54 protein-coding genes, 1 pseudogene and 1 riboswitch (2 of these 56 cut by a window edge) are annotated in these 57,671 nt (G+C 27.4%); of the genes and pseudogenes, 43 read left to right on the top strand and 12 right to left on the bottom strand.

Annotation, left to right across the window (positions count from 1 at the left end):
- On the top strand, positions 1 to 1,160 hold the final stretch of the coding sequence (locus KGF41_RS09270) for an ABC transporter permease (protein ID WP_227856597.1). 1,405 nt of this gene lie to the left of the window's left edge; only the last 1,160 of its 2,565 coding nucleotides appear in the window; its start codon lies off the left edge, out of view; the stop codon is at positions 1,158 to 1,160.
- A gap of 224 nt (positions 1,161 to 1,384) precedes the next feature.
- Complete coding sequence (locus KGF41_RS09265; protein WP_227850187.1) at positions 1,385 to 2,659, top strand: 4Fe-4S dicluster-binding protein; 1,275 nt, start codon at positions 1,385 to 1,387, stop codon at positions 2,657 to 2,659.
- 189 nt (positions 2,660 to 2,848) lie between these two features.
- On the opposite strand, the gene KGF41_RS09260 is transcribed toward KGF41_RS09265, so the two are convergent.
- The gene (locus tag KGF41_RS09260; protein ID WP_227841920.1) at positions 2,849 to 5,893 is read right to left on the bottom strand and encodes a serine hydrolase; all 3,045 of its coding nucleotides are present in this window, start codon (positions 5,891 to 5,893) and stop codon (positions 2,849 to 2,851) included.
- A gap of 207 nt (positions 5,894 to 6,100) precedes the next feature.
- On the opposite strand from KGF41_RS09260, the gene KGF41_RS09255 reads away from it, so the two are divergent.
- Positions 6,101 to 6,400, top strand: a complete 300-nt coding sequence (locus KGF41_RS09255) for a rhodanese-like domain-containing protein (protein ID WP_227827333.1) — start codon at positions 6,101 to 6,103, stop codon at positions 6,398 to 6,400.
- A 284-nt stretch (positions 6,401 to 6,684) separates the two neighbouring features.
- Here the strand turns inward: KGF41_RS09255 and KGF41_RS09250 are convergent, their stop codons facing one another.
- Both KGF41_RS09250 and KGF41_RS09245 read right to left on the bottom strand, forming a co-directional pair.
- Positions 6,685 to 7,254, bottom strand: a complete 570-nt coding sequence (locus KGF41_RS09250) for a TetR/AcrR family transcriptional regulator (RefSeq protein ID WP_227841919.1) — start codon at positions 7,252 to 7,254, stop codon at positions 6,685 to 6,687.
- 207 nt (positions 7,255 to 7,461) lie between these two features.
- On the bottom strand, positions 7,462 to 9,690 hold the full coding sequence (locus KGF41_RS09245; protein WP_227841917.1) for a YhgE/Pip domain-containing protein: 2,229 nt from the start codon (positions 9,688 to 9,690) through the stop codon (positions 7,462 to 7,464).
- Between the two features lie 291 nt (positions 9,691 to 9,981).
- Here KGF41_RS09245 and KGF41_RS09240 point away from each other — a divergent pair, with 291 nt between their 5' ends.
- The 3 genes from KGF41_RS09240 (at position 9,982) to KGF41_RS09230 (ending at position 14,257) form a co-directional block, all read left to right on the top strand.
- Positions 9,982 to 11,757: an ABC transporter ATP-binding protein gene (locus KGF41_RS09240; RefSeq protein ID WP_227827336.1), complete on the top strand. Its 1,776-nt coding sequence runs from the start codon at positions 9,982 to 9,984 to the stop codon at positions 11,755 to 11,757.
- Between the two features lie 12 nt (positions 11,758 to 11,769).
- The gene (locus tag KGF41_RS09235; protein ID WP_227841915.1) at positions 11,770 to 13,593 is read left to right on the top strand and encodes an ABC transporter ATP-binding protein; all 1,824 of its coding nucleotides are present in this window, start codon (positions 11,770 to 11,772) and stop codon (positions 13,591 to 13,593) included.
- A 118-nt stretch (positions 13,594 to 13,711) separates the two neighbouring features.
- Entirely contained in the window at positions 13,712 to 14,257 is a 546-nt protein-coding gene (locus tag KGF41_RS09230; RefSeq protein WP_107594844.1) for an NADH peroxidase, read from the top strand.
- 174 nt (positions 14,258 to 14,431) lie between these two features.
- On the opposite strand, the pseudogene KGF41_RS09225 reads toward KGF41_RS09230, so the two are convergent.
- Positions 14,432 to 14,764: pseudogene (locus tag KGF41_RS09225) on the bottom strand (tyrosine-type recombinase/integrase); the annotation flags it as partial.
- Positions 14,765 to 15,235: 471 nt separating this feature from the next.
- Here KGF41_RS09225 and KGF41_RS09220 point away from each other — a divergent pair.
- From KGF41_RS09220 to KGF41_RS09155, 14 genes are all read left to right on the top strand, one after another.
- Positions 15,236 to 15,385: a hypothetical protein gene (locus tag KGF41_RS09220; RefSeq protein WP_227856596.1), complete on the top strand. Its 150-nt coding sequence runs from the start codon at positions 15,236 to 15,238 to the stop codon at positions 15,383 to 15,385.
- A gap of 212 nt (positions 15,386 to 15,597) precedes the next feature.
- The gene (locus tag KGF41_RS09215; RefSeq protein ID WP_227841244.1) at positions 15,598 to 15,972 is read left to right on the top strand and encodes a GntR family transcriptional regulator; all 375 of its coding nucleotides are present in this window, start codon (positions 15,598 to 15,600) and stop codon (positions 15,970 to 15,972) included.
- 4 nt (positions 15,973 to 15,976) lie between these two features.
- Positions 15,977 to 16,831: an ABC transporter ATP-binding protein gene (locus KGF41_RS09210; protein ID WP_227841913.1), complete on the top strand. Its 855-nt coding sequence runs from the start codon at positions 15,977 to 15,979 to the stop codon at positions 16,829 to 16,831.
- A gap of 1 nt (position 16,832) precedes the next feature.
- Complete coding sequence (locus KGF41_RS09205; RefSeq protein WP_227827342.1) at positions 16,833 to 17,438, top strand: ABC-2 transporter permease; 606 nt, start codon at positions 16,833 to 16,835, stop codon at positions 17,436 to 17,438.
- A gap of 121 nt (positions 17,439 to 17,559) precedes the next feature.
- Positions 17,560 to 17,688 carry a helix-turn-helix domain-containing protein gene (locus KGF41_RS09200; protein ID WP_227827482.1) on the top strand — a complete coding sequence of 43 codons (129 nt, stop codon included), beginning with the start codon at positions 17,560 to 17,562 and terminating at the stop codon, positions 17,686 to 17,688.
- 324 nt (positions 17,689 to 18,012) lie between these two features.
- Positions 18,013 to 18,621 carry a dienelactone hydrolase family protein gene (locus KGF41_RS09195; RefSeq protein WP_227827343.1) on the top strand — a complete coding sequence of 203 codons (609 nt, stop codon included), beginning with the start codon at positions 18,013 to 18,015 and terminating at the stop codon, positions 18,619 to 18,621.
- Positions 18,622 to 19,139: 518 nt separating this feature from the next.
- A complete protein-coding gene (locus tag KGF41_RS09190; protein WP_227827344.1) occupies positions 19,140 to 19,349 on the top strand; it encodes a FeoA family protein in 210 nt (69 codons plus the stop codon).
- A gap of 12 nt (positions 19,350 to 19,361) precedes the next feature.
- Positions 19,362 to 19,583 carry a FeoA family protein gene (locus KGF41_RS09185; RefSeq protein ID WP_227432844.1) on the top strand — a complete coding sequence of 74 codons (222 nt, stop codon included), beginning with the start codon at positions 19,362 to 19,364 and terminating at the stop codon, positions 19,581 to 19,583.
- 98 nt (positions 19,584 to 19,681) lie between these two features.
- Positions 19,682 to 21,838 (top strand): ferrous iron transport protein B, encoded by a 2,157-nt coding sequence (gene feoB / locus KGF41_RS09180; protein WP_227827345.1) that lies wholly within the window; start codon positions 19,682 to 19,684, stop codon positions 21,836 to 21,838.
- A 25-nt stretch (positions 21,839 to 21,863) separates the two neighbouring features.
- Entirely contained in the window at positions 21,864 to 22,016 is a 153-nt protein-coding gene (locus KGF41_RS09175) for a FeoB-associated Cys-rich membrane protein (RefSeq protein WP_227827346.1), read from the top strand.
- A 180-nt stretch (positions 22,017 to 22,196) separates the two neighbouring features.
- Positions 22,197 to 22,907, top strand: coding sequence for an AIM24 family protein (locus tag KGF41_RS09170; RefSeq protein ID WP_227827347.1), 711 nt, complete (start codon positions 22,197 to 22,199; stop codon positions 22,905 to 22,907).
- Positions 22,908 to 22,995: 88 nt separating this feature from the next.
- Complete coding sequence (locus KGF41_RS09165; RefSeq protein ID WP_227827348.1) at positions 22,996 to 23,766, top strand: ABC transporter permease; 771 nt, start codon at positions 22,996 to 22,998, stop codon at positions 23,764 to 23,766.
- The gene (locus tag KGF41_RS09160) at positions 23,759 to 24,490 is read left to right on the top strand and encodes an ABC transporter ATP-binding protein (RefSeq protein ID WP_227827349.1); all 732 of its coding nucleotides are present in this window, start codon (positions 23,759 to 23,761) and stop codon (positions 24,488 to 24,490) included. Before KGF41_RS09165 ends, KGF41_RS09160 begins: the two co-directional genes overlap by 8 nt.
- 33 nt (positions 24,491 to 24,523) lie before the next feature.
- On the top strand, positions 24,524 to 25,486 hold the full coding sequence (locus KGF41_RS09155; RefSeq protein WP_255611362.1) for an NrtA/SsuA/CpmA family ABC transporter substrate-binding protein: 963 nt from the start codon (positions 24,524 to 24,526) through the stop codon (positions 25,484 to 25,486).
- Positions 25,487 to 25,585: 99 nt separating this feature from the next.
- Here the strand turns inward: KGF41_RS09155 and KGF41_RS09150 are convergent, their stop codons facing one another.
- Positions 25,586 to 26,182, bottom strand: a complete 597-nt coding sequence (locus tag KGF41_RS09150) for a DUF3793 family protein (RefSeq protein WP_227827351.1) — start codon at positions 26,180 to 26,182, stop codon at positions 25,586 to 25,588.
- Between the two features lie 245 nt (positions 26,183 to 26,427).
- Between KGF41_RS09150 and KGF41_RS09145 the strand changes: the two genes are divergently transcribed.
- The 8 genes from KGF41_RS09145 to proC all read left to right on the top strand — a co-directional run bounded on the left by KGF41_RS09145 (position 26,428) and on the right by proC (position 35,951).
- The gene (locus tag KGF41_RS09145; RefSeq protein WP_227827352.1) at positions 26,428 to 27,027 is read left to right on the top strand and encodes a hypothetical protein; all 600 of its coding nucleotides are present in this window, start codon (positions 26,428 to 26,430) and stop codon (positions 27,025 to 27,027) included.
- A 124-nt stretch (positions 27,028 to 27,151) separates the two neighbouring features.
- Positions 27,152 to 27,258, top strand: a riboswitch (SAM riboswitch).
- A gap of 118 nt (positions 27,259 to 27,376) precedes the next feature.
- Positions 27,377 to 28,342 carry a methionine ABC transporter ATP-binding protein gene (locus KGF41_RS09140; RefSeq protein ID WP_227827353.1) on the top strand — a complete coding sequence of 322 codons (966 nt, stop codon included), beginning with the start codon at positions 27,377 to 27,379 and terminating at the stop codon, positions 28,340 to 28,342.
- Positions 28,335 to 28,991: a methionine ABC transporter permease gene (locus tag KGF41_RS09135; RefSeq protein WP_227432857.1), complete on the top strand. Its 657-nt coding sequence runs from the start codon at positions 28,335 to 28,337 to the stop codon at positions 28,989 to 28,991. Before KGF41_RS09140 ends, KGF41_RS09135 begins: the two co-directional genes overlap by 8 nt.
- A gap of 37 nt (positions 28,992 to 29,028) precedes the next feature.
- Positions 29,029 to 29,820 (top strand): MetQ/NlpA family ABC transporter substrate-binding protein, encoded by a 792-nt coding sequence (locus tag KGF41_RS09130; RefSeq protein WP_227827354.1) that lies wholly within the window; start codon positions 29,029 to 29,031, stop codon positions 29,818 to 29,820.
- A 148-nt stretch (positions 29,821 to 29,968) separates the two neighbouring features.
- Entirely contained in the window at positions 29,969 to 32,707 is a 2,739-nt protein-coding gene (locus tag KGF41_RS09125; protein ID WP_227827355.1) for a PAS domain-containing sensor histidine kinase, read from the top strand.
- 114 nt (positions 32,708 to 32,821) lie between these two features.
- Complete coding sequence (locus KGF41_RS09120) at positions 32,822 to 33,430, top strand: DNA-3-methyladenine glycosylase (protein ID WP_227827356.1); 609 nt, start codon at positions 32,822 to 32,824, stop codon at positions 33,428 to 33,430.
- A 1,090-nt stretch (positions 33,431 to 34,520) separates the two neighbouring features.
- On the top strand, positions 34,521 to 35,111 hold the full coding sequence (locus tag KGF41_RS09115) for a helix-turn-helix domain-containing protein (RefSeq protein WP_413840640.1): 591 nt from the start codon (positions 34,521 to 34,523) through the stop codon (positions 35,109 to 35,111).
- A 36-nt stretch (positions 35,112 to 35,147) separates the two neighbouring features.
- The gene (proC, locus tag KGF41_RS09110) at positions 35,148 to 35,951 is read left to right on the top strand and encodes a pyrroline-5-carboxylate reductase (protein ID WP_227856595.1); all 804 of its coding nucleotides are present in this window, start codon (positions 35,148 to 35,150) and stop codon (positions 35,949 to 35,951) included.
- 78 nt (positions 35,952 to 36,029) lie between these two features.
- On the opposite strand, the gene KGF41_RS09105 is transcribed toward proC, so the two are convergent.
- Positions 36,030 to 37,193, bottom strand: a complete 1,164-nt coding sequence (locus tag KGF41_RS09105; RefSeq protein WP_227841465.1) for a DUF1002 domain-containing protein — start codon at positions 37,191 to 37,193, stop codon at positions 36,030 to 36,032.
- A 266-nt stretch (positions 37,194 to 37,459) separates the two neighbouring features.
- Between KGF41_RS09105 and KGF41_RS09100 the strand changes: the two genes are divergently transcribed.
- From KGF41_RS09100 to KGF41_RS09070, 7 genes are all read left to right on the top strand, one after another.
- Positions 37,460 to 37,936 carry a type I restriction enzyme HsdR N-terminal domain-containing protein gene (locus tag KGF41_RS09100; protein ID WP_227841905.1) on the top strand — a complete coding sequence of 159 codons (477 nt, stop codon included), beginning with the start codon at positions 37,460 to 37,462 and terminating at the stop codon, positions 37,934 to 37,936.
- A gap of 290 nt (positions 37,937 to 38,226) precedes the next feature.
- Complete coding sequence (locus KGF41_RS09095) at positions 38,227 to 39,111, top strand: RNA polymerase sigma factor RpoD/SigA (protein ID WP_227841904.1); 885 nt, start codon at positions 38,227 to 38,229, stop codon at positions 39,109 to 39,111.
- A 695-nt stretch (positions 39,112 to 39,806) separates the two neighbouring features.
- Positions 39,807 to 41,351: a murein biosynthesis integral membrane protein MurJ gene (gene murJ, locus KGF41_RS09090; RefSeq protein ID WP_227856594.1), complete on the top strand. Its 1,545-nt coding sequence runs from the start codon at positions 39,807 to 39,809 to the stop codon at positions 41,349 to 41,351.
- A gap of 35 nt (positions 41,352 to 41,386) precedes the next feature.
- Positions 41,387 to 42,046: a deoxyribose-phosphate aldolase gene (gene deoC, locus KGF41_RS09085; protein WP_227856593.1), complete on the top strand. Its 660-nt coding sequence runs from the start codon at positions 41,387 to 41,389 to the stop codon at positions 42,044 to 42,046.
- A gap of 187 nt (positions 42,047 to 42,233) precedes the next feature.
- Positions 42,234 to 42,602, top strand: a complete 369-nt coding sequence (locus KGF41_RS09080) for a GntR family transcriptional regulator (RefSeq protein WP_227856592.1) — start codon at positions 42,234 to 42,236, stop codon at positions 42,600 to 42,602.
- A gap of 3 nt (positions 42,603 to 42,605) precedes the next feature.
- Positions 42,606 to 43,481, top strand: coding sequence for an ATP-binding cassette domain-containing protein (locus KGF41_RS09075; RefSeq protein WP_227827362.1), 876 nt, complete (start codon positions 42,606 to 42,608; stop codon positions 43,479 to 43,481).
- A complete protein-coding gene (locus KGF41_RS09070) occupies positions 43,482 to 44,273 on the top strand; it encodes an ABC transporter permease (protein WP_227856591.1) in 792 nt (263 codons plus the stop codon). It abuts the gene before it with no gap.
- A 175-nt stretch (positions 44,274 to 44,448) separates the two neighbouring features.
- Here the strand turns inward: KGF41_RS09070 and cdeA are convergent, their stop codons facing one another.
- A complete protein-coding gene (cdeA, locus tag KGF41_RS09065; protein ID WP_227827364.1) occupies positions 44,449 to 45,774 on the bottom strand; it encodes a multidrug efflux MATE transporter CdeA in 1,326 nt (441 codons plus the stop codon).
- A 420-nt stretch (positions 45,775 to 46,194) separates the two neighbouring features.
- Between cdeA and KGF41_RS09060 the strand changes: the two genes are divergently transcribed.
- From KGF41_RS09060 to KGF41_RS09045, 4 genes are read left to right on the top strand one after another with little or no spacing between them, the layout of a single operon-like run.
- The gene (locus KGF41_RS09060) at positions 46,195 to 46,779 is read left to right on the top strand and encodes a TlpA family protein disulfide reductase (RefSeq protein ID WP_227827365.1); all 585 of its coding nucleotides are present in this window, start codon (positions 46,195 to 46,197) and stop codon (positions 46,777 to 46,779) included.
- Positions 46,772 to 46,921 carry a CD1871A family CXXC motif-containing protein gene (locus KGF41_RS09055; RefSeq protein ID WP_227827366.1) on the top strand — a complete coding sequence of 50 codons (150 nt, stop codon included), beginning with the start codon at positions 46,772 to 46,774 and terminating at the stop codon, positions 46,919 to 46,921. The genes KGF41_RS09060 and KGF41_RS09055 overlap by 8 nt, the downstream gene beginning before the upstream one ends.
- A gap of 10 nt (positions 46,922 to 46,931) precedes the next feature.
- A complete protein-coding gene (locus tag KGF41_RS09050) occupies positions 46,932 to 47,831 on the top strand; it encodes a 4Fe-4S binding protein (protein WP_227856590.1) in 900 nt (299 codons plus the stop codon).
- Between the two features lie 4 nt (positions 47,832 to 47,835).
- The gene (locus tag KGF41_RS09045) at positions 47,836 to 48,387 is read left to right on the top strand and encodes a hypothetical protein (RefSeq protein WP_227856589.1); all 552 of its coding nucleotides are present in this window, start codon (positions 47,836 to 47,838) and stop codon (positions 48,385 to 48,387) included.
- 316 nt (positions 48,388 to 48,703) lie between these two features.
- Here the strand turns inward: KGF41_RS09045 and KGF41_RS09040 are convergent, their stop codons facing one another.
- The 4 genes from KGF41_RS09040 to KGF41_RS09025 all read right to left on the bottom strand — a co-directional run bounded on the left by KGF41_RS09040 (position 48,704) and on the right by KGF41_RS09025 (position 52,434).
- Complete coding sequence (locus KGF41_RS09040) at positions 48,704 to 49,546, bottom strand: creatininase family protein (RefSeq protein ID WP_227827369.1); 843 nt, start codon at positions 49,544 to 49,546, stop codon at positions 48,704 to 48,706.
- A 371-nt stretch (positions 49,547 to 49,917) separates the two neighbouring features.
- A complete protein-coding gene (locus tag KGF41_RS09035) occupies positions 49,918 to 50,565 on the bottom strand; it encodes a lactate utilization protein (RefSeq protein ID WP_227856588.1) in 648 nt (215 codons plus the stop codon).
- Positions 50,566 to 51,103: 538 nt separating this feature from the next.
- Entirely contained in the window at positions 51,104 to 52,018 is a 915-nt protein-coding gene (locus KGF41_RS09030; protein WP_227827371.1) for a DUF2935 domain-containing protein, read from the bottom strand.
- Between the two features lie 233 nt (positions 52,019 to 52,251).
- A complete protein-coding gene (locus KGF41_RS09025; protein ID WP_227432883.1) occupies positions 52,252 to 52,434 on the bottom strand; it encodes a hypothetical protein in 183 nt (60 codons plus the stop codon).
- Positions 52,435 to 52,854: 420 nt separating this feature from the next.
- Between KGF41_RS09025 and KGF41_RS09020 the strand changes: the two genes are divergently transcribed.
- From KGF41_RS09020 to KGF41_RS09015, 4 genes are all read left to right on the top strand, one after another.
- The gene (locus tag KGF41_RS09020; RefSeq protein WP_285892564.1) at positions 52,855 to 54,171 is read left to right on the top strand and encodes a sensor domain-containing diguanylate cyclase; all 1,317 of its coding nucleotides are present in this window, start codon (positions 52,855 to 52,857) and stop codon (positions 54,169 to 54,171) included.
- A complete protein-coding gene (locus KGF41_RS21020) occupies positions 54,168 to 54,554 on the top strand; it encodes an EAL domain-containing protein (protein ID WP_285892264.1) in 387 nt (128 codons plus the stop codon). The genes KGF41_RS09020 and KGF41_RS21020 overlap by 4 nt, the downstream gene beginning before the upstream one ends.
- Positions 54,551 to 54,799, top strand: coding sequence for an EAL domain-containing protein (locus KGF41_RS21015; protein WP_413906969.1), 249 nt, complete (start codon positions 54,551 to 54,553; stop codon positions 54,797 to 54,799). Before KGF41_RS21020 ends, KGF41_RS21015 begins: the two co-directional genes overlap by 4 nt.
- Before the next feature lie 190 nt (positions 54,800 to 54,989).
- Complete coding sequence (locus KGF41_RS09015) at positions 54,990 to 55,808, top strand: MerR family transcriptional regulator (RefSeq protein WP_227827372.1); 819 nt, start codon at positions 54,990 to 54,992, stop codon at positions 55,806 to 55,808.
- A gap of 142 nt (positions 55,809 to 55,950) precedes the next feature.
- Here the strand turns inward: KGF41_RS09015 and feoB (KGF41_RS09010) are convergent, their stop codons facing one another.
- A protein-coding gene (gene feoB / locus KGF41_RS09010) for a ferrous iron transport protein B (RefSeq protein WP_227827373.1) crosses the window boundary here: on the bottom strand, positions 55,951 to 57,671 show its 3' portion. It continues 400 nt past the right edge of the window; the window shows 1,721 of its 2,121 coding nt (coding positions 401-2,121); the start codon falls outside the window, past its right edge; its stop codon occupies positions 55,951 to 55,953.

The raw sequence follows: 57,671 nt of genomic DNA, 5'->3' as shown, positions 1-57,671 counted from the left end.
GCGGATTTATGGCGAATTTCTTAAAAGGTGAAGAAATCAGAAATTCTCAAAGAAACTACGATTTATATTTAAGTTCAAGACAAATATCCAAGTCTATGGATGATACTATAAATAAACTAAAAAATATATCTGGAATAAAAAACTTTGAAGTAGCTGTAGGAGAGTATATTTCTATAGGAGTAGATAAGGATAAAATAAATAAATCTAAAGAAAATCTAATTAAGGATTATTATCAACAACGTAAGGTTGGAGATAGTTATGAATATGAGTTTAACAACAACGAATTAATTTTTCCTGGAGAAACTGCGATACAAAATAAAACAAAAAACTTAATAAAAGGCTCTTTTGACAAAGAAAGAGCGATTAAAGAAAATGGAGTGATATTTGTTAGAAAAAGTTACTTTGAATCAAAGGGTAAGAAAGGAGTAGTAGAGCTAACTAATTACAAAGTTGGAGATACTGTAATTTGTGAATATACTGGCGAAAATGATTCAAAGAAAAAAGTAAACATAAAAATTCTTGGTATAACAGATGAAGAACGTCTAGGAATGGGTTATCAAAATATGGGGTTGCAATTTATAACTTATGATGAGGTTGCTGAAAATATGGATTTAAAGTTAGAGAAAGGTATTGTCTTTATTGACTCAGGGGGGAGTGCTCAGACTAGGAAGAGTGTAGAGTCTTTGGCTAAGAAAAATAATGTCAATTTCCATGATGAAAATACAAGTGACAAAAGTGCAAAGCAAAATTTAAAAGCTATTAAAGTTTTTGTATATGGGTTTATAGTAGTGATATCTCTAGTAAGTGTTACAAATATACTAAATACAGTAAGTACAAGTATAAATCTAAGAAAAAGAGAACTAGCGATAATACAATCAATAGGTGTTACTCCTGTAGGCTTTAGAAAAATGATATACTTAGAAAGTTTTATCTATGGTATTTTATCTTTATTGTTTGGCGTACCAATTGGTATTGGGATGATATTAATTATGAATAAATTAGTTTCAGGTGTAATTGAATTTTCTACAGTTATACCATGGACAGCAATTGTCATATGTATAGTGAGTGTTTTTATAATAACCTTTATAGCAGCATATATACCTATGAATAAATTAAATAAGGAGAATATAATAGATAATATAAGAAAAGAAAGTATATAAAATACTATAAAAATAATTTATAGATATATAAATTATTATTAAAACCGTTTAATTGGTATAAACTATAATTATGCTGATTAAACGGTTTTTATTTATATAAGAAATCTAATAAATAAATTGCTAGAGGTATTTAACTATTTAGAAAGAATTGGTATTATATAAAGTAGGAGTTTAGATAATAAGGAAAGATATTTGATTCTATTGGAAAACAAAAGAAAAAGAAGGTGATTACTATTTCTCATATAACTGCTAAAAACATGTATAAAAGCTTAGAAGAGAGAATAAATAAATTTCCACAGGGTGCTCCACCATCCGATACATTATACAAAATATTAAATGTACTTTTTACAGAGCAAGAGGCAAAATTAGTGGCACAACTTCCAATAAAGCCTTTTAGAGTAAAAACAGCAGCTAAAATTTGGAGTATAAGTGAAAGTGAAGCATATAGGGTGCTAGATAAGTTAGCTAGCAGGGCACTAATACTAGATATAGAAGATAAAAAAGGTAAAAAATATATAATGCCTCCTCCAATGGCTGGTTTTTTTGAATTTGCCATGATGAGAACAAGACATGATATAGACCAAAAACTTTTATCAGAACTTTACTATCAGTATATGAATGTAGAAGAAGACTTTATTAAAGATTTATTTTATTCAACAGAAACAAAACTTGGAAGAGTTTATGTTCAAGAAGAAGTATTGACTAATGATAATGAAGTAAGTATTTTAGATTATGAAAGAGCCACTCATATAATTGATGAATCGACTCAGATAGGTATAAGTATGTGTTATTGTAGACATAGAATGCAACATGTTGGAAAAGCCTGTGATGCTCCTATGGATATATGTATGACATTTGACAATGTAGCTAATTCTTTAATAAACAATAAATTTGCAAGACGTGTAGATAAAGTAGAATGTAAGGAATTACTTCATCAAGCATATGAACATAATTTAGTTCAATGTGGAGAAAATGTTCGAAAAGGAGTTACATTTATATGTAATTGTTGTGGTTGCTGTTGTGAGGCATTAGTAGCAGCAAAAAGATTTGGAAATCTTCATCCAGTGCAAACAACTAGTTTTATACCAAATATAAACCATGAAAGCTGTGTAAAGTGTGGTAAATGTATAACTGCATGTCCAATAGATGCAATAAGTAAAGTAAAAGAAAATGATAAAGAATATATAAAAATTGATGAGGATAGATGTCTAGGTTGTGGAGTTTGTGTTAGAAATTGTCACAAAAATAGTATTATGCTATTAAAGAGAAATGAAAAAATAATAACTCCTGCAAATTCAGTACATAGAGCAGTTCTCATGGCAATCGAGAAAGGGCAATTACAAAATTTAATTTTTGATAATAATGCCTTAGCTAGTCACAGAGCTATGGGAGCGATACTATCAGCCATATTAAAACTTGAACCAGCTAAAAAAGTTTTGGCTAGTAAGCAATTAAAGTCAGTATACTTAGATAAATTACTAAGTATGAATGATAAATAAAGATTAATTTAAAAATACTCAAAGTATTTTGACTTATCTATGACTAAAGAAACTTATCATGAGGTATATTATCAGTAGTAAAAAGAATGAAATATTTAAGCTTTATTTTTATAGATATACATTTTATAATTGAAATAAAAACGGGCTATATTCAAATAATTTTATTTGAATATAGCCCATTTCAAAATGTTAAGCTATTTCTTTAATTTGTTTAAATGAATTTTCATTTCCATTTCCACCGATTTGTGTTACTGATTTAAATCTCATAGTTTTAAATAGTTCTTTTTGACTATAGTCTAGTAAATTTCCTACTAGTATTACAGGCGATTTAGTTTTTCCAGCTAAAACCCCAACAGATAAACCGTCTATTAAATCATCTTGTTTATTGATTCCATTTTTAGCAACATATAGATTGCTTATAGTAGAATCTTTGTAAAACTCTTTTATTACTTTTGCATTTGTTTCATTTCTAGTGCTACCTGATATTCTTTGTGGATTTTTAAGTTTACTTTCTATATTTTTAGAAACTGTGTATTCTCCACCAATTATATAAGACTTATCTATTTTTTTATCTTTGAATAAATTATTTATTTCAGTTATATTACTATTTTCATTAGTAAGTATTATAGGCATATCATTTTGAGCTGATGCTGCACCAATACTTACTGCATCTGCTAATCCTTTTTCACCATTAACTACTGATATTTTTGATACATTACTAATTCCTTTTAATTCTTTAGCAAGATTCAGAGAAGTCTCATATCTATCATTTCCTGAAATTCTAGATACAGAGATATTGTCTGACTTTATAGTATCTAAAGATTTTTCGTTTACAGAAGCTTCACCACCAATTACATATACATTTTTAACTTTTAATCTCTTTAATTCAGCTAAAGTCTTTTCATTTATTTGAGAGCTTCCAGTCAACAAGATAGGAGCATCTTTTTTATATGCGAATGGTGTTGCAGCCAAAGCATCTGCAATTGCAGAGTCATTTATTAAAACGGCGTTTTCAGCATTTTCCCAACCTGCTTGGCTTATTTTGATAGAAGTTTCATATCTATCAGTTCCTGTTAGTGCATTTGCATTTACTTCATCTTGGTATGTAACTTCAAATCTAGCATTTGGACTTCCTAAGAAAACTATTACTCCTCCTTTTGGCAATCTAACTCTATTATTCTTTGTTACTAAAGAGTAGTTTACAGGAGTTCCTTTATCATCATAAACTGCAAAAGATGAATTTTGAGGAAGATTAACTTCTATTTTTTTGTTTGCTATATCATCACCAATTTTGTACCATTTTGCATAGCCATTTGAATCTAGTTGATATGTGGAAGATTTTTCTGATGATAAACTAGTTAGGGAATCTTCACTTACATATGTTTGTGTTGCGAATTTTAAGTATTCTGTACCATTTTCTTTATACAGTTTAATATCACTCAAGTCACGACCCATTACACCAGGGATTTCTATAAAAGCATTTGAATTATTCTCATCTACTATTTTAGTATTAGCTAAAAAACCTGGAGTTTTATCAGAAATACCAAGAATTGCTTTAACAGAACCAAACATATAGTGTTGAGAAGTATATTTTTCATCTACTAGATAGTAACCTTTTTCACCTCTTTTTTCCCATGCTTCTTTGACACTATTTGATATATTATTGCTATCTACCTTTTGAGCTACATAGTATAAACTTGCTGTCTGACCTAATCCAGGAACATCATCATAAGAGCTCATATTTAAATATGTGATATTATTTTTTTCTTTTACAAATTTTAGGCAACTATTACCTTTTTCAGATACAAATCTATCTTGACCTATGTATACATATTTATCTTCAGGTCCATTTTCTATGTAAGGAGAAGATACTGTTAGAGTACCATTATCATTAACATCAACTTTTAGCATATTTGAAGAAGCATAAAGTCCACTATTTTCTTTTAAATAACTTGGCATTTTGACTTGTTGTGGCTTACTAAATGTTTTATCAGGTTTTATTTCCTTAATTTTACCTTTCTCTTTTAATGCAGATAGTAAAATTTCTTGCCCAATTACTTCGTTAAGTTGACTACTTCCACCAGAAGAAACAACTGCAACTGCCATATTTTCATCTGGAAGCACTGTAAGATTACTATGGAATAATAAGGAATCCCCACCTTTTGTAAGTGCTTTTAGATTATATTGATTAAATGGATAAGTGTTGACACAATCCCATCCTAAACCATATCCAAGTATAGAGTCTTCTCCTTCAGGCCATAGACCATTTAAATATTCTTTATTTTCCATAGCTTTTACTGAAGTAGGAGAAAGAATCCCATTTGATTTTTTCATAAATGTTTGTGCAAATGTACATAAGTTTTCTGCACTTGAATATAAACCACCCATACCTATAGTATTAAAGTTATCTTGTGGAACTGCATCTTCCCAATAAGGTACATAGGCTTTTGCAAGTCTTGAACTGTCAAAACTATTTTCTGGAGTTTTTGTATTTTGTAAGTTAAGCGGATTATTTATGTATTTATCAAGAAAATTAGTAAATGACATACCAGATACTCTTTCTACTAAAATTTCAGCTAAAGTAAATCCATCATTACAATAAACAGAAAAAGCTCCTGGCTTAGCTTTTAATCTTTGTTTCTTTAATTCTTCTAAGAAACTATCATGGCCATAAGAATCATTGTCTCCTAATAAAAGGGCATTTTTTAAACTACTTCCCATTAACCCTGATGAGTGATTTAATAACATTCTTGGAGTGATTTCTTTGTATCTATCATCAGCCATTTTAAATTCAGGTATATAATTTACTACAGGAGTGTCTAAATTTAATTTTCCCTCTTCAACCAACTTCATAACAGCTGTTGTAGTAAATACTTTACTGATAGATGCAATATTGTACATATTATCCTTAGTTAAATTTTTATTATCTTGTTTGCTGTATACTCCACCATTTCCAGAAATCTCAATTTTACCATTATCAATTAAAGCATATTGAGCACTTACAGCGCCGTATTTAGATAATAAAGTTTGAATTTTTTCTTTAGCAAGAGCTCTAGTTTTTGTGTAAGACTCCGAACCTTTACTATAATCATTTAACTCTATATCAGAGCTTTGATACTTATTGGAACTATTTTGTGTATCATTATCAGCAAAAGTAATATTTGGAGTAGCTGTAAATAGCATACTAAGTACTAATGTGCTAGATAATAACTTACATAATCTTTGCTTAAACATATTAAATTACCTCTTTTCCCTTTTAATAATTATAATTAGCATAACATTCTTAATTGTTTTAATCAACAGATTATTGTTTGAGAAAAGTGTATTTATGATAAGTATACATTTTATATATATGAGAAAAATAAAAATATAATATTTTGTTATCTGATAAAAAATAAAGGGTATAAGTAATATATAAATAAAATGGAGGAATCTTAAATTATGTACAAGACTATAAATAAAAATCAACTTGAGGAAATGATGAAAAATGAAAAAGATATTTTATTGTTAGATGTAAGAACTAAAGATGAATTTAATGAAAGTAAAATAGAAAATGCGATAAACATATCTTTACAAGAGTTAATTAATAGTATAGATGAAATTTATGACTATAAGGATAAAAAGGTAATAGTTTATTGTAGAAGTGGCCATAGAAGTGTTACTGCATGTAATTTGTTAGCTGAAGAAGGTTTTAAGAATTTGTATAACTTAAAATCTGGAATAACTGATTATATGAATTAAATGCTTAGGTTGTGTTAGGTGAAGTAATTTAATATTAAATTTCTATGATATGCTTTTATAAATTATAAAGAAAATAAAGCTAGAATATCTGTAAAAGTGATATTTATTTTTTAGAGGGAGAGAACTACAAAGGATTAATGTAACTGCAAGTTCATCTAAAGATATACAGAGTGATATAAAAAGTGTCAATCTGTATATCTTTAGAATAGAAGTGAAAGATAGAATGTAATGCTAAATTATGTTTGTAAAATATATGTATCTCTGATTGTTGAGCAGATATATATTTAAACATTCATAAGATGAGTTAGGAAAGAACGAATTCTTTCTATCTTTTCATCATTAGAAATGTCATTACGTAGTAATATACCTTGTTGACCATATACACAAAAGTATGCTGTTGTATCGGAATCAGGAATATTAATTTCTCCTCGAGAATTAGCTAGTTCAATTTGTTTTTTTACAATTGGCACAAGCTTCTCGCAGACTCTCAAAGATAACTGGTCGTGAATTTTTTTGTTTTGTTCTCCATGACATACTTTGTAATAAAGATTATCATCAGTTTCTATATCAATAAATGTTGGTGCTTCTTCAATTATTTGTTTCAATGTTTTATTTTTATTGTTTAGTGTAGGTAGCATTTTATCTACTAAAGTTTGTGCATACTGGTCTATAGCACTATCAAATAAGATTTCTTTTGATGGAAAATAACGATAACACAAACCTTGTGCAACATTCATATATTTTGCAATATCAGTAATAGAAGTTTTTTCATATCCATTTTCATAAAATAACTTCATTGCAGTATCTAAAATTTCTTGTCTACGCTCATTAGGTTCTTTAGTAATACGTGGCATATAGCATCCTCCTTCTGATTTCAAGTACATAATAGCATATGGCATTTTGAAAGTCAATGAATGAATATCAGTCATTTATAAGTAATTATGAGGGATAGCTTATTAACTAGAAACTAGAAAAAGGTAGTAACTGAGAAGCTACTACCTTTAATATAAACTTAAACTATAGATTATTTTTATAGGATTTTTAAAGATATAATAAAGTGTCTAATGTCCAGTTAAATTACTATCACCAAATTTTTTGTTAAATGGTTTTATAACTCTATTTATAGGACCTTTTAGAAGTACATTTAAGCAGATGAACAAAATCATAAATAATAGTAATACTAATATATCTTTAATTAAATTTGGAGGATATATACCACCAACAGCTTCCCTTGTGGCACCTATTGCGTAAGTAAATGGCATTATAGGATTTATTCTTTGGAAGAATGTAGGTGTAACTTGTATAGGGAATGTACCACCAGAAGAGCCAATTTGTACGACTAGTAGTACTATTGCAATTGCCTTTCCTATATTTCCAAATACAGACACCAAAGAGTAAACTATAAAATTAAACACCATACTAGTAAACATGAGTAGAATTATTAGTAAAATTGGATGCTCTGCTGTTACTCCTAATAATAATATATCTCCAGTTCCAATTATAAATCCTTGAACGAGAGCTATACTTAAAAAAGTAAGTCCTCTTCCAAAATAAATCTCATAAGGCTTATAGTTTCCATGTACAGATGTAGATAATAATGCTGAAAGCAGTAATATACCTACCCATGTAGAAAGAACACTATAAAATGGTGTCATTGCAGAACCATAGTTGGCAATTGGATATAATTTTTCTGTCTTTACTTCAACAGGTTCCTTTAAAAAGTTTGATTTTGTCAATATATCACTTTCAAGTAAGTTAACTAGCTTTTTCATATCCTCACCATTGCTAATTTTACTTAAAGTATCAACTAAGTCATCTAACATTCCTTTTGCCAAAGGAAGTTTTTCTCTTATTAATGATATACTTTCTTGTGCATTTCCTGAAAGACTTAAAGAAGTAGTAAGAATCTCTTCAACCTTTGGAAGTTTTGCTTCTGCTTTATCTAAAACAGTAATTATATCATTTGCTACATTTATGCTTTTTTCAAATATACTGTTTATAGGTTTTGATATTTTTGAGTCAAAATTATTTAAAATATTTAAATTAATTCTTCCTATACCATTTGATAAGCTTAAAACGTTATTTAAGGCACTTATAGATGGCTGTTGCCCAGATATAACTTTATCTTTAATATCATTTAATGTTGATATAGAAGAATCTATTTTATTGCTGGAATCTTCAAGGCTATTTATTACATCATCCAGTCTATTGTTTGATGTAAGCTGATTCAATTTAGTTAAAAAATCTTCTAAAGTATCATTTAAAGATTGTAAGTTAGAAAGTTTTTCTGATAAATTGTCTATCAATTTAGGTACATCTTCACTTCCACTGTTCACTGCATCAATTAAATTTAATGTAAGAGAAGATGCAGAGGATGAAAGGTCAACCATTAAATTTAAATCAGACTTTATAAGAGGAGAAAGTTCATCTACATTGTTATTTGTATCCTCTAAGAATTTTTTTACATCACTTGATAATAATTTTGTATCGTTTAAAGTCTTTTTAATTGTAGGTAAATCAGCTTTAATATCTTTAACTGTACCTGATAGCTTTGAAGTAGCATCAGCAGCTAAATCGACAGTCTTATTTATATGGTCAAATCTTTTTTGAAGGTCGATAAGAGAACTTTCAACCTTTGTTAGTTTTGGAAGCCCATGTTCAATTCCTGCACCAACTCCATTTGATACCCCAAGAACTATTTCACTCACTGTCTTTATTATTGTTTGATTAACTTGTAACTGTATTGCAGAAGCTCCTTTGTCAGTAATCTTTGGTGCAACTGCATTTATCTTTTCATTTACTGTATAGATAAGCTCACCCTTTTTAACATCATCTGTAATTAGGGAAGTTAAATCTTTTGTGAAATTTTTTGGAATCTTAAGTGATGCATAATAAGTACCTTTTTTAACACCTTCAAGAGCCGTTTTCTCATCTACAAACTGCCAACCTAAACTTTTATTATCTTTAAGTTGTTCAATTAACTGGTCTCCGATATTAATTTTCTGTCCTGCTATCTCATTACCTTTATCTTCATTTGTTACTGCTACAAGCATATTAGCAGTACTCCCATATGGGTCCCAAGATGCTTTTATATTAAACCAAGCATATAAAGATGGTAAAAAAGCAAGTCCTACAACTATTATAAGTACTGCATAATTTCCACGTATATCTTTTAGGTCGCTTTTAAAAATTTCTAATATATTTTTTAAACCCTTTGAAGGTCTTAAATTTTTCATATTATTCCAGTTTAAAACTTCTTTTAAAGCATTTGTTTTTTTCAAATGTCTCACCTCCTGAATATTTTAATAGATAAAAAAGTTAGATTTATAATCAATTTTAAATTATATTACTTTTTACACAAATAGTAAAGTTAAAGTTTTGTCTTAATTTTAATACATATATATTATATATAATAGTATGCTATAAATATATAAAAATATGGGAAATAAAAACAAATAATTTATAAAATATATAGTATAAAAATTAAGAATAAATCAAATATTTATAATTGATATAATCAATTAAATTATTGATTGTGATATACTTTTAATAGTGAGAAAATGCTATGAAGGGATGATTGAATGAGGTATTTTAAAAAATATATAAAAAAATATATAGTCTTGTTTTTAACAGCAATATTTTTCTTAACATTGGAAGCTTTTTGTGATTTGGCACAACCAACTATAATGGCTAAAATAATTGATATAGGGGTTTCAAATAAGGACTTAGACTACATATTATCAACAGGAGCTTTAATGATAGGTATAACTTTTTTAGGAGCAGTATTTTCAATAATAAGGAGTATAATCTCAGCAAGAGTTTCTCAGTGTTTTTCTTATGATTTAAGACAGGATGTATTTGAAAAGATAAATACATATTCGTTGAAGCAAGTAGATAAGTTTGGTAGAGCCTCACTAATAACAAGAATTACTAATGATATTAATCAGATACAATTATTTGTTCATGGAATGATGAGAGTTTTTATAAAATCACCAATTATGTGTATAGGAAGTTTAATTATAGCAATAAAATTAAATTTAAAAATGTCAATAATTATTTTAATTGCAGTTTCAATTATATTTATTATAATATTGTTTAATATGAAGATTGGATATAAGTTATTTAAAAAAGTACAAGAAAGTACAGATAAAATAAACTCAAAATTGAGACAGTTTTTAGGTGGAATAAAGGTAGTTAAATTATTTTGTAGGTATGATTATGAGAATAAACGTTTTGAAGAATTAAATAATGAACTTTTTCAAAATAGTAGAAAAGCTACAACAATGATGTCATTTTTTAGACCAACAATTACAATAATTATTAATATTGCTATAATAATAATATTGCTGATTGGGAGATATTTAATTTATTCTGGAGAAATTAAAATTGGAATTATAGTTGCCTATGTAAACTACATGACTAGAATATTAACATCACTTATAATGATTTCACATGTTTTTAATGTTTTTGTGAGAGCAAAAGCTTCTTATGAAAGAATAAGTGAAGTCTTGCTTGATGAGAATGAAGAAGTGATTATCAAAAATACTGATTTAGATGGTAAAGAAAGAGAATTAGAATTTATAAATGGTGATATAATTTTTGAAAATGTAGACTTTTCGTATAATAAAAATATAGATGAGAAGATATTAAAAGACATATCTTTTAAAATAAAAGAAGGGCAAAATATTGGCGTGATTGGCCAAACTGGTTCAGGAAAGACTTCTTTAATCAATTTAATCCAAAAATTATATATGGTTGATAAAGGAGATATTAAGATAGGAGAGCATAGCATATATAGTATATCTAAAGAAAGTTTAAGAGAAAAAATAGGTGTAGTTTTTCAAAATAGCAGTGTGTTTGGAAAGAGTATATCAGAAAATATAATTATGGGAAATAAAGATATAAGTGAGGAAGATGTTGTAAAAGCATGCGAAATAGCAAATGCAAATCAATTTATAACAAAGCTTGAAGATTCTTATGATGAAGTTTTGTTTCAAAGGGGTAAAAACCTATCAGGAGGACAAAGACAAAGAGTTACAATAGCTAGAGCTATAGCAAAAAAACCACAAATATTAATTCTTGACGATTGTTTTAGTGCGATGGACATCAATACAGAAACAGTTATAAGGAAAAATATAAAAGATTATATAAATAATTTAAGAGAAAATGAAAACAAGAAATGTACTATTATAACTATTTCACAAAAAATTAGTTCTATAATTGACTGTGATAAGATTTTAGTTTTAGATGAGGGAGAGGTGGTTGGATTTGCTGCACATGAAGATTTACTGGTTAGTTCTCCAACTTATAAAAAGATTTTTGAGTTGCAAAATCTAGTAAATGAAGATGTAAATTAAGGAGGAAGTGTATTGAATTTGAGTACTGGAAATCAAAAGGTGAGTAGACTAAAGAAAAAAGCAAAGCCTAAAGATTTTAAAAAAACATTTAAAAGAGTTTTTATGTACTTTAAAAAAGATAAAAAAATTACTAGATTGATTTTTTTACTAGTAATAATTGATTCAATTATATCAACTATAATACCATATACTCTTGGAAAAGTAGTTGACATAATAAATATTGATATATATTCAAAGTCTGTTTTCTTAAAAGGAATACTTATTTTACTTTTATTTTATATAATTGAATTTTTAGTTAAGCTGTCCAAGGGGGTATTTACAGCTAGATTATCTCAAAGTATAGTTAGAGATATGAGAAGTAATTTATTTCTAAAATTTAGGAATTTACCAATAACTTTCTTTGATAAGAGTCCCACTGGAGATATTATGAGTAGAGTAACAAATGATGTTGATAATATTAGTACAGGTATTTCAACTTCATTAGTACAATTAATTACAGGAATTTTAAACATATTGCTAACTTTCATTATGATGTTTATATTAAGTCCTATTTTAACTTTTTGCAGTATTGTATTAATACCAGTAGTAATGCTTCTGAGTAATTTTATTGCAAAGAGGACTAGAGTTTTTTTTAAGCAACAACAAGTGGAGCTAGGAAAGCTAAATTCTCATATTGAGGAAATGATATCAAATATAAATGTAGTAAAAGCTTTTAATTATGAGAAAAAATCTGTAAGTGACTTCAAAGAAGTCAATGATAGGCTTTTGAGTATTTCACTTAAATCACAGATTTATACATCTCTTTTAATGCCTATTATGAACGTAATTAGTAACATAGGGTTTGCAATTATATGTATTATAGGTGGAGTACTTGCGTCTAAAGACGTTATAACTATAGGAGTTATAGCAAGTTTTTTAAGTTATGTAAGACAATTTACAAGACCTTTAAATGAATTAGCTAACTTATTTAATACACTGCTTTCAGCTGTAGCAGGATGTGAAAGAGTCTTTGAAATTATGGATGAGCAAGAAGAAGCACAAATAAATAGTAGCACTAAAAGTGATATTTACAACAATAAAAATAGTAATTTAAAAAAATCTTTTATAAATGGAGATATTGAATTTAAAGATGTAAGTTTTTCTTATGACTCAAAAAAGAATATTTTAAGTGATATAAACTTAAAAATCAAGGCTGGAACATCAAATGCCATAATAGGAGAAACTGGTAGTGGAAAAACGACAATTATAAATCTGATTACAAATTTCTATCAAGTAGAAAAAGGGAAGATATTTTTAGATGGGAATGATATATATTCAGTTGATAGGAATTGTTTAAGAAATTATTTTGGAGTAGTTCCACAAGAAAGTTATATATTTAATGACACTGTTATGGAAAATATAAGATATGGAAATCTAACAGCAACTGATGAACAGGTTATATCTGCTAGTAAAATAGCAAATTTACACAAGTTTATAATTAAGATGCGTGAAGGATATGAGACTGTTTTATCGGATAGGGGTGAGGATTTAAGTGAGGGGCAAAAACAACTAATTAGTATTGCTAGGGCGGTATTAAAAAATGCACCAATACTTATTTTAGATGAAGCTACAAGTAATATAGATATAGCAACTGAAGCTAAGATTCAAGATGCAATAAATAATATAACTTATGGAAAGACTAGTATAATTATAGCTCATAGACTAAGTACTATATCAAATTGTGACAATATAATAGTTTTAGAAAATGGGCGAATTGTAGAGTCTGGAAACCATAAAGAACTAATAAAACTAAAAGGTCATTATCACAGAAATATACTGTTAACAAATCGAAATTAAAAATTAATAAAAAAATTTAAAAAAAATTGTTTAAAGGTATATGACGCGGGTATATATAGACTAACTTAGAAAATAAAAAATTTAATTTGATATATAAAATATTAGGAGGAAATTAATTATGAAAAAATTTGTTTGTACAGTATGTGGATATATACATGAAGGGGATGCTGCACCAGCACAATGTCCAGTATGTAAAGTTGGAGCTGACAAGTTTGAAGAAATGAAAGGCGAAAAGAATTGGGCTGATGAGCACAGAATAGGAGTAGCTCAAGGTGTAGATGAAGAAGTAATCGAAGGATTAAGAGCTAATTTTGTTGGAGAGTGTACAGAAGTAGGAATGTATTTAGCAATGAGTAGACAAGCTGATAGAGAAGGATATCCAGAAGTTGGAGAAGCTTATAAGAGAATAGCTTTTGAAGAAGCAGAACATGCTGCTAAATTTGCAGAACTTCTTGGAGAAGTTGTAGTTGCAGATACAAAAGAAAACTTAAGAGTTAGAGTTGATGCTGAATATGGTGCAACTGATGGAAAATTAAAATTAGCTAAAAAAGCTAAAGAATTAGGATTAGATGCTATACATGATACAGTACATGAAATGTGTAAAGATGAAGCTAGACATGGTAAAGCATTCTTAGGATTATTAAATAGATATTTTGGAAAATAAATTTATAAAAAATTATATATAGATTTTTGATTATCTTTTTAATCTTCTTATATGTCCGAATAGCCTTATTTTATAAGCTATTCGGGCATTTTACTTTATATCAATACTCATGTTTATAGGTTTATCTTCTTATATTTTTCCCATCAAACGTGGTAAATATCGTGGTAAATACTTTTATGCAATCAGACGCTTAACCTCTGTCTTGGCACTGTCAATAGACGAATGAGCGCACCAGTTTGTTGTGATACCGATACTCGAATGTCCCATGAAATACTGTAAATCTTTCGGGTTCATGTTCCGTTGTGCCAGTTTCGCACAGAATGTATGGCGTAATGTATGCGGTGTGATATGTGGTAAGGCTGTATCATGTTGCTTGTTGTATTTCTTCACAATATGGTTAAATAACCCATTGTAATCAATCGCAACCTTTGGATTACCATTCTGATTGACAAATAGGAAATTTCCCCATCCGTCTATTACTATTGGCTCTGTCTTAGAGCGATTCTTAGTATCTATCCAGCACCCATTTCAACCATTATTCATTCTCATAAGTTTAATAATCAACAAATAGAGCTTAAAATGATTGTATATTTCAATCTATTGTGATTATTTATATTTACGAATACATAAGAATCATTACATGCTTATCTGTCAATGAATTTTTCTTGATTTTGCACAAATAATTAAGTACGATAGGCTTATAAATAACAAGTAACGAAACAATGTGGAGGGTTATGCCATGAAATACAAACTTTTGGGAGAGAATATCCAGATAATCAGAAAGCACAGAAAAATGAAACAGCAGGAATTTGCAGATGCTATCAGTATCAATATGTAGAGCCGTTCCAAGATTGAAAGAGGATTGAATTTTCCTACCTTTGAAACGCTGGAAAATATGGCCATGATGAATTTTTCCAAAGTCATGAGGAGTGGCAGTTTTATATGAAAGTCAAGCTATCGGAATATATCAACAATTATATGAGCGATATAAAAACATCTATTGATGAATTATTGGAGATAAAGAAGTTAATTCAGCGTCAAAAAATGGACAGGCTGATGAAATGCTATAAGGTATGGCATAGTATTGACCGTTATGATGAACTGTTAAAGGGTTATCAAGAGGAATAAAGGGAAAGTATGTTGTACAGTTCTTTTACAATGGATTATAGTTTGAGCTTATTACTGCATAAGGATAGCAACTAGAATAATATGGGATAAATAATAAAAGGCTTGTATAGCATAAAGTGTTATGCAAGTCTTTTATTTATTGACAACTGTACTATTTCGTATTATACTGTACTTGCATAAGTAATACAGTATAATACGAAAGGAGGAAAATAGTGGAAATATTTATCAATAATCATGCTAGTGTTCCTATTTATGAACAAATTTCTTCACAGATAAAAGCACTGATTATCAATGGAGAATTGAAAGCTGGAGAAGCTTTGCCATCCATAAGAGGGCTGGCTAAATCTCTGCATATAAGTGTTTTGACAGTACAAAAGTCTTATGATGTACTTCAAACAGACGGTTTTATAGAAACAACGGCTGGAAAGGGGTGCTTTGTTTCTGCTCAAAATCAAGATTTTTATTTAGAAGAACAACAGAAAAAAATAGAAAGCCATTTTTCAGAAGCCATTGAAATAGCTAAAGTAAGTGGAATTAAACTTAATAAATTACAATTGCTATTAACATTATTGTACGAGGAGGAATGATACTATGGAAAAAATTGCATTAGAGCTTAAAGGAATAACGAAACAATACAAGGATTTTAAACTGGATAACATTTCTTTTAAAGTACCACAAGGAAGTATCGTAGGTCTGATTGGCGAAAATGGTGCTGGAAAAAGCACTACAATCAATGCTATTCTAGGATTGACTGTTACCGAACAAGGAGAAGTATCTGTATTTAACGGAAAAAGTGTAAATGCCGAAACAAAAGAACATATAGGTGTTGTTTTTGACGGAAGTAATTATCCAGACAGTTTAACTCCTAAAAAGTTAGGAAAGGTATTTCAAAACATTTACAAAGAATGGGATAGCCAAAAATATTTAGAACTACTTAATAAATTTGAACTTCCAGTTAATAAAAAACTTAAAGAGTATTCTAAAGGAATGAAAATGAAGTATTCTATTTCGGTAGCATTATCTCATAATTCAAAATTGCTAATTCTTGATGAGGCTACAAGTGGTCTTGACCCAATAATAAGAGATGATATTTTAGAAATGTTTTTAGATTTTATTCAAGATGAAGAACACTCAATATTGGTTTCATCTCATATTACCAGTGATTTAGAAAAAATTGCAGATTATATTGTATTCATACATAAAGGAAAAGTATTATTTTCAAAACCAAAAGACGAGTTATTAGAAAAATATGGAATTATAAAATGTAATTCAAAGCAATTTAATGAAATAGATAAAGCTGATATTATTGCATATAGAAAACAAGATTATGAATGGCAAATATTGATTTCTAATAGGCAGCAGACAGAAAGAAAATATCCGAAAATTATGATTGTACCAGCGAGTATAGATGAAATTATGCTTATGTATGTAAAGGGGGATAAATAGTATGAAAGGTTTGCTTTTAAAAGATTATTACATTATCAAGTCATCAATTATTACACTACTGATTACTTTTGCTGTTATTGGGTTTGGAGTATCTTTTTTTGCAACTCCACAAGTTTTGATTGTTATAGCAACAACTGTACTAGGTATGAGTGTAGCAACGATAATTAATATTGACAAAAAATGTGGTTGGTTAAAAACAGCTGTAACATTTCCAACACCTAAAAGAACAATTATAAGCAGTAAATATCTTATGTATGTGCTACTATGTTTGCTTGGCATAGTGTTTGGAATAATTTTCAGTACAATGGTATCTTTTGTTATAAATGATATGAATTTTAGATTTTTGCCATTGTTTACATGCTTGAGTATAGTTATGACATTCTTTTCTGGCGGAATTATGCTTCCATGCTTTTATTTACTTGATGAAGAAAAAAGTGTGGTTGGTGCAATAATAGCATATCCACTTGCAGCAGGATTTGTATTCGGCATGAGTAAATTGATTGATAACGGTACTTTGTCAATGGCAATAAGTATTCTAGTTTCGATTATTATATTTATAATTTCATGGTGTCTGGTTTGCAAACATGTATCAACTAAAGATATTTGATATAATGGCAATGATGAAGTTAGGGAGATATAACTGCTATGAAAGTTTTAAAAAAAGAGATATGAAACAATCTTAAAAGGTGAATAAACACGAGGTTATCTTCTTTTGAGCATATCGTCAGATTGATGAAAAAGCAATCAAGGAAATTTTGAAATTCTATAACACTTATATATCCAAATTATGCCTACGTCCGTGTTACAATGAGAGTGGTTCGGTCAATATGCAAGTTGATGAAGAACTAAAAGGATAAATTCATACACAGATGATAAAAGCTATTTTTATGTTTGAAATCAAAGTAAAATAGTCTAGTTGTATGAATGAAGAAAGGGAAATGTACAGCTTTTGTGCTATCTTCCTTGTCTCTTTATCGTCATGTCAAGGCTCATTCAATCGTGGTAAAATGAGTGCTTTTTTTAGGGTATTAGGAATTTCCCTTAGGTCAATTAAAGCTAATAGGAAGTATTCAAATATAAAAATATGGAATTAAAGAGTAAATTAGATTCTAAAACAGTAAATTGACATACATATAGGAATACATTAAACTAAGTATAAAAATATTGACTGTTTAATAAAGGTGGTGGATAAACTGATTAAGTATACACATAAAAGTAAGATAGCTATTGTAGTGCTACATGAAATTTATGGAATTAATAACTTTATAAAGGATATTTGTCAAAAATACTATCAAGATGGATATGATGTATTCTGTCCTGAACTTTTGGGTAGTGGGAAAGTTTTTTCTTATTTAAAATCCCAAGATGCATATAATTTTTTTATAACTAATATAGGATTTAATATTTATGAAAAAGTAGAAAAACTTATAAATGATTTAAAATTAAAATATAAGCATGTATTCGTTATTGGGTATAGTGTAGGTGCAACAATTGCATGGAGATGCAGTGAAAATTCATTGTGTGATGGAATAATTTGCTGTTATGGTTCTCGAATTAGAGATTATATAGATGTAATTCCAAAATGTCCTGTTTTATTGGTATTTGCAAAATACGATTCATTTGATGTTGATTTTGTTGCCTCTCAACTTGTTAAAAAACAAAACATTCAAATTGAAATTGCAGAGGCAAATCATGGTTTTATTGATACATATTCAAAAAATTATTCTAATACTCATGCACAAACATTTAATCTTCAACAAATGGAGTTTCTATCTAAACATTCAAGTTAATAGAGACTATAATTACTTATAAGAGAATTTAAAAATTTTTTGTTTGTAACACACTCATGCATAGAAGAAAAGAGTATGTCAAAATATATTTGTCTATTGATATTTTAAAATTAGATAGAGCATTTTTTACAGAAAAAGATGAAAGTAATAATAAAAAATGTTTCTAAAGAAGAATTAAATATATAAATAAATATAGAATAGATGAAAAATAAAGGTGCTTTTAGATAGTCAAAGATACTATCTAAAAGCATCTTTATTTTATAGAAATTATGCTAAAATGAATAATATTTATATGAGGAAGAAGCTTAATTGAGAAAAAAAATCAAAAGAATACAATAATCACTTGCAAAACTTATACTATTGTGATAGACTTAAATCAAAATTAAGAATTGTAAAAAGAAGGAAAAAAATAGGTAATCATTTTAATGAGTCACAACTTAAAAATAAGATACTAGAATTTAAATAGAATGAAAAGTCTACACATAAATTTAAATTAGTATAAGGAGGAGGAAAATCATATGCCATTAGTATTATCAAATATAGGAGAAGAAGTAGTTATAAAGAAGATTTCAGGAAGTGATAAGACAAGAACCTTTTTAAATAGCATAGGATTTGTAGTAGGAACAAATGTTAAAATAATTTCTAAGATAGAGGGCAATTTGATAATAGATGTAAAGGATACTAGAATTGCATTAGATAAAAAAATGGCAAGTAGGATAATAATATAGGGAGGTAGTAACATGAACAAGCTAAAGGATATTAAGTGTGGGGAAACTGTAAAAGTTAAAAAATTAGAAGGAGAAGGAGCTACACGAAGACGTATAATGGATATGGGGATTACAAGGGGTGTTGATGTGTTTGTGAGAAAAGTAGCTCCTCTTGGAGACCCAATTGAAATAACAGTTAGAGATTATGAACTGTCAATTCGTAAATCAGATGCAGAAAAAATTATTGTGGAATAATAAACTTAATTATAGTAGGGTTAATGCAATTATATAGTGAGAATGATTTTCTGTATCAAAAATAATTATGTATCTAAATATTAATGGAGGGAATGGAAATGTCAATAAAAATAGGTCTCATAGGAAATCCTAATTGTGGCAAGACAACAATGTTTAATGGACTTACAGGTTCATCGCAATATGTTGGTAACTGGCCAGGAGTAACAGTTGAAAAAAAAGGTGGAAAATTAAAAGGAAATAAAGATGTAGAAATAGTAGATTTACCAGGGATTTATTCTCTATCACCATATACATTAGAGGAAGTTGTTACACGTAATTTTATGCTTGATGATAAACCAGATGCAGTAATAAATATTGTAGATGCATCAAATATAGAGAGAAATTTATATTTAACAACTCAGGTTTTGGAATTAGGTATACCTACTGTTATAGCTCTTAACATGATGGATGTTGTTAAGAAAAATGGAGATAAGATAAATATTAAAAAATTATCAGAGGTTATAGGTTGCCCTGTAGTAGAAGTAACAGCTGTTAAAGGGCAAGGAATTATGGAAGCTGCTCAAAAAGCAATTGAAATTGCAAGTTGTAACAATAAATTAGATTTTAAGTTACCTTTTGTTGATGAAAGCAAAGGAGCAATAGAAAAAATCGAAAAGATAATAGAGGAAAAAACTCCATATATAGATATGGAAACACGTTGGTTAGCGATCAAGTTATTTGAAAGAGATGAAAATGTTATACAAAAGCTTGATATTTCTAAAGGAATATTAAATGATATAGAAGAAATAACTAGAAGCTGTGAAGATGAATTGGATGATGATAGTGAAAGTATAATCACAGCAAATCGTTATGAATTTATCAGTTCAATAATTTCAAGCATAATAAAGAAAAATAGAAAAGGTAAAGAAACTGTCTCAGATAAAATAGATAAGATTGTAACAAACCGTATATTAGCACTACCTATTTTTGCACTTATAATGTGGGGAGTTTACTACATAGCAGTAAGTTCATTGGGTGCTATAGCAACTGATTGGACAAATGATGTATTGTTTGGAGAAATTATTCAAGGTAATGTAAGTAATTTCCTAGCTTCCGTAAATGTAGCTGATTGGTTACAAGGTCTTGTAGTTGATGGCTTAATTGGTGGAGTTGGAGCTGTATTAGGATTTGTGCCACAAATCATGCTTTTATTTTTACTATTATCAATACTTGAAGATTGTGGATACATGTCACGTGTGGCTTTTATAATGGATAGAATCTTCCGTAAGTTTGGTCTTTCAGGAAAGTCATTTATACCAATGCTTATAAGTTCAGGTTGTGGAGTTCCAGGTGTTATGTCAACTCGTACTATAGAAAATGATAGAGACAGAAAAATGACTATCATGTTGACTACATTTATTCCATGTGGAGCTAAAATTCCAATAATAGCTTTATTTGCAGGAGCACTGTTTGGAGGGGCTTCATGGGTAGCACCATCAATGTATTTCTTAGGAATTGTAATGATAATTGTTTGTGGAATTATATTAAAAAGAACTTCTTTATTTGTTGGAGAACCATCTCCATTTGTTATGGAACTACCTCAATATCATGTTCCTAGTGCAAAAGGTGTTTTAATTCATATGTGGGATAGAGGAAAAGCATTTATAATCAAAGCAGGTACAATTATATTTGTTGCTTGTGGAGTAATATGGTTCTTACAATCATTTAACTGGTCACTACAAATGGTAGATGCAGGAGATAGTATATTGGCTAGTCTAGGAAATATAGTTGCACCAATATTTGCGCCTCTTGGATTTGGAAACTGGCAATCATCAGTAGCAACAGTTACAGGTCTAGTAGCAAAAGAAAATGTAGTTGGAACATTTGGTGTTTTGTTTGGTATATCAGATGCAACAGAACAAGACCCAACACTTCTTGGTTCAGTTGCAAGTATGTTTACAGTAGTTAGTGCATTTTCATTTATGGCATTTAACATGCTTTGTGCACCTTGTTTTGCAGCTATTGGTGCTATAAAAAGAGAAATGGGTTCATGGAAATGGACATGGATTACATTAGGATTCCAAACTTTAACAGCTTATATAGTTGCTCTTCTTATCAATCAAGTTGGAAGTGTACTTTTAGGAACTGGTGGAAGTATTGCTGGGGCAATAATATCTATAGTTATAGCAATAGCTGTAGTATTTGGAGTTTTAACTTATTCAAATCGAACAATAAAAAAAGATAAAATTGGTAATTTGAGCTATATGAAAAATTAGTTCATATAAATAAGGAGTGATGATTATGGCTACATTTGTTATAGCAGCTATTGTGGTAATATTAATGGCATTGGCTGTGATGCATATGGTTAATAACAAAAAAAAGAATGGCAGTAGTTGTGGATGTGGTTGTTCTGGATGCTCAAGTAGTAAGAGTTGCCATGATACTAAAAGATAGATAAAATAAGAGTCTGATAAAAAGTTTAAATTACTTTATTATCAGGCTTTTATTTTTTATATAAATAATAAATTTCATATTTGAAGTCAATTAGACTATATTATATTTTTACTGTATAATTATAGACAAATATATGATTAGGAGGGATTATTGCTAAATACAGCAATATAAATGTTTATTATGTTTAAATTTGATGTGACAAACGAACTTATGTGTATAGCAAGAGGAAGTGGTAAATTTTTTGCTAAAAAAGGTGCTATGGTAGCATTTAAAGGAAATTTTAACTTTGAAAAATTAATATTAGGCCCAAACAATGGCGGTGGTTTAGGTAGAGCATTACTAGGACATGTTCAAAGGTCATTGACAGGAGAACAAATGCCAATAATGGTTGTTGAAGGTGAAGGTGAAATTTACCTAGCACAAAATGCTTATCATGTAGATGTAATATCAATTGACCCAGGTGACTCGATTTGTGTTGAGAGCGAAAACTTATTAGCATTTTCAGAACAACTAGATTATAGTGTAAAATTAATTGGTTCAGGAGTAATATCTCAAAAAGGACTTTTTACTACACATTTAATAAATAAAACAAGCCAAAATCAAGATATTGCCATAATAACAGATGGTAACCCTCTGATACTTGAAGGGCCTTGTTGTGTTGACCCAGATGCGTTAGTAGCATGGACTGGAAGGGAACCATATCCTAAAGTAGCAAAACTATCATGGAAAACTTTTGTTGGTCAGACTTCAGGGGAATCTTATCATATGGAGTTTGTTGAACCTGGCCAAATAGTTATTATACAACCATCGGAGAGATTGTCTAGTCTGAATACAGATGCAACACCTTCTGACAGAATGAGGTCAGGTGGAGTAAGAATTGGCATAGATTAATTTTTATAGTGCATTTTAATTGTGATTTAAAATATATTTAAAGAATAAAAATGGTAGCAGGGGTAGGTATATTAAAAAGGAGTTTTAGATGCTGGAGAGAATTCATAAAAAGTTTAAAGGATATTACATTTTCTTACTAATCTTAATTTTATGGAAAATTGTATGTGTTTTAGGTATATGGAGTAGCTATATTTTGCCTCCACCTGAAAGAGTTTTCGAAACTTTTATAAAAATGATAAATGATGGTTCTATTTTTTTAAATGTTTATGCTAGTGTTAAGAGGATATTTATAGGTTTTTTAATAAGTTCATTGATAGCAATACCACTTGGAATCGTATTTGGTGTAAATAAAAAAATGTATGAGTATTTCAAGCCACTATTTGAATTTATGAGAAGTACACCTCCACTAGCTTTAATACCTATGCTGATTTTATGGTTTGGTATAGGTGAAGAGTCTAAAATTATAATTATAGTTTTAGCATCGTTTTTCCCAATATTTTTAAATACGCTAAAAGGGATAAAAAATTGTGACAGTAAATTAATCGAAGTAGGAAAGTCTTTTAATTTATCTAAGAAAAGAATTTTTTGCAAAATAATAATTCCTAATTCTATGTTAGATATTATTGTTGGACTTAGTCTAGGTCTTGGGTATAGCTTTAGAGCTATAATTGGTGCAGAACTTATTGCGGCTTCTTCTGGTTTAGGATACTTGATTTCTGATGGTAAGGATATGTCAAGAACTGATATTGTACTGGTTGGAATTTTTGTTATTGGTTTTTTAGGTATACTTTCAGATTATCTATTTTCAATGGCAATAGCAAAATTTAGCAAAGGGAAGCAGGTTGATTTAAATGGTTAGAAATGGATTTTTATTAGAGAATATACATAAAAAGTATTTAGTTGATAATAAAGAACATTTAGTGCTTGATGATATATCATTGAGTATATCTAGCGAAGAAATAACGGTTATATTAGGGGAAAGTGGCTGTGGGAAGACAACTTTGCTTAGAATTTTAGCAGGTCTTGAAAGTGCTACTAGTGGAAATGTATATTTTTTTTATAATGATAAAAAGTGTATCCCAAAAGTAGGGGTTGTTTTTCAAGAAAGTAGACTAATGCCATGGCTAAATGTAAGTGAAAATATACTTTTACATACTGAAAAAAATAATAGAAATAAGGTTGATTTAGATAGATATTTAAAGATGATGAAACTTGAAAAGTTTAAAAACTCATATCCAAATGAGCTCTCAGGAGGAATGGCTCATAGAGTAAGTATTGCAAGAGCTCTTTCTTTTAACCCAGATATTCTATTGATGGATGAACCATTTGCTGCATTAGATTATTTTACAAGAAGAAAAATGCAAAAAGAAGTAGTAAATATCCATAAAAATACTAAAAAAGGGGTAGTATTTGTAACTCATAATATCGAAGAAGCTATGGAAATAGCAAAGAAAATAATTGTTTTTAGTAAAAATAAAGGGATTAAACAATTTAGTGTCGAAGATGAATATAATAGAGATTTAACTAAAAGCTATTATATAAGCTTAAAAAAAGAAATATTAAGGGAATTGGGGGAGTTTTAAGTGATTAAAAGAAACAAAAAAATTTTAGCAGTAATGACATCTTTAGTAATGGTATTGGTTGGTACTGTGGGATGTTCAACAAAAGAAGAGGGTAATAAAGATGTTCCTACAAAAAAAGAGACTAGTTTACCTAAGGAAATAAATTTAACCTATGTAAAGTCTCCACTTAATGTTCCAAGTATACTGGAAAAGAAGGATGATTCATTTGGTAAGGAATTTAAAAAGGATAATATAAAAGTTAATTTTCATGAACTAACAACAGGCCCAGAACAAACTCAGGCACTAGCTGCTGGAGAATTAGACTTTTTGCATGCATTAGGTGGAACATCTGCTATAATAGCTGCTTCTAATGGAGTTGGGCTTAAAATTACAAATATCTATAGCAGATCACCAAAAGGATATATGCTTATAACTAACAATGAAAATATCAAATCTATAAAAGATTTAAAAGGTAAGAAAATTGTAGGGCCAAAAGGGACTATACTTCATCAATTATTGATTGCTGCACTTGCTAAGGAAGGTTATACTATAGATGATGTTGAATATGTAAACATGGATATTCCTAGCGCTGCCTCTGCATTAGAAAGTAAAAGTGCTGATGTTGCAATGCTTGCAGGTCCAGTAGCTCTAAAAACAATAAATGCAGGTAGCAAAATGATAGTAAATGGAGAAGGTTTAGTTAGTGGAATAATAGTTACTGCAGTAAGTGATGATTTTTCTCAAAAATATCCTGAATTAGTAAAAAGATTTATGAAAGTTCATGAAGAAACTTTAAAATATATGGATGAAAATAAAGATAAGGTAATGGAAGATGTATCAAAAGAAGTTGGTTTAACTTTAGATGAAACAAAGGAAATGTATTCTTGGTATGATTTTAGTTCTAAGATAACAGATAAGGATATAAAAGAGTTAGAGGATACACAAGAATTCTTGATGTCTAATGGAATGCAAGAAAAGAAAATAAATATTAAAGATATGTTATATAATCAAAATTAGTATATTAAAATAGAAAATACATCCTTAAGTTATTGTGGTAATAACATGATAAAAAAGGATGTATTTTTATTTTTAATTATTTTATAGAATTAAATCTAATTAGAAACAGCTTACTATTTTATCTACACTTATGTAGTCAAGCAATTTTCTCATTTTTTTACGATGAAGCAAAAACTTAGAATATGTGTCTTCTGATTGTTTTGGATCACCGTAAACTTTCCAATATTTAATCATAGAAACTTCACAGTTACTATATCCCATAAATCCAATCACATCTTTAAGGGGATATCCTAAAAAAATACCTATTTCATCAGGAAAAGTATCAGTTTTAAGTTTTTCAACTAGATGCTCTAAATAAGCATTTACATTAGTATTTTGTTTGTATCCTAAAAACTTCAAAAAATTTACTGTTTTTTTACATTTTAATCTTTCTGACAATGCAGTTTTATTTACAAATAATATTTTTAATCCTTTTTTTTCTTTATCAATAGCTATAAAATCTATCTTTTTACACTTATATAAATATTTGTAAATATCACTAATTTTTTCCTCTCTATTTACGTCAGTAAATGAAATATTTATTATTTCAGCAGGTTTAGAGCCTAAAAAAACTGGACCTAAAACTTCTAAAAGCCATTTTATATATGATGATTCAATTTTATTCTTACAACAAAATTGTGAATTGCAACAATGCATAAAAGATAACCTCCTTCAAATGAAAACTAATATCAATTAATTAAATTATACTATGAATGATAATCAATATCAATAATAAAATTATATTTTTTTATTTAATTACTTATCTATTATAATTTCCCAAAAAATAAATTATAAATTGTTTAATTTTAGTAAATAAAAAATAAAAATATAGAAATACTAAATGTAAGAAAGAGAATTATTAAAACTTTTTGTAATATAAAACATCTAGGAGGGTAATAAAAATGAAATTAAAAAGAACTTTATTTGTAGGACTTGCGTTAGTATTAGCTATAGGTATGACAGCATGTACTAAAAAAACTGAACAACCAGATGAAAATGCAGGAAAAAATCCAAACGAATCAGTAAATAACAATGAAGGCTATATGAATTATTATTCAACAAGCTATAATGATTATATAGCAGGTTTAAATAGATATTCTATTTATGATACTCCAGAAAGTATAAATAATCAGTTTAAGGATAAAGAATATCCAGGAAATGAAAAATATTTAAGTGATGTAAAGGCTGCATATAAAGACAGTAGAGATAAAATACAATCATTTGTAGCTTCTCTTAAAAAAGATGGTAAAACAGAAGATGCCGAATTAAAGAAAATGAACGATGAATTAATAACTGAAGGTGAAAGATTAGTAAAGGATATAGATTCTAGACTAGCAAAATTAGATAAAGTCTCTGATGAAGATATGAAAAAAGGTCAAAATGACTTTATGAAATTAGTTCATGGAACAGAAGATGTTGGAAATGATATAGGTAGTGGTTTTAGAAAAATGATAAAAGATATGAATGATAGATTAGGAATAACAGGAAACAATAAAAAATAGTTATTTATCTTTAATTAGGAATAATAAAAAATAAAAATTTTAAATAAATTTATTGACAAATATTATTAATAAATATATTATATATAACATAGCAACAAATGATAATCGAATTAAATTAAATAACGTCTTATCAAGAGTGGTGGAGGGACTGGCCCTTTGAAACCCGGCAACCAGTATATTTTATATACATTGGTGCTAAATCCTGCAACTGATATAGTTGATAGATGAGTATAAATAGCTTTTTAAGCCTGAGTTTATACTCAGGCTTTTATTTTGTTAGATACAAATTTAAAATACATAAATAAAAATAAACATACAAATTGAGCAGAATATGTGGGGAGGAAATTTTATGGTTAGCATAAAAAATGTTAATAAGTATTATGGAAAGACTCAAGTACTTAAAGATGTAAGTATTGAGATAGAATCTGGAGAAATCTTTGGGATAATAGGTCATAGTGGTGCTGGAAAATCAACACTACTTAGATGCATAAATGGGCTAGAAGAATATCAAGAAGGTAGTGTGCTTGTATCTGATAAGGAAGTAAAGTCATTAAATGAAAAGCAAATGAGGGATTTAAGAAAAGAGTTAGGAATGATTTTTCAACACTTTTCATTACTTGAAAGAAAAACAGTATTTGATAATGTAGCATTACCTTTAGAGTGTTTTGGATATACAAAGGCAGAAATTAAAAAAAGAGTTTTAGAGTTACTAGAAGTGGTTGGTATATCTGAAAAGAAAAATGATAAACCAAGAAACTTAAGTGGTGGTCAAAAACAGAGAGTTGCAATTGCTAGAGCTTTAGCACTAAACCCACAAGTACTTCTTTGTGATGAAGCAACTTCAGCACTAGACCCAAATACTACAAAATCAATTCTTTCATTACTTGAAGATATAAACAAAAACCTAGGAATAACAATAATAGTTGTAACTCATCAAATGGAAGTTATAAAACAAATTTGCGGAAGAGTGGCAATAATGGAAAATGGAGAGGTATTAGAAGTAGGAGATACAGAAGAAATTTTCTTGAGAAATACTAAGGGACTTAGAAAATTAATAGGTGAAGAAAGTATAATTTTACCAAAAGGAACAAATATAAAAATACTATTCCCTAAAGACATTTCTAATGATGCTATTATTACAACAATGGCAAGAGAGTTAAACATAGATGTATCTATAATATTTGGGAAATTAGAACAATTTAAAGAGGATATTTTAGGTTCACTTATTATAAATGTTTCAGATAAAAGCGGAGAGAAAGTAAAACAGTATCTTACAGATAAGGACATAAGATGGGAGGAAATGATAAATGAATAGTCTAATTGATTTTTTAACAACACTATTTCCAAATGCATTACTACAAACTTTATATATGGTCATAGTACCAACTGTAGTGGCAACAATATTAGGATTTATACTAGCAATTATATTAGTAGTGACAAAACCAGATGGATTAAAACCAAATAGCACGATTAATAGTGCACTAGGATTTATAGTAAACATATTTAGAAGTTTCCCGTTTATGATACTTATAGTTGCAATGATTCCAATAACAAGATTAATTGTTGGAACAAGTATAGGAGAAACTGCTGCAATAGTACCAATAACTATTGGTGCAGCACCATTTATCGCTAGGATTATAGAAAGTTCATTAAATGAAGTTGATAAGGGACTAATAGAAGCTGCCAAATCTTTTGGGGCTACAAAAAAACAAATAGTATTTAAAGTTATGATAAAAGAAGCAATGCCTTCAATTGTATCTGGAATTACATTGTCAGTAATTTCTATACTTGGTTATACAGCTATGGCAGGTGCAGTAGGAGCTGGTGGACTAGGTAATATAGCACTTATTTATGGATACCAAAGATTTGATACAGCAGTAATGGTTTATACAGTAATAGCACTTGTAATACTAGTTCAAATAATACAAGGTTTAGGAAATCTAGCGTATAAGAAACTAAAATAATTTAATCAATAAAACATTTTTAAAGGGGGAGTAAAAAATGAAATTAAAAAAATTATTATCAGTAGCATTAGTGTCAGCAATAGCAATATCAGCAGTAGGATGTTCAAACAAAGAGGATAAAAAAATATTAGTAGGGGCATCATCAAATCCACATGCAAAAATATTGGAAGTTGCAAAACCTTTATTAAAAGAAAAAGGATATGATTTAGAAGTAAAGATATTTGATGATTATGTGCTTCCAAATACAGCCTTAGATGAAGGTTCTTTGGATGCTAACTTCTTTCAACATATTCCATTTTTAGAGGAGACTGTTAAGGAAAAAGGATATAAACTTACTTATACATCTAAAGTTCATATAGAGCCAATGGGATTCTATTCAGAAAAAGTTAAATCATTAGATGAAGTAAAAGATGGAGCAGTTATAGCTGTACCAAATGATGCGACTAATGGAGCTAGAGCACTTAAATTATTAGCAAAACATAAATTAATAGAAGTAAAAGATGGCGAACTTATAACTAAAAAAGATATAACTAAAAATCCTAAAAATATACAAATAAAAGAAATGAATGCAGAACAATTACCAACAGTATTAAAAGATGTTGATGGAGCAGTAATAAATTCTAATTATGCTTTAACAGCTAATTTAAATCCTACTAAAGATGCAATAGTAATAGAATCAAGTGATTCTCCATATGTAAATATAATTGCTTGTAGAGAAGATAATAAGGATAGTGATAAGATTAAAGCTTTATCAGAAGCTATGAATAGTAAAGAAGTTAAAAAGTTTATACAAGATGAATATAAAGGAAGTATCGTTCCAGCTTTTTAAATTAAATATACAAAATCTATAAAATGAGTAAAATTTTAAAAACTTTACTCATTTTTTTTTATAACTAGAAAGTGACAAATTTTTTGGGAGAATTGTGGTAACATATTTATAGATAAAACTATATAAAAATGAAGAAGTGGTGGGGAATATGGAATCTAAGGGAACTTTAAGGAAGAATAAGGTCTATATATTGGCTAATGGGTTATTTTTAATTATTGCACTTTTGAATATAAATTTGTATACAGTTTCCATAAATATGTATAGGATAATTTTACTTTGGATATTTGGATATTCTATAGTTTATATAACTAGTTTTGAAAAAGATGAATTTATAAATATACTAAAATTAGGATGCCTTGTATTAGTTTTTGTGGGGATTTTAGGCATAGCAGAATTAGAGATTCAAAAATTCCAAGTTATGATACTCAATTTAAGTATAATTAATATATCTACATTTATATACTTAACAATTTCTAAAATAAAAAAACTGAGAATAAGTCATTTGTTGATTTTCAACAGTACTTTTGTAATAGTAGATTATTTTCTACGAAGTATTTTTAATAACTTTTATTTGAATATGATTATTATGTCAATTAATATTGTCATATCTTTGTTCAATTTATTGTTTGTATTAAACAAAATCAATAGTGAAGCTGAACATTATAGCTTAATAAAAAATTTATCATACTTTGCTTTATTTGCAACTATTATAGGTTTTATAACAACTTGTCAAATTAGTATAGTAGATACAGATAGATTAATAGGAGTAGTGTATTTATTGTTATGTAATCATACTTACTATGTGTATGTATACAGTCTAAGTAATAGAATAGTATATCCATATTATGAATTAAATTCAATAAATAAGAAGTTAAGTAAAAAGTCAGAACAATTAAGTAAGATAAATCTAGCAATAGAAAAGGATATGACTATACAGAAAACATTAAAAAATTACATAGATGAAAGAAAGGAGTTATTAAGACAAGCACTTGATACTATACCAAATGTATGGATAATAACAGATTATGATTTTAATATAAGTTATACAAATAATGCATTTAAAGATGAATTTTCAAAGGACATGAAAAACTTTTATCACATATTAAATTTTATAAAAGAAGATGAGTGTGTAGCTGAAAAGCTAAAAAAATTTGATAAGGATATAAGTATAATTGATAAACAAGTAGAGCTAAATAATAAAATATATTTGCTAAGTTTAAGTAATAATGAAGAAGAAAGTAATTATTTAATAAGCTTAAATAATATTACAAATGAAATAAAAATGGATAAAGAGATAAGGGCTATAAATAAAGATTATGAAAATATAATATTAAATATACCCTCTCCTATACTTGTAAGAAGTGCAGAAGGTGGTATAAAGAAGAATAAAGTAATAAGCATAAATAAAAAATATGAAAAGAGTTTTAAATGTACATCAAAAGAGCTAGTTAATATGACATTAGAAAAATATTTTGAAACTTTTAACATAGATTTCTTTGATAATAGAGACTTTAAAAGATTAAATCTAACAAAAGAAAAGAAAGCTGAAATAGTAAGTTATAATGATACAGCAAATTGTATAGTTAATTTTGTAATGTCTGATTCAGATGGTGAAGAACATGTTGAAGAAGTGAGAGTTGGAGATTATTGGTCAAATAATAAATTATTTAAGTTACTTACATTTAGAGATATAACCAAAGAAATAAATATACTTAGAACAGTAAATGAACAAAAAATAATATATGAAAAATTATTAGATGCTATACCAGAGGCTATTTTTCTTGAAGATTTAAGTACATCAAGAGTACTTTATACAAATAGAGCTTTTAGAGAATTATTTGGAATATCAAGTGATGTACTAGGAGTAACAACACAAAAATATAGAAATATCTTGGTAAAAAAATACATAAACAATTTAAATATAGGTGAAAGAGAAAAAAGTATTCATATAGTAAATGAAAACAATCATATTAAAGAAGTAAATATGATATCAAGAACCTTATACTTTGGACAGAAGAGAAGTAGAGTGAGAATCATTAAAGATTTAAGTGTACAAAGAGAGTCTGAGAGACTTAAAAAAGCATTAATAAAACAAAGACAGTATGACCAGATGAAGATGGAGTTCTATGCTAATATATCTCATGAACTCAAGACTCCTTTAAATAATATCTATAGCTCAGTTCAGCTTATCGAGAATCTTTATAAAAAAGGCAAGATAATTGACTGTCAAGATATATTAAGAGAACACATAAAAATAACTAAACAAAACATGTTTAGATTATTAAGATTAATAGATAATATAATAAATATTTCTCAAGTTAAATCAGAAATATATAAGATTAAAGCAGTTAACTTTGATATTATCGATATAACAGAAAGAATAGTTACATCCATTAGCAGTTATGCAAAATCTAAGGGAATCGACTTAGTTTTTGATACAAATGAGGAAACTATGAGAGTAGGTCTTGACCCAGAATCTATAGAAAGGATAATATTGAATATATTATCAAATGCTATAAAGTTTACTTTAGAAGGTGGAGAAATACTTGTAGGAATATATAAAGAAGGTGCAAATGTAGAAATACTTATAAAAGATACTGGAATAGGTATAGAAAAGGAAAAATTAAATGACATATTTAATAGATTTAAACAAATTGAAAATAGTGGTATATCAAACGAATTCGGCAGTGGAATAGGATTGTGTCTTGCAAAATCGTTAATTGAAATTCAAAATGGAGAAATTTATATAGATAGTAAATTAGGAGAAGGAACAGAGGTGAAAATCATATTCCCAATTAAAGAAGTAGTTGAAGAAGTCTATGATAAATCAAATTACAATGATAATATTGAAAAATTCGAGATAGAATTTTTTGATATATATAAGTAGTAAATATTGAAATCCATTATTTTATATATTAATATACAATTAAAAGCAGACTAATTTTACTTATAATTTTAGCTGTATTTAACTGACTATAAATAAACTTTATGAGGTGAAATTTTGGAAAAGGATTTTTTTAGGAAAAATGGAATTGATTTAGCTAAATCTATATTAGGTAAATATTTAATAAGAAAGTATGAAAATAAAACAATTGTTACCAAGATAGTAGAGACAGAGGCATACATGGGTATAAATGACAAAGGTGCACATGTATATGGTGATAAAAGAACTGAGAGAACTAAGCCTCTGTATTTAGATGGTGGACATATATATGTTTATTTAATTTATGGTATGTACAATTGTCTAAATCTATCAGCAAATATAGAAAATGTACCAGAGTGTGTGTTGATAAGAGGTGTGGAACCAATAACTTCTTTAGATGAGATATCTATAAATAGATATAATAAATTGTATGATAATTTGAGTAAGTATCAAATAAAAAATATTACTAATGGACCAGGAAAACTTTGTAAGGCTTTAAAAATAGATAGAAGCTTAAATAGTAAGAGTATAATGGGTGAAGAATTATATATAAGTGACTTTTATTATGATAATGAAGGAAAAAAGGTATGTAGTGAAGGCGAATTGGATATAAAAATTAGTAAACGTATAAATATAGACTATGCAGAAGAAGCAAAAGATTTTTTATGGCGTTTTTATATAGAGTAAGTACTGATATCAATAAGATATATATTTATAAAAATTATTTTTTATAAATATATATCTTATTTTTTACAGAATTTTTATTTTAGTATAAATAAATTTATAGAGGAGAAGATGTATTTTTAGTAGATTTTTATAATTATTTTCAATTGTTTTGTTTATACAAACAAAGATATATTTCAATAAAATAAGTATGATAATATTATACTATAAAATAAATGAATATTAACTTTTGGACGCATTTTATTAAGAATAGTCGTGTTTATACATAAAGTTGGTTTATTTTATATTAAACAGATTATTTATTACAACAAATAATTATTTATAAAAAATAGAAAAATTTTGACAAAAAAAGAAAGTATCTTTAGAATAGAGATATATTTAAAATCGTATGATTGAGGTTATAAGATGATTTCATATGCTTTGTTATGAAAATTATTGTTAGACAGAAAAATTAAAAATGGAATTTAAAAAGATGATAAATATTTTGATAACGATTGCTAAATTAGGAAATAACAAGGCTGTATCTGTATAAACATTAGAAAAATATGTATAGTTTTGGACTATAAAATATAAGATGTTGTATAAATAAAAAAAGGCATTGAATAGATACTATTAAATTGTAAAATTATGTTATAATTATTATAAAGGATGTAAGAATCTGTAGAAATAGCAATATAATAAGTTTAATTTTTAATAGTTAAATTCAAATAAACTATATAATGCAATGTACACAAATTAAAGATAGTAATCTGATAAAAATTATACTAATAAGATTTATATATTATAAACTATATAAATAATAAAGCAAATTATATGAATAACTTAAGTTTTATAATATAGTTTTATAATATAAAAAAAGTAATAATAATCAGATATATTAAAAAATATAGAAATAATTAATAACTTTTACTAAATTAGGTAGAGACATATACAATAATAAATTATAAATAATGATAAATGTGTAGACAAAAGAAAGTGAATAAATTATATTTATACTAATAAAGTTTTTTTGAGGTGAAATATTATAGATATAATAGCCTATATTTATATTCTTATATTTATATTATGAAAAAATTAAAATTATTTAGGGGTGATGGTTTTGAATAAGGACATAGGAGCAAAAATAAAGCAACTTAGAACTCAAAAACAAATGACACTGAAAGATATGAGTGAGAAAACAAACTTATCAATTGGATTTTTGTCACAACTTGAAAGAGGATTAACAAGTGTGGCAACAGATTCATTGGGTAAAATAGCAAATGTATTGGATGTAGATTTGACTTACTTTTTTATGAAGCCAAAGGAGCATAAGAGACCTGTATTAAGAAGTTATGAAAAAGAAGTTTTTGATGTAGAAAATTCAACATTTATACATTATCATTTATCATCTAATTTAAAAGAAAAAACTATGTTACCAAGATTAATTGAAATTCTTCCAAGTAAAAGTAGTGAAGAAATTTGTTGCTATGTACATAGTGGTGAAGAATTTGTATATGTTTTAGAGGGCACTCTTACAGTGTTTTTGGGTGATGAGCAAATTGAAATGTATCCAGGTGATACAATACACTACAATAGTGAAAAGAACAATCACAATTGGGTTAACTATACTAATAAGATGGTAAGAATTTTAGTGGTAAGTATACCAAATCCATTTGAAAATTCTGATACAGTTAAAGAAGCTTAAAATTTAGTTACTACTTATTTAAGGAGGAGTATTACAGTGAAAAAAATTGGATTTATAGGTGCAGGAAATATGGCCAGTGCTATGATAGGTGGTATAGTAAATTCAAAATTAGTTGAACCTAATATGGTAACAGCATCAGCATATACTCAAGGAACTCTTGATAGAATACATGCAAATTTTGGTATAAATACTACAAAAGATTCAAAAGAGGTTACTAGAAATTCTGATATAGTAATTGTAGCTGTTAAGCCAGACATATATGATGATATTTTAGAAGAGATAAAAGATTTTGTAGATGATAGTAAAATTATAGTTACAATAGCAGCAGGAAAATCTATAAAAGATATAGAGGCAATTATAGGTGAAAATAAAAAAATAGTTAGAACTATGCCTAATACTCCTGCACTTGTAAATGAGGCTATGTCTTCAATATCTATAAATAAAAATATAAAAGATGAAGACTTAGAAGCAGTGGTAGAAGTATTTAGTTCTTTTGGAAACACTGAAGTCGTACCAGAATATCTTATAGAAGCAGTGATTGGAGCGAGTGGTTCTGCACCAGCCTATGTGTTTTTGTTTATAGAAGCTATTGCAGATGCAGCAGTAATTGCAGGAATGCCAAGACAACAAGCATATAAATTTGCAGCACAAGCAGTTATGGGTTCTGCAAAAATGGTACTTGAAACAGGAAAACATCCTGGTGAACTAAAAGATATGGTATGCTCACCTGGAGGGACTACTATAGAAGCAGTTAAAGTCCTTGAAGAGGAAGGTTTTAGAGCATCTGTTATAAAAGCTATATGTGCATGTATAGAAAAATCTCAAAAAATGAGTGAGTAATAAGAATTTATTGGAAATAAAAAGAATTGCCTTTTATAGAAAATTTCTATGTTAGGCAATTCTTTTTTTACTTAATTTTTAAAATAAGCCTGAAAGCCAATTTTTTATTTTTTCAAAGAAACCAACTGAGTCGTCAGTATTGGATTGATTTTCAGAATTATTAGTTGTGTTATTTTCACCTGATTGAGAGTTACCATTATTTTCACTATTATTTTCTGAATTATTTGTATTGCTATTATCATTAGAGTTAGTATTATCTTGTGGATCTATTTGAACACCATCTGTAGAGTTTATCACAGCATTTGAGCCAAGAGACTCATCATTAGTGTTATTTAAGATTCCTAGATCTTTTTTATCTCCTCCTGAGAATAAACCAGAGAACCAATCTCCTATTCCACTAAACCATCCACCTATAGTATCTAGTATTCCAGAGCCCTTAACACTTTCACCTAATTTTTTTAATTGTTCATTTACATTATTTGATACATTGTCTAATGTATTTTTCATGTTGTTGTAATCATAATCCTGGTCAGCTATTTTTTTCATTACACCTTGAATTTGCTCTTTTTGTTCTGGTGTAATAGTAATATTGTAATTATTTACAACATTATTTATTGTGTTGGCTATTTGATTAGTATCCTTTGTACCATTTTTTACAATTTCTGTTTTTATATCATTCATTACACCAGTTGCTTTTTCTTGACCTATATCATCTCCTAAATCACCTGTAACTACTAACTCTTCAGAAGCAATTTCCTTTTTTGTTTCGTCAAGTTTTTTTCCTGATGCATCTTCAAATGCTTTCATAATTCCTGTCAATGCACCAGTACCACTTACAGGATATGGAGCAGCAGCAATAACATTTGCATTTTCAAGACCAGCTGTTGTAAGTGTTGAAGCAATCATTGAGCTAGTTACCCAAGTTAAATTTGCTGTTTTAACATTAATGCCATTGCCTTTTGTTGTAGGCTCAACATATGAGCAAGAAATAGTAACTTTACCAAGTTGGCTCTCTGTTGCAACACCTTGTAAATATTGTCTTTCTTCTGCATTTGTTACATCTAAAACTAAGACTTGGTCTTTTTTAACTCCAAAATAATTAAGCATTTGTTGCTTTTGAGACTCTGATAAGTTAGCTCCAAGTGTAACGACATTTGTACCATCTGCATAAGCAAGGTTTAAACTTCCAAACACAAGCATAGTAGATATAATAATAGAGCTAATTTGTTTTTTAAACTTCATAATAATCCTCCTAGATTTAACATACATTACATTTTCAATATATATTTTATCAATATATTGAATAAAAATATGTGCTACATTTCTATTATACTAAATATAAACTATTTTTTAAATCAATGCGATTACAAGTTTGTAATAAAAAAGGTAATATAAGGTAAATAATAAAAAAATAATTTTTATAAGAGATTGAAAAAACAATTAATGTAGTATACTATAATATAGAAATGATTATGATAATGTTATAGAATCGGAAGGAGAAAAAATAAATGTCAAAAGAATTAGTAAAAGATAGAGTAATAAAATATTTAATAGAAGATTTATTAGTACCTCAGGATATGATTGATACAAATGTTGAATTAGCAGAATTTGAAGAAGGTGCAGAGGGAACTTTAGATATTATTGTAAATGTTAAAGATGATGAGGATTATTACGCTCCAGTAATGATAGTACAGTGTTTAGATGAAGATGTAGAATTAGAAGGGGAAGTTTTACAAAAACAAATAGAATTTCTAGAAGAAGTAGATAACATAACTATGTCAGGTAGATTGGTTTTAACTAATGGTGATGCTATGATGTATGCTGATTGGAGAGGCGAAGAGTATGATACTGAGGCAGCACTTCCAACTTATGACATAATGGTAAAAGAGTTTAATGAGATGGAACAACAAGTTAAAGCTTTAGAAGAAGAACATCATCATCACGATGAAAATTGTGGATGTGGATGCAATCATCATGAAAAGTAAATAACAAGCATATATATATAAAAAGACTGTTTAATTAACAGTCTTTTTTTAGACATATATCAATTTAAAAACTTAGGATATAACAATATATAATAAAATAAATTATATATATAAGAAGGATATTAGGGTTAGAAGTAGAATAATATTATAGGTATAGTTTTTATAACTTTGTATACATAATATACAAAACAACTTATTTGAAGAAGAGGATATTATGTAATTGCAGATTATGTAGTTTTAAATTATTTATTTTTGTTTTAGCAAATTCTATGAATAGAAGGGGTTTGATTATGGATACTAAAAAAGAAAATAATTATGAAAATTATATTTGTGTGGGTTCATCAAATGTATCAAATGCGATGAAAATGTATTTAAAGGAAATTGAGGAATACAAAATGTTGTCAGCGGGAGAAGAGGTAGAGCTGGCAAAGGAAATAATCAACTCATCTTCAGTAGCAAAGGAAAAGTTTATAAATTCAAATTATAGGTTGGTAGTGAGCATAGCAAAAAGATATAAAAGAGATAGTATTGATATGCTAGATTTAATTCAAGCGGGAAATATAGGACTTATAAAAGCAGTAGAGAAGTACGATTATAAAAAAGGATACAAATTTAGCACTTATGCCACATGGTGGATAAAACAAAGCATAACAAGATATATTGATGATTGCGAAAATACTATTAGAATACCTATACATCTTCACCAAAGAATAAATTTTGTAAAGAAAAAGAAACAAGAACTTTTAAATGTATTATTAAGAGAACCAACTGTAGATGAGATTGCAGATGCTTGTGGTCTTGAGGTTGAGAAAGTATTGGAATTATTAAAACGAGATAAAAATGTTGTATCTTTGGATACACCATTAAAAGAAGATGAAGATAGTAGTTTAGTTGAATTTATACCATCAGATGCTGATTTTAAAGATGTTGTAATGTATGAAGTGGAACAACATAATTTAAAAGAAAAAATAGAAGAATTACTTACAGGTCTTGGAGAACAAGAACAGCAGGTTTTGAGAATGAGATTTGGCATTGATGATGATGACCCTAAGACATTAGAACAGATTGGAAAAGTGTTTGGAGTTACTAGAGAAAGAATAAGACAAATAGAAGCTAAAGCAATAAGAAAATTAAGACATCCAAGTAAATTAAAACAATTAAAGCATTTTTATTAATATTTTAAAGCTAATATAAAAGAAAGTAGGAGAAAGATTCTCCTGCTTTTATTTTTTCTTTTGTTATACTTACGCATAGTCAATAATGGTTTTTCAATAGGAAAACATGAAGTTAATAAAATAAAAATTACTTCTACATTACTTTAACTTGTAGAAAAGTTGAGTTTTTACTAGCTTAGTGACGATTATTAATAATCATATTGATATATTTTCTTTAAAATGCACTTATATATTTCTGTTAAGTATTCTTCATTGAGGAGAATACTTTTTTAAATTTTCTTTAAATGAATAGTTATTTAGTAAAAGTGATTAAAATTTTTCAAAATAGATAAAATATGTTAAAATATAACTTAAAAATGATTATATATTTTCCTTATGTGGAGATTATTAAGTTATAAGAAATGAATAAAATGAAATTTGAATATATAACCAATATAAGTGTTTTTGTTTTACCAAGATTAGAAAATAATAACTCCATTTCTGTGAGCTCAATTAAATTTATACTATTAGATTTAAATTGTAATTATAGAAAATGTTGTAGAAATAAAAAACATGAAGGTAATATTATTTATGATATATTAAAAAATAAACAACTACTATTATCTTTGTAAAATGTAGGAATAATATATTAAATTATATATAATAGGCTGGCTTTTACTGAACTAAAAGAAGTGTGTTAGAAGTGGAGTGATAAAATGAGCAAGGTAGCTAAAGCAACTTTTTACTTGATGATAGTTACTGTAATATCTAAGATTCTTGGCATGGGTAGAGAATTAGTTTTATCGTCAATTTATGGAACAGGTTTGTATACAGAAAGTTATTTGACAGCTATGAATATACCAAATATTATATTTGCAGCAATAGGAACTGCTATAGTTACTACTTTTATACCAATGTATCAAGATATAAGTAGTAAACAAGGTGAAAAACAAGCAGTAAAATTTTTAAACAATGTTTTAAATATAATAGTTGGTATATGCATAATTGTAGCTATACTGGGTGTGATTTTTTCAAAACAACTTGTGAGTATATTTGCTATAGGATTTGAAGGCGAAAGATTTGAGCTTACTGTAAAATTTACTAAAGTACTTATAACAGGAATAATATTTATAGGTATCACTAGTGTTATGTCAGCATTTTTACAAATAAAAGAAAATTTTATTATAGTTGGATTTGGTAGTATCCCCTATAATATAGTAATAATTATTTCAATAATGATAAGTACCGTATTTGGACCATATGTACTTCCAGTTGGTGCTGTAGTTGCTATGATAGTTCAGCTACTTTTTTACCTGTTTTTTGTTAAAAAAACAGATTACAAATATTCATTTTACTTAGACTTTAAAGATGATAGTCTTATAAAATTGCTGACATTACTTTCACCAGTGTTTATAGGTGTTGCTGTTAATCAAGTAAACTCATTAGTTGATACAACTTTAGCATCTACATTAGTTAAAGGTAGCATACCAGCACTTACTTATGCAGATAGGCTAAATGGTTTTGTTACAGGGACATTTACAGCCTCAATAGTGTCTGTTATGTATCCCATGCTGTCGAAATTAAGTGCAGAGAATAATCAAAAAAAATTTACAAGTTCAGTTAAATCTAGTGTCAATATGATAATAATTTCTATGATTCCTATTTCAGTTGGGTCTATTGTTTTTGCAAATCCAGTTGTTAGAGTTATATTTGAAAGAGGAGCTTTTGATGCTAGAGCAACTCAAATGACAGCAACTGCTTTAGTTTTCTATGCAGTTGGAATGACTGCATTTGGACTTAGAGATATATTAGGTAAAGTTTTTTATTCATTACAAGATACAAAAACACCTATGGTAAATGGTATTATATCTGTTTGTGTAAATATAGTGCTAGATTTAATTTTAATAAAACCTATGGCTCATGGTGGTCTTGCTCTTGCAACTAGTTCATCATCAATTGCATGTATATTGTTACTTTTCCTAAATTTAAGAAGGAAAGTAGGTTATTTTGGACAAGATAAGATAATAAAAGCAACCTTAAAATCATTAGTAGCATCAGTTATTATGGGAATTTTATCATATTTTACGTATAAATTTATATTTGGACTTTTAGGAGTAGGTAGACTTAACGAGTTAGTATCATTAACCATTTCAGTAATAGTTGGAGGTGGAATTTATACATTACTAATGACCATTTTTAAAGTTGAAGAAGTTGATATGATATTAAATATTGCCAAAAGAAAGTTACACTTAAAAAACTAGTTTAACTATATTAATTATATATTTAGGAGGATTTTATGAAACACATATTAAAAACGGTAGACCATACTATTTTAAAGGCTACAACGACATGGGAAGATATTAAGGTTTTGTGTGATGAGGCTATAAACATGAATGTAGCATCAGTTTGTATATCACCATCATATGTAAAAAGAGCAGCAGAATATTTAAATAGTAAAATAAAGGTATGTACAGTAATAGGATTTCCTCTAGGATATCAAACCACTGCAACAAAGGTATTTGAAGCTGAAGATGCAATTAAAAATGGAGCAGATGAAGTTGATATGGTTGTAAATATTTCAGACATTAAAAATGGAGACTATGAGAAGATAGAAAATGAGATAAAAGAAATAAAAGCAATTATTGGAGAGAAAATATTAAAGGTTATTATAGAAACATGTTATTTAGAGGAATGTGAAAAAGTAAAGATGTGTGACATAGTAACAGTGTCTGGTGCAGATTTTATAAAGACATCTACTGGAATGGGAACAGGTGGAGCTACTTTGGAAGATATAAAGCTTATGAAAGAGCATGTTGGAAAAAATGTTAAGATAAAGGCTGCTGGAGGTGTTAAATCGATTTCTGATGCAGAAAAATTTATAGAGGCAGGTGCTGAAAGATTAGGTACTAGTTCAATATGTAAAATATTAAAAAATGAAGATATAACAGGTTATTAAAACTATTGATTTATGGATAAATCAATAACAATTAGACACTAGTTTAATTATAAATTTATAAAACAAAACAACAGAGGGAAATTTCCCTCTGTTTTTTTATTTAGTATTGACAGAGAAGATTTTATAATATACTATAGTTATATAGTTAGTTACTTAAGTAATTAACCAACTTAGAAAGGAGGAATCTATGAAATTAATATTAAATAATGAAGAACCCATATTTATTCAAATAGCACAAGCAATTGAAGATGAAATATTATCAGATGGTATAAAAGAAGAAGAACAGGTTCCATCAACAACTGAACTTTCAAAGCTTTATAAAATTAATCCTGCTACAGTCTTGAAAGGAATAAATACATTAGTTGATAAGAATATTTTATATAAGAAGAGAGGGATAGGAATGTTTGTATCAGAGGGAGCAAGAAGTATAATAAAAGAAGTTAGGAAAGAAAACTTTAAAAATAATTTTATAAAAAATCTACTTCAAGAAGCAGATAAATTAGAAATAAACAGAGAAGAATTAGTTGATATTATAATAAATTTTAAGGGGGAGTAATGTATGAGTAGCTCTATTAGGATAAAAAATTTATCTCATAGCTTTAAAAAACAAAAGATTTTTGATAACGTGTCTCTGAATTTTGAAGAAAATAAAATATATGGTTTATTAGGAAAAAATGGTGCTGGGAAAACTACATTATTGAATATAATAGTAAATCAATTAATTCAGAATGAAGGAGAGATAGAAATTTCAGGAAAAAATATAAAAGAAGATTTAAAAGTATTGGAAGATATTTGTATTGTAAGAGAAAAAGAATTTTATAATTCAGATTTTAAAGTAGGTCAAATATTCGAGTTTTCTTCTAGCTTCTATAAAAATTATGATAAGGCATTAGAAGAAAAACTATGTAAATATTTTGATTTAAATATAAAGAAAAAGTATAGACAATTGTCTAGGGGAATGAAGACTATACTTTCAAATATAATAGGAATTTGTTCCAATTCAGCCATCACTATATTTGATGAACCAACAATTGGCCTAGATGCAGTAAACAGGCAAGAATTTTATAATGTAATCTTAGATAATTATATAAAAAATCCAAGAACGATAATAATATCAACTCATTTGATTGATGAAATAGATGATTTATTAGAGCATGTAATAATATTAAATGAAGGTAAGATTATTATAGATGAAGATATTGATACTATAAAACAAAAAGCTCATTATATTACTGGAAGCAGAGAAGAAGTAGAAAAGTTAGAAGCAATAAGAAATGTAAAGCCTAAGAAATCATTTGGAAATACAGTTGCCTACTTTTACTATGGTGACTTTAGTAAAAACGATGAAAATATAATTGAAAATTCAAATATAGATGTAGGATACATAGGATTACAAGATATGTTTGTAAGTATGACTAAAAAGGAGGTTTTGTAATTGAATGAATTAAGACCATATATGAAATTTTTTAATAAAAATACAAAACTATATATAATTTTATTTTTGGTAATGGGTGCTTTTTTAAATGTTTTACCACTTATTATTGTAACTTTTGCTAATTTGCCTAAACAAGACTTATCATCTTTCACAACGCCACTTTTAAACTATATAAGTATACTAATATTTGTATATGGAATATCCATAGTAAATAAAGATTTTTCAGGAGCTTTAAGTATAAGGGCAGATAGAAATAATTGTATAAAAGCTATTATACTAACCTTAATTATTTTGTCCTTTGTTCTTTCTATTATAAGTATAGTTTTAATATTTTTATCAAAGTTATCTATGGAGTTTATAACTGGTTATAAGGTGGATATATTATCTTTACTGAAACAAGATTTACTTTGGACTTCTATACCCATGATAATAGAATCATCAACAGCAAATATGCCACTAGCTTACTTAAATTATTTTATAAATTTATGTATTAGTGAAATGTGTATAGGTTTGATAGGTGCTTTGTTGGGTGCTTTTACATATAGAGTTAGAAAAGCTACTAGCTTTACTCTATTGATAGGATTACCAATATTGATATTAATTTATGTAGTTAACTTTGCAATTAAACATACACAAAAAATGCTTATACATTTAGATAAAATTATTATTTTATTTGCAAATCCTTCTGTTTTATTAGGGTTAAAAGTAGGAGCCATATTTATTTGTATAGCCTTAATAATATTACTACTTAGAAGAGCTCCAATCAAGGATTATGCAAATGATTTATTATAGTTAAAATAAAAATTACCTTAAAAGTAGATTTAAATAGTACTAGTAAAAAGCCCTTAAAAACCATTTGTTTTGGATTTTAAGGGCTTTAATTTCATTGCAAATATAAAGTTTCTAAAGTGAAATTTGAATACGGTTACTTTAAGCTAGCTTTATTAACTTTAACAAGTATATTTTACTAATACTTATATTTACTCTTATATTTTTTTATAAACAATATAGATATAAATATAGTTATAATTTCAGCAAATGGAACAGTAAGCCACAATCCATTTAGATGCAATATAGGAGGAAGAATTATAATTCCTATAATTACAAAAACAAAGGCACGACTAAAAGATATAATAGCTGAAATTTTTCCGTTGTGAAATGCTGTGAAAAATCCTGATGCAAATATATTTATGCCAACAAATAAAAAAGCAAAAGCAAATATTTTTAGACCTTGTAAAGCTAAACCAAATACTCCATTATCAGGATTTACAAAAACTCTAACAATAAGTGGTGCAAAAACTAACGCTACAATAAAAACTAAAATAGAAGAAACAAATATAAATTTTAAAGAATGTTTAAATGTTTCTTTTAACTTATCGCTATTTTCAGCACCAAAATTATAACTTATCAATGGTGATACTCCAGCAGCAAAACCTAGATAAACCGATGTCATCAAAAAGTGAGCATAAAGTACTATAGTAAGAGCTGCAAGTCCAGTTTCTCCTGCTAATCTTAAAGCAACTATATTAAATAAGAATGTTGTAATTCCTGTAGATAATTCTGTAACCATTTCAGAAGAACCATTTATCATTGTATCTCTTATAAGTCTAAAATCAATTTTCGGTTTTTTTAGTTTTAATGTAGACTTACTTGATAAGAAGTAGGCTACACCTAAAATACAAGTTAAAATGATACCTATAGCAGTTGCAACAGCAGCACCTAGAAGACCCATTCCAAAATATTTAATAAACACGTAATCTAATATTATATTTGTTACACCTCCAATTACTGATAGAAATAAACTAAATTTAGAGTTTCCATCAGTTCTTGCAAAATATTCAAATATAAATTTTAAAATATAAAAAGGTGTACATAAAATCATTACTTTACCATAAGTTATACAATAAGGTAGTAGTTTATCAGTTGCTCCAAGTAAAATAGATATTTCTTTGACAAAAAAATACGAGATTACTGTGAATAAAATTCCAATAATCAATGAAAATAAAACTATAAAAGAAAATGTAGAATTGGCTTCATCTTGTCTATTTTCCCCCATACGTATAGAAACTATGGCTCCTCCACCAGTTGCCATCATTATTCCAAAACCACAAACAAGGTTGATTATGGGTAGTACAATATTTATACTGGCAAGAGCATCTGAGCCAACTAATGTTGACACAAATATACCATCTATTATTGTGTATAAAGATATAAATACCATGGATATAATTGCAGGAGAAACAAATTTTAGAAATTCAAAGGTAGTGAATTTTCTTGTAAATAAATTTTCCATAAATTTTACCTCCTTTTATTACTCTCTATATATAATAAAGTATATAGTAACTATATAGTCAAGAAAAACTTTGTTAATACTATAAATGGCTTTAAATCAATAATAACTTATGTTAAGTAGGATTTATAGAATAGCGATTAATGAACTTTTATTGAAAGAATAATTATATTGTATTGAAAAGATAATTATATCTTAAGAAAATCTTTAGAAATATAGGTATATAATCTTAAGTTTTACAGTTTATCATATATATAAGATTTTGTTTGATAAGAAGTATATTTTAGTAACTATATATCTTCAATATAGTTTTCTTTAGGTTAGCTATTATTTATTAAATATAATAACTATAGTATAGAGGATGGGTTACTCTTATTTCAATCAACAATTTTATATATTATATAGATATTAGGAGTGTGAAGTATGAAAAGGTTTTTTGTATTAGTTTTAGGATGTGTTTTTGCTTTAGGTATACTTTCTGGTTGTAGTAAAAAAGAGTCTAAGCCTATAGACACAAGCAAAAAGAATAGTGAATGGTTCTCTAATCTAGAAACAAAAGATGTAGATGGAAATAAGGTAACAAAGGAGGTGTTTTCAAGTAAAGACCTTACACTTATTAATGTTTGGACTACTTGGTGTGGTCCATGTGTAGGTGAAATGCCAGAACTTGAAGCTTTATCAAAAGAATATGAAAGTAATAATTCAAATGTAGCTATAAAGGGATTAGTTGTAGAAGTTGATGGAGCTGATATGAAAACTGGTCTTTCAGATAAAGAGAGAGACTTAGTTAAAGATATTATGAAAAAATCAAATGCTACCTATCAACAATTAACAGTATCTGAAGGTTTGAAAAAGACTGATTTTAAAAGAATTATAGAGTTTCCAACAACTTATTTTGTAGACAAGAACGGAAAATTTGTAGGTGATAAAGTTGCAGGTGCAAATAGCAAAGAAGAATGGAAAAAAATTATAGACGAAAGATTAAAGATGGTAAAAAGTAATGAGTAACTTTATTAAAGAAAATAAAAAAGGTATTTCTATTATTGTAATTGGTATTTCATTTATTGTATTGGGCGTATATCGTGGAGAAGCAAATGTAGTATTAACTAAGGCAATTATGATTTGCCTTGAATGTATTGGTATTGGTTAGGAGAGCAATCATGAAGTTATTATCAAAAATAAACAATAATATAAGACTTATTACTCAGGTTGCATTTACAGCATTAACAAATGGATATATAAATGGTTTTTTGCAAGGGACTATTTATGGTGGAGAAAGCAAAAACTTGTGTGTACCTGGATTAAATTGTTATTCTTGTCCAGGGGCACTAGGTGCATGTCCGATAGGTTCACTACAAGCCGTTTTATCAAGTAGGGATTATAAATTTTCATTTTATGTTGTGGGTTTTTTAATGGTATTTGGAGCTTTTTTTGGACGTTTTGTTTGTGGATGGCTTTGTCCTTTTGGACTTATTCAAGATTTATTATATAAAATACCATTTCCATTAAAAGTAAAAAAAGTTTATGGTGATAAATATTTAAAATATCTAAAATACATAGTTTTAATAGTTTTTGTAATTATTTTACCAATTACTATTGTAAATGTAGCAGGTGGTGGGAATCCTTGGTTTTGTAAGTGGATTTGTCCTTCAGGAACACTATTAGGTGGGGTACCTCTTATTTTAGAAAATGAAAGTTTAAAAGAATCCATAGGATTCTTATTTAGCTGGAAATTAAGTATTTTGATATTGATTTTATTAATGTCAATAATGATTTATAGACCATTTTGTAGGTACTTATGTCCTTTAGGTGCAATTTATAGTTTATTTAATCCTATTTCAATATATAGATTTAAAATTGATAAAGATAAATGTACAAATTGCACAGCATGTCAGGCAAAATGTAAACTTGATATTCCAATATATGAAGATGTAAATAGTTTAGAATGTATTAGATGTGGTGATTGTATAAAGGCTTGCCCTCAAGATGCAATTACTACAACTTTTTCAAAGAATATAAAGGATAAATCAATATCTTTAGAAAAATATAAGGAGAAATAATTTAATGAAGAAAATTACTATATGTATTATGATGTTTGCAATCTCAGTATTAGTATTAACTGGGTGTAATAATGACAATAAAATAAAAAGTGAAGTAGATAATATGTTTAATGCAATAAAGACTCAAGATTCTGATAAAGTAGATAAATATTTTCCCGAATCAGGGTTAGGTAATCTTGTATATAGCGATAAAGAAGGATTTAAAATGTATTCTAAAAATATGTCTTGGAAAATTGAAGATATAAAGAAAAAAGGCGATAAAGTTATTGTAGCTTTAAAAGTTAATAATACAGATATGGTTTCTATATTAAAAAAGAATCCTCCTAAATTAGGAGAAATGATGCCTAATCCAACGATGAAAGATATTGATTCTGCAAATAAAAAAGAGTTTACAATCTCTTTAGAACTTGTTAAGTCTGGGGATAATTATATATGTAAAGCTAGTCCTGAGTTTGCAATGAAACTTTTAAATGTAATCACTGGAGGAGGTACAGATTATCTAGCTGAATATAATAAAGATTATTTTAAAAAACTTGATGGAGAACAAAAAAATTAAATTTCTAGATAAAATATACTCAATAATTTATTAAAATTATGGTCAATATGTAGATATTTATTATGTAAAAGTTGTTTCTTATAAAAATAAAGATGCTAATAAAGAACATGATTGGCAATATAAATATTTACTTGAATTATATAAAAATCAAAACAAGTAAATATGTAATATAAATAATATAATAAAAGTGGCACTTAATAAGTGCCACTTTTATTATATTATTTATATTTATTTATCAGAGTTTATGCAGCTTTTTTATATGTTATAAATGGATTGTATTGGTTTAAAAAATTAAGTGCTATAGTAATTATAAGTTTTAGATTTTAAGTTTTAGGCTTGATACATGGTATAAAGGATGATTCATATATTTTTCATAATTAGAACGAAGAATAAAATTATGTGTAGCTATGCATATTTGTTCTCCAGTATCATTGTTTAATTCAATTCCTAATTCTTTACTCGCTTCTTTAGGAAATCCAATATGACCTTCATTTTTAATTGTATTAATAACTTGTTGAATGTTCATCATTTCATTATCTTGAATAGATATATCAGGTCGCTCTTGATAATTATCACTTACTAATTCAGGATATAGTGCTAACATATTTGATGTTTCAATCCAGCCTGCGTGAAAATCGTTTGGAAATAATTTGATTTTTTCTTCAACAGAATTAGAAAGTTTTTTCAAAATTCTTTTTTGCTCATAATTAAAAATTGAGCCCATAGGTGCAATGGAAATTATACCATATTCTTTGTTGATTGATTCACAGGCTTGTTCTACAGCGATTGTATGTAATGGGTCAGCATGAGCAGATATAACAATGATATTTTTAACACCCCATTTGACTATATTCTCTAATGTACTATAAATTATTTTATAAATTAATTCACGGCTAACATGAATATTACCTGGGAAAGTTCCCATATCTGCAAATCCCAAAGGTATTATAGGAAGCTTTCCATAACAATAACTAGGTAAAATTGAGTCTAGTTTATCAATTGCAAGGTTAATCCACTCATCTGTTTCATAAATATCCACTCCTATTGGTAAGTGTCTACCATGTTCCTCAATCGGAGCTATACCAACAAATACTACTAGTTTTTCTTTGTCTAAATTTAAAATATCTTCCCATGAAAGAGTAAGTAAGTTATAATTCATAGTCTTGAACCTCCTGAAAATTTATTTTATTAGTGATGCTATTTTTTATAGGAATAATAATTGATATTAATATGTATATATACTACTTTATATAAATAGTACTATATATGCATAATGATGTCAAGAAAGAAATAATTTTGTTTTTCAAAATAATGACGATTTTTTAATAATTGTTAAACAAAAAAAGTAGTAGATATTTTGATTATTAAGGTAAATAGTATGTAAGAAAATTGGAATATAGAAAATTTAAGGATAAGGTAAAAGTGATAGAGAGAAAATTCCATATAGAATTTTCTCTCTATCACGTATGTAAGTAGACTATGTAACATTATTTTATTATTTATGTAATTATTTTTGTTTACAGATGTATTTTATAGACCAAGATTTTCTCCAACCAATATTACTTTTATCTTATTTGCTGGACGACTAATCCTTGTAGTTACCATATATGCACAAATACTTTCAGGACTTGTACAATCTATACAACTACCATTAATATAGCAAGGAGTATTAACATCTTGAAAACGCTGTACAACTGCTGGTGCAGCAATTGTTCTAGCTCTTTGTATTGCATCATCAATATTTTTTACAATCTTATTCATGCCAGCAACAACTATAACATTTTTTGGTCCAAAAATCATTGCAGCTACTCGATTTCCATTTCCATCAATATTAAAAAGCTGACCATCCTCACTAATAGCATTACTACTCATTAAAAAAGTATCACATAAAAGTGCTTGACGCATAATTTCTGTTCTTTCTTCTGGGCTTTTTGCCAAATCTCTATCAATAACTTCATATCCTTTATTTTTAACAGCAATTTGCACTCCCATTTCCTTAAGCGTTTCAGAACCTCCCCATGAGACTGTGTGATTTTGAGGAATTAAATCTAAGATTTGTTGTAAAGCATCGTTTTTGGTTTTACAATAATAAGCATCAAAATAGCGTTTTTTAAGAGCTTTAACTATGTTTGGACCTAACTTATCATAACGTTTTTCTAATGGTGTTTGTCTTATCATACTAAAATCACTCCTGTATTTAAATTTTAAGGTTGTAACTATTATGCTAATTAAATTTACCTAATAGATGATTGTATAAAACCAATTTTATTATTAACATTTTCCTAAAATTATGAAAATAGTTACAATATAGTTATAACACAAATAAGTTTTTATTATAAGAGGACTGTTATTAATTTTTAGTAAATAATCAAGTGGAAAAATAGTTCTGTTAAGAGTTCTTATTTTAAAACATATATAGAATAATGTTGTAAGTTGTAGCTGATTATATGATTTTTTGTCACAAATATTTATTATAAATAAATGACTTAAGCTCTATTGAATAATAAAAAAGTAAAGAAGCAGTCTAGATGCATCTTTACTTTAATTAGTTTCATAAAGAATATTTTGTTTTATAAAAAATAGTCATTTTAATCTATAATTATTAAATTAATATTTTTCTATTTTATATTATTCTTTATAAATAATAATATTCTTATTTTAAAATATAGACTTATATATAATTTTATATTATATAAATTTGCTTACACTTTTTTAATTACATATTTTTGTAGTTCTCCAATATTCTGATATAATGATTGGCTTCTCTTAAAACATGGTCTGCTAAAAGTGGCAATATTATAGATTTTATTTTACATTGTTCTATTCCAGATACTCCAGCCTCTTTAAAATCTTTAAACTCAACTGTTTCATCTAGAGTTTTATCTGTCATACTATCTATAGTAGTATCATTCATTTTATTTGTCTCTTCTATTAATTCCTTAAATTTTATAGCAAACTCATTTGAAGTATTGATTAGTTCATTTTCAGATGGGTCAAGTAATCCTCTCATAAACAATGCATGTTCCATCATAATTTGGTCCCAAAATAATTCTATCTCTTTAAAATCCTTTGAATCAATATCCATTTTATTTTCTAGGTCAATTACATAGGAACGATATAAGTTAGCTTCATGTATTATATGTTCAATAAGCAGAGGGTAATTTGAGGTAAATAGATTGCATGATAGCACTCCATCTAGAACTCTTTCTTTTAGATTAATAAGTCCATCAAGTAATTTTAGTGAATCTGAGTTAAGCTGAGCTACATAATTTACTAAGTCTTGACTAACTTGTGGATTTACACCACTCTGTAAATTTAATTCTCTTGTGGTTATGTTTTGATTTATTTCGATTCCTGTAAATTCCTCTGTCTTTTTTTCTGCATCCAATGTGTGACTAGTGACAATTTCTTCTGAGTATAATATATCAGGTCTAATTACACCATTGCTAGCACTAACAGCGTATGATAATAATTCCTCAAATTGGTTTTTATAGTGGTCAGCTTCTAAAGCAAGATTGTAATCTTTAGATGTAAATCCTGCTTCTAAAAAAAGAGAATGCTCTTTCATAATTCTTGAAAAAAATAAATGTAATTCAAGTGATAAAATAACATATTTTTGATTATCTATCATAATTTCCTCCCTTTAGAAAGTATCTTGTTTATAATACTTTATTCTTAATATTTGATTTTATGTATATTAGAAATAAATTAATTAAATTCTTTTGTTATTAATTTTAATATTTATTATTAAATTTTAGTTTTGAATGTATAACTTTTGGATAAAACTATTAAAACTAAAATATATAAAAGTAGGCAAGAAGAATCTTATATAAAATTCTTTTTGCCTATTTAATATACTTGATTTTATGCCAAACCACATTCACATAATAAAATCATTATTCTATGGAGACATGACTCCACAGTATCTTCGCCATATTTTTTAATAAAATCATCAATTTGAGTTTCTATAAATGAATAGTATTCTTTTAAATTAGCAATATATGCAGTCATTATATGGACACATTCATCAATTTTATCTTTAAACACAATCAATCCCCCTAAAAAACGAAAAATTAAAATATTCAGTAAATGGCATGTATTATTTCATTTGAAAACCTATATAGTATGATATATTGTCTAAAAGTATTTTACAAGTGAGTATGTAAAACTGGTTGTTATAATTGCAAAACTGGATAGATGTTTTATTATATTTTCACGAATAAGAAGTCCAGTAAGAGGTTGTGCAAATCCATTATCAAGTATATTTTTTATATATCATTTAAATTGGTAAATAGGATATTGATGTATTTTTTTTAATCAACTATAATTTAAAATATGAAGTGATAAATTTCCCAAGTAAATTAGGCTATTTAATGTATATATAAAAATGATAAGTAATCCTCTGTAATAAAAAATAATTTTGGAAATGTTGTTATAAATAATAGTAACAATGAAGGAGGCATGTATATGAACAAACATAACCTTGAAATTATATTAAATCAGATAAAGATTAATATATATATTACAGATATTCATACCAATAAAATTATTTTCATGAATAAAAATATGAGAGAAGAGTATCATAATTTAGTTCCAGAAGGAAAAGTTTGCTGGGAAGTATTATATCCTGAAAAAAATATTCCTTGTAGTTGTTGTAAGATTTCAGAATTACTAGAGAGCAATAAAAAAGGAGTATCAATAAAATGGTATGAAAAATGTAATAAGTTAAATAGAGTCTTTGAGAATTATGATAGTTTAATTACATGGTATGATGGGACAACTGTTCATATACATCAATCTATAGATATTACAAATTCTATAGCTTTAAACAAACAAGTTAAGATTGATGAGTTTTGTAAAGTATCAGATAACAATGAAAAAAAAGAGAACTTTAAGTATTTAAATACGTCAAGAGATAAATTTGATTATGATTCCACTTTACTTTATGATGCTCTGATTAGAGGTACAGATGAATATATATATATATGTAATTTAAAAACAGGAGTGTTTCGATATTCACCATCACAAGTTGAATTATTTGATTTACCAGGAGAAATTGTGGAAAATCCACTTGTCTATTGGAAAAAAATTGTACATCCAGAAGATTGGTCTCGTTTTTATAAGTCAAATATGGAAATAGGTAAAGATTATATGGATTATCATACAGTTGAATTTAGAGCTAAAAATCGTAGTGGAGAATATATCTGGTTAAAGTGTAGAGGGCAACTAATGCGTGATGAATTTGGAGAGCCAAGTATTTTTGCAGGAATTATGACACAGTTAGGTAAGCAAAATAAGATTGACCCATTAACACAGCTATTGAACTACTATGAATTTATGAGTGTATTTGAAGAAAAACTTTCAAATCCCATGATTGAAAAATTATGCATAATGCTACTAAATATTGATGACTTTAAGAATGTTAATGAGATGTATGATAGATCTTTTGGAGATAACATAATAAAAACTTTAGCACAATCCATAAAGTCTATTTTGCCAGGTAATGCCGAACTTTATAAACTTGATGGTGATGAAATGGGAATTCTTGTTGATAATGTTAAAGAAAATGACATTCGAATTCTATATGAACAGATACAGAATTTGATTATACATCTTCAATTGTGGAGAAAATATGGATTAAATATAACAATTTCTACTGGATGTGCTATATATCCAAAACATGGAGATACAGTAAAAGAACTTTATAAATATGCTAGCTACTCTTTACAGTATGCTAAAGAGCATGGAAAGAATAAACTTGTTTTTTCTCTGAAAAAATCTTGAAAAATAAAGTGTATTCATTGGAAATGATGTGGGAGTTGAAAGCATCAATTAATGATAATTTTCAGAGATTTAGTCTTCGATTTCAGCCACAAGTAGACACACAAAGTCATAAAATAATAGGTGTAGAAGCACTTTTAAGATGGACTAACCAGAAAGGTGAAGCAATTTCTCCTTTAGAATTTATTCCAATTTTGGAAGAAAATGATATGATAAATGATGTGGGAGCATGGGTACTTCGAATGGCATTACGTACTTGTGGTGATTGGATTGATTATAATCCTCTTTTTACAGTAAGTGTAAATATTTCAGCTGTACAAATATTAGAGGAAACGTTTATTGAGGATGTAATTAAAATTATATCTGAGGAAAATTTTCCCCAATAGATATAGTTAAAATTGATAGAGTATTTGTCAAAGACATATTAAAAAGTAAGTTTGATGCTACCTTCATATGCTTTATTGTTGCAATTTGTCATGATGTAGGAATAAGAGTGTGCTTAGAAGGAGTAGAAACACAGGAGGAGTATGATTTAGTTAAGCAAATGAAACCAGATTACATACAGGGATATTTTTTTGGAAAGCCACAAACAGCAAGAGAAATTCTAGATATTTTAAAATTAGATATCTGATACTAGTCAAATTTGCAATTTCGCATTTACTTATATAATCTATCAAGTAAATATATTTTACTTTTAACTGACATTTAACCTTTAAAATTAAAAATATACTGATTTTATTAAATAATAACTACTTGATTTAGCCAATAATAAAGAATATAGTAACTATATAGATTATAAAAAGATAAGGAGCGTACAAACCTTGGAAAAACAGTATTTTACTACAGGTGAATTTGCAAAACTATGTGGTATTTCTAAGCAGACATTGATTTTTTATGATAAAATAGGTATTTTTTCACCCGAATACAAAGATAGAAACAATTATAGATATTATTCAGTATATCAGTACGATACATTAGATATATTACAGTCATTAAGAGAAATAGGAATGAGTTTAGAAGAGATAAAAGAATATATAAAAAATAGAAGCCCTCAACTTTGTGTAGAAATGCTTAAAGAAGAAGAAAAAAAGATAAGAGAGAAAATAAAAAAATTAAAACAAATAAGTTCTAAAATACAAAACAGGATAAATACTACAGTTGAAGGTATTTCTAAGATAGATAATGAAGAAATCTATATATCCAATAGATGTGAAGAATACTTAGTATTATCAAGTGATTTGAGTAGTATAAATGATGGTAATTTTATGATGGAATTAATTGATTTTACAAATTACTGTAAGTCAAAAAATCTGTATCAGGGGTATGAATTAGGAGCAATAGTAAGTAATGAAAATATAAAAAACGGAGACTATTTAAGTATATCAAGTTTTTATTTAAAAATAGATAAAAAAATAAAAGATAAAAAGCTATATATAAAGCCAGAAGGAATGTATGGGTGTATAAAGCATATTGGAAGATATGAAGACTCTTATAAGTCCTATGAAAAATTAAAAAAATATATATATGATAATAACTATAAAATTATTGGTAATTCATATGAAGAAAGTATACTTGACTTTTTTTGTGAAAGCAATGAAGAAAATTATATGACTGAGATTTCAATTCAAATATCTATATAAGAATTAAAAATTAAAATAGAGGTATATTTAAGTAATAAGTAATTTTACTTATCACTTGAATATACCTCTATTTTAATAATAAAGTATATGAATTTTTAAATAATACTTATAGGATAAAGTTTAATGTTAACTAAATACTAAGTTATACAAATAAATTATAAACAAAAGTTGTTAAAAAACAAACAACAAAAGCAAGTACAGTAGGCATTAAAAATCCTAAGGCAGTCCATTTTAAACTTCCAGTTTCTCTTTTTATAGTCAAAAGTGTTGTTGCACAAGGCCAATGAAGTAAGCTAAATAACATAACATTTAAAGCTGTTAAATAAGTCCAGCCATGTTCTCTAAGAACTTGACCTAGAGCGCTAAAGCTATCTAATTCTATCATAGAACCAGTTGCTAGATAAGCCATTAAAAGTATAGGTATAACTATCTCATTTGCTGGAAATCCAAGAATAAAAGCCATTAATATGAAGCCATCTAGACCAATTAGTTTAGCTAAAGGGTCTAAAAAGTTTGCAACATGTGATAATATGCTCAAATCTCCTATATAGATATTTGCAAATATCCAAGTTATGACACCAGCAGGTATAGCTACCATTATAGCTCTTCCTAAAACAAATATTGTTCTATCTATTATAGAAGTATATAAAGTTCTACCTATTTGAGGAACTCTATAAGGAGGAAGTTCTAATGTAAATGTAGAAGGAACTCCTTTTAATAATGTTTTGGAAAGAGTATAAGAGACCAACAGTGTTATTATAACTCCTAAAATTATTAATAATGTTATACAAAATGCAGTTGCTATACTAGATACAAAAGAGCTAGTTATAACAGAGCTAAAAAATATTGTAGATATGGCTATTAAAGTAGGAAAACGACCATTACAAGGTACAAAGTTATTTGTAAGTATAGCAATAAGTCTTTCTCTTGGAGAGTCAATTATTCTACAACCAATAACTCCAGCAGCATTACATCCAAATCCCATACACATAGTCAGGCACTGTTTACCATGAGCACATGCTTTTTTAAATAGATGGTCTAAGTTAAATGCAACTCTTGGCAAATATCCAAAATCCTCAAGTAATGTGAATAATGGGAAAAAGATTGCCATAGGAGGTAACATTACAGAGATTACCCATGCTAAAGTCCTATATAATCCCAACACTAACATATCATTTAACCATGATGGACAATTAATGCTGTTTAATATATTTGAAATACTTGGCTCAAATCCAAGTAATAAATTAGATAGTAAAGTGGATGGATAGTTAGCACCTTCTATAGTAATCCACAGTATAGTACCTAATAATAAGAGCATTATTGGCAATCCAAATATTTTAGATGTTAATATTTTATCTACTTTTTCCTCTCTATCTGTTGATTTTTTAGCATTATTAGAACAACACTTATCACTTAACTTTTTAGCATAATCATAATTGATTTTAGTAAATTCATCTCTAGTCTTCTGTTTGTTTATATCATTTGGAATTTTTTTCTTTACTTCATTAATAGCATCTATAGAATCTTTATCTATATAATTACTCATAGATTCAAAAATACTTTCATCGCCATCAATAAGTCTAAGACCCAACCACCTAGAATTTATATTTGGCATGATATCATCTAACTCTGATTGAATTGATTTTACTGTGTTTTCTATATTTTCGCTGTATTTTACTGGCTTATTATTAAATTTATATCTATCAAAAGATACATCGTTTAAAGTCTCTAATAGCTCATCCATACCAGAACCATTTCTTGCAGCAGTTAAAACAACTGGAATTCCAAGAGATTCCTCTAAGAAATCTTTATTAATATTAATACCTTTTTTTCTAGCTTCATCTATCAAATTTATACACAAAA

The sequence above is a fragment of the Clostridioides sp. ZZV14-6150 genome (assembly GCF_020657875.1).
GTDB lineage: Bacteria > Bacillota > Clostridia > Peptostreptococcales > Peptostreptococcaceae > Clostridioides.
This window is presented reverse-complemented; position numbering and strand designations above follow the sequence as displayed.

Bases quoted from the DNA above. Each gene is read 5' to 3' on its own strand.
- KGF41_RS09260 (WP_227841920.1), bottom strand. From the start codon at position 5,893: ATGTTTAAGCAAAGATTATGTAAGTTATTATCTAGCACATTAGTACTT.
- KGF41_RS09255 (WP_227827333.1), top strand. From the start codon at position 6,101: ATGTACAAGACTATAAATAAAAATCAACTTGAGGAAATGATGAAAAAT.
- KGF41_RS09250 (WP_227841919.1), bottom strand. From the start codon at position 7,254: ATGCCACGTATTACTAAAGAACCTAATGAGCGTAGACAAGAAATTTTA.
- KGF41_RS09240 (WP_227827336.1), top strand. From the start codon at position 9,982: ATGAGGTATTTTAAAAAATATATAAAAAAATATATAGTCTTGTTTTTA.
- KGF41_RS09230 (WP_107594844.1), top strand. From the start codon at position 13,712: ATGAAAAAATTTGTTTGTACAGTATGTGGATATATACATGAAGGGGAT.
- KGF41_RS09220 (WP_227856596.1), top strand. From the start codon at position 15,236: ATGAGCGATATAAAAACATCTATTGATGAATTATTGGAGATAAAGAAG.
- KGF41_RS09210 (WP_227841913.1), top strand. From the start codon at position 15,977: ATGGAAAAAATTGCATTAGAGCTTAAAGGAATAACGAAACAATACAAG.
- KGF41_RS09205 (WP_227827342.1), top strand. From the start codon at position 16,833: ATGAAAGGTTTGCTTTTAAAAGATTATTACATTATCAAGTCATCAATT.
- KGF41_RS09190 (WP_227827344.1), top strand. From the start codon at position 19,140: ATGCCATTAGTATTATCAAATATAGGAGAAGAAGTAGTTATAAAGAAG.
- KGF41_RS09185 (WP_227432844.1), top strand. From the start codon at position 19,362: ATGAACAAGCTAAAGGATATTAAGTGTGGGGAAACTGTAAAAGTTAAA.
- feoB (WP_227827345.1), top strand. From the start codon at position 19,682: ATGTCAATAAAAATAGGTCTCATAGGAAATCCTAATTGTGGCAAGACA.
- KGF41_RS09175 (WP_227827346.1), top strand. From the start codon at position 21,864: ATGGCTACATTTGTTATAGCAGCTATTGTGGTAATATTAATGGCATTG.
- KGF41_RS09170 (WP_227827347.1), top strand. From the start codon at position 22,197: ATGTTTAAATTTGATGTGACAAACGAACTTATGTGTATAGCAAGAGGA.
- KGF41_RS09165 (WP_227827348.1), top strand. From the start codon at position 22,996: ATGCTGGAGAGAATTCATAAAAAGTTTAAAGGATATTACATTTTCTTA.
- KGF41_RS09160 (WP_227827349.1), top strand. From the start codon at position 23,759: ATGGTTAGAAATGGATTTTTATTAGAGAATATACATAAAAAGTATTTA.
- KGF41_RS09155 (WP_255611362.1), top strand. From the start codon at position 24,524: ATGACATCTTTAGTAATGGTATTGGTTGGTACTGTGGGATGTTCAACA.
- KGF41_RS09150 (WP_227827351.1), bottom strand. From the start codon at position 26,182: ATGCATTGTTGCAATTCACAATTTTGTTGTAAGAATAAAATTGAATCA.
- KGF41_RS09145 (WP_227827352.1), top strand. From the start codon at position 26,428: ATGAAATTAAAAAGAACTTTATTTGTAGGACTTGCGTTAGTATTAGCT.
- KGF41_RS09140 (WP_227827353.1), top strand. From the start codon at position 27,377: ATGGTTAGCATAAAAAATGTTAATAAGTATTATGGAAAGACTCAAGTA.
- KGF41_RS09135 (WP_227432857.1), top strand. From the start codon at position 28,335: ATGAATAGTCTAATTGATTTTTTAACAACACTATTTCCAAATGCATTA.
- KGF41_RS09130 (WP_227827354.1), top strand. From the start codon at position 29,029: ATGAAATTAAAAAAATTATTATCAGTAGCATTAGTGTCAGCAATAGCA.
- KGF41_RS09125 (WP_227827355.1), top strand. From the start codon at position 29,969: ATGGAATCTAAGGGAACTTTAAGGAAGAATAAGGTCTATATATTGGCT.
- KGF41_RS09115 (WP_413840640.1), top strand. From the start codon at position 34,521: ATGGTTTTGAATAAGGACATAGGAGCAAAAATAAAGCAACTTAGAACT.
- KGF41_RS09105 (WP_227841465.1), bottom strand. From the start codon at position 37,193: ATGAAGTTTAAAAAACAAATTAGCTCTATTATTATATCTACTATGCTT.
- KGF41_RS09100 (WP_227841905.1), top strand. From the start codon at position 37,460: ATGTCAAAAGAATTAGTAAAAGATAGAGTAATAAAATATTTAATAGAA.
- KGF41_RS09095 (WP_227841904.1), top strand. From the start codon at position 38,227: ATGGATACTAAAAAAGAAAATAATTATGAAAATTATATTTGTGTGGGT.
- murJ (WP_227856594.1), top strand. From the start codon at position 39,807: ATGAGCAAGGTAGCTAAAGCAACTTTTTACTTGATGATAGTTACTGTA.
- deoC (WP_227856593.1), top strand. From the start codon at position 41,387: ATGAAACACATATTAAAAACGGTAGACCATACTATTTTAAAGGCTACA.
- KGF41_RS09080 (WP_227856592.1), top strand. From the start codon at position 42,234: ATGAAATTAATATTAAATAATGAAGAACCCATATTTATTCAAATAGCA.
- KGF41_RS09075 (WP_227827362.1), top strand. From the start codon at position 42,606: ATGAGTAGCTCTATTAGGATAAAAAATTTATCTCATAGCTTTAAAAAA.
- cdeA (WP_227827364.1), bottom strand. From the start codon at position 45,774: ATGGAAAATTTATTTACAAGAAAATTCACTACCTTTGAATTTCTAAAA.
- KGF41_RS09060 (WP_227827365.1), top strand. From the start codon at position 46,195: ATGAAAAGGTTTTTTGTATTAGTTTTAGGATGTGTTTTTGCTTTAGGT.
- KGF41_RS09055 (WP_227827366.1), top strand. From the start codon at position 46,772: ATGAGTAACTTTATTAAAGAAAATAAAAAAGGTATTTCTATTATTGTA.
- KGF41_RS09050 (WP_227856590.1), top strand. From the start codon at position 46,932: ATGAAGTTATTATCAAAAATAAACAATAATATAAGACTTATTACTCAG.
- KGF41_RS09045 (WP_227856589.1), top strand. From the start codon at position 47,836: ATGAAGAAAATTACTATATGTATTATGATGTTTGCAATCTCAGTATTA.
- KGF41_RS09040 (WP_227827369.1), bottom strand. From the start codon at position 49,546: ATGAATTATAACTTACTTACTCTTTCATGGGAAGATATTTTAAATTTA.
- KGF41_RS09035 (WP_227856588.1), bottom strand. From the start codon at position 50,565: ATGATAAGACAAACACCATTAGAAAAACGTTATGATAAGTTAGGTCCA.
- KGF41_RS09030 (WP_227827371.1), bottom strand. From the start codon at position 52,018: ATGATAGATAATCAAAAATATGTTATTTTATCACTTGAATTACATTTA.
- KGF41_RS09020 (WP_285892564.1), top strand. From the start codon at position 52,855: ATGAACAAACATAACCTTGAAATTATATTAAATCAGATAAAGATTAAT.